This is a genomic window from Sulfitobacter sp. AS59 (assembly GCF_038899995.1).
GTDB lineage: Bacteria > Pseudomonadota > Alphaproteobacteria > Rhodobacterales > Rhodobacteraceae > Sulfitobacter.
Genome location: NZ_JBBMQK010000001.1, coordinates 682,743 through 740,236, shown reverse-complemented (window position 1 = coordinate 740,236; position 57,494 = coordinate 682,743). Strand labels below are relative to the sequence as shown.

At 57.4% G+C, this 57,494-nt stretch carries 54 protein-coding genes and 1 tRNA gene (1 of these 55 only partly in view); 25 read left to right on the top strand and 30 right to left on the bottom strand.

Features of this window, described 5'->3' with window-relative positions:
• Positions 1–90 precede the first annotated feature (90 nt).
• The 3 genes from phaC (at position 91) to phaR (ending at position 3,200) form a co-directional block, all read left to right on the top strand.
• Complete coding sequence (gene phaC, locus WNY39_RS03680; RefSeq protein WP_342844144.1) at positions 91–1,896, top strand: class I poly(R)-hydroxyalkanoic acid synthase; 1,806 nt, start codon at positions 91–93, stop codon at positions 1,894–1,896.
• 141 nt (positions 1,897–2,037) lie between these two features.
• On the top strand, positions 2,038–2,481 hold the full coding sequence (locus tag WNY39_RS03675) for a phasin, PhaP (RefSeq protein ID WP_342844142.1): 444 nt from the start codon (positions 2,038–2,040) through the stop codon (positions 2,479–2,481).
• 140 nt (positions 2,482–2,621) lie between these two features.
• A complete protein-coding gene (gene phaR / locus WNY39_RS03670) occupies positions 2,622–3,200 on the top strand; it encodes a polyhydroxyalkanoate synthesis repressor PhaR (protein WP_342844141.1) in 579 nt (192 codons plus the stop codon).
• A gap of 136 nt (positions 3,201–3,336) precedes the next feature.
• On the opposite strand, the gene WNY39_RS03665 is transcribed toward phaR, so the two are convergent.
• The 16 genes from WNY39_RS03665 to WNY39_RS03590 all read right to left on the bottom strand — a co-directional run bounded on the left by WNY39_RS03665 (position 3,337) and on the right by WNY39_RS03590 (position 17,792).
• Positions 3,337–4,515, bottom strand: a complete 1,179-nt coding sequence (locus tag WNY39_RS03665) for an aminotransferase class I/II-fold pyridoxal phosphate-dependent enzyme (RefSeq protein WP_342844140.1) — start codon at positions 4,513–4,515, stop codon at positions 3,337–3,339.
• A 95-nt stretch (positions 4,516–4,610) separates the two neighbouring features.
• Entirely contained in the window at positions 4,611–5,915 is a 1,305-nt protein-coding gene (locus WNY39_RS03660; protein ID WP_342844139.1) for an FAD-binding oxidoreductase, read from the bottom strand.
• 74 nt (positions 5,916–5,989) lie between these two features.
• On the bottom strand, positions 5,990–7,348 hold the full coding sequence (locus WNY39_RS03655; RefSeq protein WP_341234854.1) for a glutamine synthetase family protein: 1,359 nt from the start codon (positions 7,346–7,348) through the stop codon (positions 5,990–5,992).
• Positions 7,348–8,028 (bottom strand): type 1 glutamine amidotransferase, encoded by a 681-nt coding sequence (locus tag WNY39_RS03650; RefSeq protein WP_342844136.1) that lies wholly within the window; start codon positions 8,026–8,028, stop codon positions 7,348–7,350. The genes WNY39_RS03655 and WNY39_RS03650 overlap by 1 nt, the downstream gene beginning before the upstream one ends.
• Positions 8,029–8,038: 10 nt before the next feature.
• Positions 8,039–9,373, bottom strand: coding sequence for a glutamine synthetase family protein (locus WNY39_RS03645; protein WP_341234852.1), 1,335 nt, complete (start codon positions 9,371–9,373; stop codon positions 8,039–8,041).
• 98 nt (positions 9,374–9,471) lie between these two features.
• Entirely contained in the window at positions 9,472–10,278 is an 807-nt protein-coding gene (locus WNY39_RS03640) for an ABC transporter permease subunit (RefSeq protein ID WP_342844134.1), read from the bottom strand.
• Positions 10,275–11,048 (bottom strand): ABC transporter permease subunit, encoded by a 774-nt coding sequence (locus WNY39_RS03635; protein WP_342844359.1) that lies wholly within the window; start codon positions 11,046–11,048, stop codon positions 10,275–10,277. Before WNY39_RS03635 ends, WNY39_RS03640 begins: the two co-directional genes overlap by 4 nt.
• 207 nt (positions 11,049–11,255) lie before the next feature.
• Positions 11,256–11,990, bottom strand: a complete 735-nt coding sequence (locus WNY39_RS03630) for a transporter substrate-binding domain-containing protein (RefSeq protein WP_342844133.1) — start codon at positions 11,988–11,990, stop codon at positions 11,256–11,258.
• Positions 11,991–12,022: 32 nt separating this feature from the next.
• Complete coding sequence (locus WNY39_RS03625) at positions 12,023–12,799, bottom strand: ATP-binding cassette domain-containing protein (protein WP_341234849.1); 777 nt, start codon at positions 12,797–12,799, stop codon at positions 12,023–12,025.
• Between the two features lie 126 nt (positions 12,800–12,925).
• Complete coding sequence (locus WNY39_RS03620; protein WP_342844357.1) at positions 12,926–13,366, bottom strand: TerB family tellurite resistance protein; 441 nt, start codon at positions 13,364–13,366, stop codon at positions 12,926–12,928.
• A gap of 37 nt (positions 13,367–13,403) precedes the next feature.
• Positions 13,404–13,841, bottom strand: a complete 438-nt coding sequence (locus WNY39_RS03615; RefSeq protein ID WP_341234848.1) for a TerB family tellurite resistance protein — start codon at positions 13,839–13,841, stop codon at positions 13,404–13,406.
• 105 nt (positions 13,842–13,946) lie between these two features.
• Positions 13,947–14,240, bottom strand: a complete 294-nt coding sequence (locus WNY39_RS03610; protein ID WP_342844130.1) for a DUF1330 domain-containing protein — start codon at positions 14,238–14,240, stop codon at positions 13,947–13,949.
• Positions 14,241–14,249: 9 nt separating this feature from the next.
• Positions 14,250–15,032 (bottom strand): 23S rRNA (adenine(2030)-N(6))-methyltransferase RlmJ, encoded by a 783-nt coding sequence (rlmJ, locus tag WNY39_RS03605; protein ID WP_342844128.1) that lies wholly within the window; start codon positions 15,030–15,032, stop codon positions 14,250–14,252.
• 21 nt (positions 15,033–15,053) lie between these two features.
• On the bottom strand, positions 15,054–16,703 hold the full coding sequence (locus WNY39_RS03600; protein ID WP_341234845.1) for a CTP synthase: 1,650 nt from the start codon (positions 16,701–16,703) through the stop codon (positions 15,054–15,056).
• A gap of 179 nt (positions 16,704–16,882) precedes the next feature.
• On the bottom strand, positions 16,883–17,242 hold the full coding sequence (gene secG, locus WNY39_RS03595; protein ID WP_341234844.1) for a preprotein translocase subunit SecG: 360 nt from the start codon (positions 17,240–17,242) through the stop codon (positions 16,883–16,885).
• Between the two features lie 154 nt (positions 17,243–17,396).
• Complete coding sequence (locus tag WNY39_RS03590) at positions 17,397–17,792, bottom strand: DUF6524 family protein (protein ID WP_342844125.1); 396 nt, start codon at positions 17,790–17,792, stop codon at positions 17,397–17,399.
• A gap of 194 nt (positions 17,793–17,986) precedes the next feature.
• Here WNY39_RS03590 and WNY39_RS03585 point away from each other — a divergent pair, with 194 nt between their 5' ends.
• Both WNY39_RS03585 and WNY39_RS03580 read left to right on the top strand, forming a co-directional pair.
• On the top strand, positions 17,987–19,279 hold the full coding sequence (locus WNY39_RS03585) for an adenylosuccinate synthase (protein ID WP_342844123.1): 1,293 nt from the start codon (positions 17,987–17,989) through the stop codon (positions 19,277–19,279).
• Positions 19,280–19,339: 60 nt separating this feature from the next.
• Positions 19,340–19,564, top strand: coding sequence for a DUF2842 domain-containing protein (locus WNY39_RS03580; protein WP_342844121.1), 225 nt, complete (start codon positions 19,340–19,342; stop codon positions 19,562–19,564).
• Positions 19,565–19,624: 60 nt separating this feature from the next.
• Here the strand turns inward: WNY39_RS03580 and WNY39_RS03575 are convergent, their stop codons facing one another.
• Positions 19,625–21,565, bottom strand: a complete 1,941-nt coding sequence (locus WNY39_RS03575; protein ID WP_342844119.1) for a hypothetical protein — start codon at positions 21,563–21,565, stop codon at positions 19,625–19,627.
• A gap of 139 nt (positions 21,566–21,704) precedes the next feature.
• On the opposite strand from WNY39_RS03575, the gene WNY39_RS03570 reads away from it, so the two are divergent.
• Positions 21,705–22,394, top strand: coding sequence for a thiamine diphosphokinase (locus tag WNY39_RS03570; protein WP_342844117.1), 690 nt, complete (start codon positions 21,705–21,707; stop codon positions 22,392–22,394).
• On the opposite strand, the gene WNY39_RS03565 is transcribed toward WNY39_RS03570, so the two are convergent.
• Both WNY39_RS03565 and WNY39_RS03560 read right to left on the bottom strand, forming a co-directional pair.
• Positions 22,330–23,259, bottom strand: coding sequence for a DMT family transporter (locus tag WNY39_RS03565; protein WP_342844115.1), 930 nt, complete (start codon positions 23,257–23,259; stop codon positions 22,330–22,332). The two genes, WNY39_RS03570 and WNY39_RS03565, sit on opposite strands and share 65 nt — an antisense overlap.
• Before the next feature lie 111 nt (positions 23,260–23,370).
• Complete coding sequence (locus WNY39_RS03560) at positions 23,371–24,765, bottom strand: diguanylate cyclase (RefSeq protein WP_342844113.1); 1,395 nt, start codon at positions 24,763–24,765, stop codon at positions 23,371–23,373.
• Between the two features lie 112 nt (positions 24,766–24,877).
• Between WNY39_RS03560 and WNY39_RS03555 the strand changes: the two genes are divergently transcribed.
• The 5 genes from WNY39_RS03555 (at position 24,878) to WNY39_RS03535 (ending at position 29,260) form a co-directional block, all read left to right on the top strand.
• Positions 24,878–25,159 carry a DUF3572 domain-containing protein gene (locus WNY39_RS03555; RefSeq protein WP_341234836.1) on the top strand — a complete coding sequence of 94 codons (282 nt, stop codon included), beginning with the start codon at positions 24,878–24,880 and terminating at the stop codon, positions 25,157–25,159.
• Positions 25,156–25,866 (top strand): HAD family hydrolase, encoded by a 711-nt coding sequence (locus tag WNY39_RS03550; protein WP_342844110.1) that lies wholly within the window; start codon positions 25,156–25,158, stop codon positions 25,864–25,866. The genes WNY39_RS03555 and WNY39_RS03550 overlap by 4 nt, the downstream gene beginning before the upstream one ends.
• Before the next feature lie 95 nt (positions 25,867–25,961).
• Positions 25,962–27,524: a trimethylamine methyltransferase family protein gene (locus WNY39_RS03545; protein WP_342844108.1), complete on the top strand. Its 1,563-nt coding sequence runs from the start codon at positions 25,962–25,964 to the stop codon at positions 27,522–27,524.
• Between the two features lie 144 nt (positions 27,525–27,668).
• A complete protein-coding gene (locus WNY39_RS03540) occupies positions 27,669–28,256 on the top strand; it encodes a heme NO-binding domain-containing protein (RefSeq protein WP_342844106.1) in 588 nt (195 codons plus the stop codon).
• Positions 28,253–29,260 (top strand): GGDEF domain-containing protein, encoded by a 1,008-nt coding sequence (locus tag WNY39_RS03535; protein WP_342844104.1) that lies wholly within the window; start codon positions 28,253–28,255, stop codon positions 29,258–29,260. Before WNY39_RS03540 ends, WNY39_RS03535 begins: the two co-directional genes overlap by 4 nt.
• 28 nt (positions 29,261–29,288) lie before the next feature.
• On the opposite strand, the gene WNY39_RS03530 is transcribed toward WNY39_RS03535, so the two are convergent.
• From WNY39_RS03530 to WNY39_RS03505, 6 genes are all read right to left on the bottom strand, one after another.
• Positions 29,289–30,902: an FAD/NAD(P)-binding protein gene (locus tag WNY39_RS03530; protein WP_342844102.1), complete on the bottom strand. Its 1,614-nt coding sequence runs from the start codon at positions 30,900–30,902 to the stop codon at positions 29,289–29,291.
• Positions 30,903–31,263: 361 nt separating this feature from the next.
• A tRNA-Glu gene (locus WNY39_RS03525) sits at positions 31,264–31,338 on the bottom strand.
• Positions 31,339–31,414: 76 nt separating this feature from the next.
• On the bottom strand, positions 31,415–33,160 hold the full coding sequence (gene recJ, locus WNY39_RS03520) for a single-stranded-DNA-specific exonuclease RecJ (protein ID WP_342844100.1): 1,746 nt from the start codon (positions 33,158–33,160) through the stop codon (positions 31,415–31,417).
• Positions 33,161–33,219: 59 nt separating this feature from the next.
• A complete protein-coding gene (gene glpX / locus WNY39_RS03515; protein WP_342844098.1) occupies positions 33,220–34,185 on the bottom strand; it encodes a class II fructose-bisphosphatase in 966 nt (321 codons plus the stop codon).
• A gap of 40 nt (positions 34,186–34,225) precedes the next feature.
• Positions 34,226–35,527: a homoserine dehydrogenase gene (locus WNY39_RS03510; RefSeq protein WP_342844096.1), complete on the bottom strand. Its 1,302-nt coding sequence runs from the start codon at positions 35,525–35,527 to the stop codon at positions 34,226–34,228.
• 103 nt (positions 35,528–35,630) lie between these two features.
• A complete protein-coding gene (locus tag WNY39_RS03505) occupies positions 35,631–35,927 on the bottom strand; it encodes a hypothetical protein (RefSeq protein ID WP_342844094.1) in 297 nt (98 codons plus the stop codon).
• Positions 35,928–36,006: 79 nt separating this feature from the next.
• Here WNY39_RS03505 and WNY39_RS03500 point away from each other — a divergent pair, with 79 nt between their 5' ends.
• The gene (locus tag WNY39_RS03500) at positions 36,007–36,594 is read left to right on the top strand and encodes a TetR/AcrR family transcriptional regulator (RefSeq protein WP_342844092.1); all 588 of its coding nucleotides are present in this window, start codon (positions 36,007–36,009) and stop codon (positions 36,592–36,594) included.
• Between the two features lie 179 nt (positions 36,595–36,773).
• Positions 36,774–37,724, top strand: a complete 951-nt coding sequence (locus tag WNY39_RS03495; RefSeq protein WP_342844090.1) for an NAD(P)-dependent oxidoreductase — start codon at positions 36,774–36,776, stop codon at positions 37,722–37,724.
• 290 nt (positions 37,725–38,014) lie between these two features.
• Here the strand turns inward: WNY39_RS03495 and WNY39_RS03490 are convergent, their stop codons facing one another.
• The 3 genes from WNY39_RS03490 to WNY39_RS03480 form a co-directional block, all read right to left on the bottom strand.
• Positions 38,015–38,695, bottom strand: coding sequence for a nitroreductase (locus WNY39_RS03490; RefSeq protein WP_341234824.1), 681 nt, complete (start codon positions 38,693–38,695; stop codon positions 38,015–38,017).
• 92 nt (positions 38,696–38,787) lie between these two features.
• Positions 38,788–40,161 carry an L-serine ammonia-lyase gene (locus tag WNY39_RS03485; protein WP_342844087.1) on the bottom strand — a complete coding sequence of 458 codons (1,374 nt, stop codon included), beginning with the start codon at positions 40,159–40,161 and terminating at the stop codon, positions 38,788–38,790.
• Positions 40,161–40,847, bottom strand: coding sequence for a glutathione S-transferase family protein (locus tag WNY39_RS03480; protein WP_342844085.1), 687 nt, complete (start codon positions 40,845–40,847; stop codon positions 40,161–40,163). Before WNY39_RS03480 ends, WNY39_RS03485 begins: the two co-directional genes overlap by 1 nt.
• A gap of 246 nt (positions 40,848–41,093) precedes the next feature.
• Here WNY39_RS03480 and rpiA point away from each other — a divergent pair, with 246 nt between their 5' ends.
• The 6 genes from rpiA (at position 41,094) to WNY39_RS03450 (ending at position 48,853) form a co-directional block, all read left to right on the top strand.
• Positions 41,094–41,882 carry a ribose-5-phosphate isomerase RpiA gene (gene rpiA / locus WNY39_RS03475; protein WP_219580897.1) on the top strand — a complete coding sequence of 263 codons (789 nt, stop codon included), beginning with the start codon at positions 41,094–41,096 and terminating at the stop codon, positions 41,880–41,882.
• A gap of 21 nt (positions 41,883–41,903) precedes the next feature.
• Complete coding sequence (locus WNY39_RS03470; RefSeq protein ID WP_342844076.1) at positions 41,904–43,376, top strand: FAD-dependent oxidoreductase; 1,473 nt, start codon at positions 41,904–41,906, stop codon at positions 43,374–43,376.
• Positions 43,377–43,445: 69 nt separating this feature from the next.
• A complete protein-coding gene (gene hflK / locus WNY39_RS03465) occupies positions 43,446–44,660 on the top strand; it encodes an FtsH protease activity modulator HflK (protein ID WP_341234820.1) in 1,215 nt (404 codons plus the stop codon).
• Positions 44,660–45,559, top strand: a complete 900-nt coding sequence (locus WNY39_RS03460) for a protease modulator HflC (protein WP_342844074.1) — start codon at positions 44,660–44,662, stop codon at positions 45,557–45,559. The genes hflK and WNY39_RS03460 overlap by 1 nt, the downstream gene beginning before the upstream one ends.
• Before the next feature lie 984 nt (positions 45,560–46,543).
• Entirely contained in the window at positions 46,544–48,028 is a 1,485-nt protein-coding gene (locus tag WNY39_RS03455) for a DegQ family serine endoprotease (RefSeq protein ID WP_342844072.1), read from the top strand.
• 138 nt (positions 48,029–48,166) lie between these two features.
• The gene (locus tag WNY39_RS03450) at positions 48,167–48,853 is read left to right on the top strand and encodes a TetR/AcrR family transcriptional regulator (RefSeq protein WP_342844070.1); all 687 of its coding nucleotides are present in this window, start codon (positions 48,167–48,169) and stop codon (positions 48,851–48,853) included.
• Between the two features lie 6 nt (positions 48,854–48,859).
• Here WNY39_RS03450 and WNY39_RS03445 read toward each other — a convergent pair whose 3' ends face one another.
• The gene (locus tag WNY39_RS03445) at positions 48,860–49,279 is read right to left on the bottom strand and encodes a Fur family transcriptional regulator (RefSeq protein ID WP_342844068.1); all 420 of its coding nucleotides are present in this window, start codon (positions 49,277–49,279) and stop codon (positions 48,860–48,862) included.
• Between the two features lie 179 nt (positions 49,280–49,458).
• Between WNY39_RS03445 and WNY39_RS03440 the strand changes: the two genes are divergently transcribed.
• From WNY39_RS03440 to WNY39_RS03425, 4 genes are read left to right on the top strand one after another with little or no spacing between them, the layout of a single operon-like run.
• The gene (locus WNY39_RS03440) at positions 49,459–50,310 is read left to right on the top strand and encodes a metal ABC transporter substrate-binding protein (RefSeq protein WP_342844355.1); all 852 of its coding nucleotides are present in this window, start codon (positions 49,459–49,461) and stop codon (positions 50,308–50,310) included.
• Positions 50,311–50,323: 13 nt separating this feature from the next.
• Complete coding sequence (locus WNY39_RS03435; RefSeq protein ID WP_342844066.1) at positions 50,324–51,220, top strand: manganese/iron ABC transporter ATP-binding protein; 897 nt, start codon at positions 50,324–50,326, stop codon at positions 51,218–51,220.
• Positions 51,217–52,092 carry a metal ABC transporter permease gene (locus WNY39_RS03430; protein ID WP_341234812.1) on the top strand — a complete coding sequence of 292 codons (876 nt, stop codon included), beginning with the start codon at positions 51,217–51,219 and terminating at the stop codon, positions 52,090–52,092. Before WNY39_RS03435 ends, WNY39_RS03430 begins: the two co-directional genes overlap by 4 nt.
• On the top strand, positions 52,089–52,955 hold the full coding sequence (locus WNY39_RS03425) for a metal ABC transporter permease (protein WP_342844064.1): 867 nt from the start codon (positions 52,089–52,091) through the stop codon (positions 52,953–52,955). Before WNY39_RS03430 ends, WNY39_RS03425 begins: the two co-directional genes overlap by 4 nt.
• Positions 52,956–53,807: 852 nt before the next feature.
• Here the strand turns inward: WNY39_RS03425 and WNY39_RS03420 are convergent.
• On the bottom strand, positions 53,808–54,074 hold the full coding sequence (locus WNY39_RS03420; protein WP_342844062.1) for a hypothetical protein: 267 nt from the start codon (positions 54,072–54,074) through the stop codon (positions 53,808–53,810).
• 153 nt (positions 54,075–54,227) lie between these two features.
• Here WNY39_RS03420 and WNY39_RS03415 point away from each other — a divergent pair, with 153 nt between their 5' ends.
• Both WNY39_RS03415 and WNY39_RS03410 read left to right on the top strand, forming a co-directional pair.
• Positions 54,228–57,071, top strand: a complete 2,844-nt coding sequence (locus tag WNY39_RS03415; protein ID WP_342844060.1) for a Hint domain-containing protein — start codon at positions 54,228–54,230, stop codon at positions 57,069–57,071.
• Positions 57,072–57,294: 223 nt separating this feature from the next.
• On the top strand, positions 57,295–57,494 hold the 5' portion of the coding sequence (locus WNY39_RS03410; RefSeq protein WP_341234808.1) for a TRAP transporter substrate-binding protein. Its footprint extends 931 nt past the window's final position; 200 of the gene's 1,131 nt are visible here — the first part of the coding sequence; the start codon lies at positions 57,295–57,297; its stop codon lies beyond the right edge, outside the window.

The window sequence follows — 57,494 nt, the reverse complement described above, 5'->3', positions numbered from 1 at the left end:
GGTTGGCCCTGTGCTTGGGCGCTCCGCCGGTCCCCTCCCAGATAGGACGGCGCGATGCTGCAAGTGCAAACATAGGGAGGAACCGTTAAGATGACAACAAAAACGAATGAGCCCTTGGAACCTGATGCAGCCGCGCTTGCGCGGATGACAGAGAATATGAACAAAGTCGAAGCGTTGGGCGCGCGATTGTCACAGATTATGGTGAACCGGGAGGGGCATCAGGCCGCCCTGGACGGACCGAATCAAGAATTATTCGCCAAGGCTGCGCAATCCTATTGGAACGAGGCGGTGCAAAATCCGGCCAAGCTGATCGAACAGCAGGTGTCATTCTGGACCAAATCGGTGTCGCATTTTGTCGAGGCGCAAAAGGCATTGGCCAAGGGCAAGCTGGAAGCGCCCGCCGATACCACGCCCAAGGACAGACGCTTTGCCAACCCGTTGTGGGAAAGCCACCCCTATTTCAACTATGTAAAACAGCAGTATCTGATCAACGCCGAAACGCTGCACCAAGCGATTGCAGATGTGTCGGACCTTGAACCGCGCGAAAAGCAGCGGCTGGAATATTTTAGCCGCCAGATCGTTGATCTGATGAGCCCGACGAATTTTCTGGCGACCAACCCTGATGCGTTGGAGCGCGCGGTGGCGACCGAAGGCGAAAGCCTGATCAAGGGGCTGGAAAACCTGATTGCCGACCTTGAGGCCAACAACGGCGAGATGATCGTGCGTCTGGCCGATGAAAGCGCATTCGAGCTGGGCCGCAACATTGCCACGTCACCGGGCAAGGTGGTGTTTCGCAACCGCATGTTCGAGCTGATTCAATACAGCCCCACCACCAAAAAAGTGCATGAAACGCCGATCGTGATCTTTCCGCCCTGGATCAACAAATTCTACATTCTGGACCTGAAGGAACAGAACAGTCTGGTGAAATGGATCGTCGATCAGGGGCACACCTTGTTCATGGTGTCCTGGATCAACCCCGATAACAGCTATCGCGATGTCGGCATGGGCGACTATATCGAGGACGGATTTATTGCGGCTGTCGAAGAGGTCAAAAACATCACCGGTCAGGATCAGGTCAACGCCGTGGGCTATTGCATTGCGGGCACCACGCTGTCGCTGACACTGTCCTTGCTCAAACAGCGCGGCGATCCATCTGTGCGATCCGCGACGTTCTTTACCGCGCTCACTGATTTTTCCGATCAGGGGGAATTTCAACCGTTTCTGACGGATGATTTCATCGACGGGATCGAGGCGGAGACCAAAGACAAAGGCATCTTGCCCTCGTCCATCATGGCGCGGACGTTTTCGTTCCTGCGGTCAAACGATCTGGTGTATGGCCCCGCGATCAAAAGCTATATGCTGGGCGATACGCCGCCCGCGTTTGACCTGCTGTATTGGAACGGGGACGGGGCGAACCTGCCGGAACGTATGGCGATGGAATACCTGCGCGGGCTGTGCCAGCAAAACAAACTGGCCGAGGGCGGGTTTGATCTGATGGGGCACCACCTTGAGCTGGGCGATATCGAGGTGCCGCTGATCGCCATCGGCTGCGAGACTGACCACATCGCGCCGTGGAAAGACAGCTATCGCGGCATTCAGCAGATGGGCAGCAAGGACAAAACATTCATCATGACCCAGTCGGGCCATATTGCGGGCATCGTGAATCCGCCCAGCAAAGGTAAATACGGCCACTATACCAACCCCGATATGTCACTCGATTACAAAGACTGGGTGGAGGGGGCCAAGTTCCACAAAGGGTCGTGGTGGCCCCGCTGGGGCAAGTGGCTTGAGAATCACTCTGGCGGGTTGATTGAGGCACGTGTGCCGGGCGCGGACGGGCGAGAAATTTTGTGCGATGCCCCCGGAACCTATGTGACGCGCAAAGCAAGAGGCTGATCTGATTACGCTTTTACCCTAGGTCAACTTTCGCATGCTGCAGTGCAGAATATACTTGAAATGCCGCGCTGCAGCATGTAGATATCTCCTATACCAGAACGAGTAGGCTGTTGCCGCTCTCAACTGAAAGAGGAAGAGACTATGACAAAGACACCTGATATCGCCGCAATGATGAAAGACGTTATGGGCGCATTCCCAGTTGATACAACTGCGCTGAACGATGCGTTCAAAACAACCGCTACTCTGAATGAAAAACTGTCCGGCGTTGCGCTGACAGCTGCCGAGAAATCCGCCGAGATTTCCAGCAAATGGCAAAAAGAAACACTGTCCAAGCTGGCAGAAATGTCCAAAGCCAAAACCGAGCCTGCTGACTATGCAAAAGCAATGACAGATTTCACATCTGCCTCTGCCGAAGTCGCAGCCGAGCACATGGCCGCATTCGCCGAAATCGCAAAATCCGTTCAAATGGACACAGTTGAACTGATGATGGCCGCGGGCAAAGACATGTCCGAAGAAGCAACAGCCGCCGTTCAAAAGGCGACAGCTGAAGCAACAAAAGCCACGAAAAAAGCGACAGCAAAGTAATTCGCCGCAAGGCAAATCAACTTTCATGAGTGACGGGGCGGGCTTGAAAAAGTCTGCCCTTTCTTTGTTGCGAGACCCTTTCTTTTTGAAACACGCTACCCTAAGCTGCAATGCAGCACGCAATTTGGGAAGGATCCACCGTGGCCGACACAGACAAGCCTCTGCTTATCAAGCGTTACGCCAGCCGGCGGCTTTATAATACGGAAACAAGCGATTACGTCACGCTTGAGGATATCTCGGGGTTTATCCGGGATGGGCGCGAAGTTCAGATTCTGGATTTGAAATCCGGTGATGATCTGACCCGCCAGTATTTGCTGCAGATCATTGCAGATCACGAAAGCCGTGGTGAATCGGTTTTGCCGGTTGATGTGCTGAACGACCTTGTGCGCAGCTATATGTCACCGGGTGCCAGCGTCGTGCCGCAATTCTTGAAAGCGTCTTTTGATATGCTGCGCGATGGCCAGTCGCGGGTGTTGGAAAACATGAACACGATCAACCCCATGTCCAAAATGCCCGGGTTTGATGTGATGCAGGCCCAGCAAGAAGCATTCATGAAAGCCATGACCAGCAACATTCCCGCCGCATGGCCGGGCATGACCAAGCCCGAGGCCGAAGCACCGGCGAAGTCTGACACGTCCGACAAAAACCAAGACGAGAGTCTGGACGCGATCAAACAGCAATTGGCCGAATTGCAGGATAAGCTGTCCAAGCTGAAGTGATCCAGCGGCCGCACGGGCGTGCGATTATTATTATTTGATCCAGATCAGGCCTGAGCCCACCCCGTCACTGGGTGGGCTTTTTCGTATCTGTTGGATGCCTCCGGCGGGAGTTTATCTGGCAAAATGAAGGGGCGGGTTAAGCGGCCTTGGAGCCTGCTGCGGTTTGAACCGCGCCCAGCAGGACGTCGATTACCGCGTCAAGATCGCTGGGTTTAAGGTGGACGGGCAGGCGCACATCGCAGGCGGTCATCAGCATTTTGCGGGTTTGCGGCAGATCCGGCAGGTTTTCGATAAATTGCCAGTTCCAGAAGGCACGGGCGTTGTCGGTGCTTTGGCCAAAGACCTGAACCTTGACCCCCGCGGCGGCGCTGGCGGCGGCGAAAGCGCGGATTGCAGCATCGTCTAGCCCCACCATGTTGAACTGGATGGAATCCGGGGCGCGGGTTTCCGGGGCCAGCGGCGCAGGGACAGTGATATGGGGGGAGGCGTTCAGTCTGGCCGCGACATAGTCGTGGTTACGCAGCCCGTCGGCGACGCGGCGTGGCAGTTCAGCCAATTGCGGGCGCACGATGGCGGCGGAAAGATTGCCCAAGCGCAGGTTGTAGAGCGGCAGTTGGTTTTGCCAGCGTGCACAGGCGTCGGCGATGCTGGGGTGTTTCTTCCAGTTATGCTCGTACGCGCCGGACATGATGATCGCGCGGGCGATCAGGTCGGCATCATCGGTGATCATGATCCCGCCTTCACCAGCGTTGATCATCTTGTAGGATTGGAAGGAGAAACACCCGATTTTGCCGATCGTGCCGATTTTCTGGCCGTGCCACAGCGTCCCAAGCGAATGCGCTGCGTCTTCGATCACAGGAATGTTGGCCGCATCACATAGCGCCATAATGGCATCCATGTCCGAGGTGTGGCCGCGCATATGGCTGATAATGACGGCATCGACGGTGGGCAACTTGGCCTCGAAGTCATTGAGATCAATGCGGTAGCTATCCCCGACCTCGCATAGTATCGGCTGGCAGTTGGCATGGATCACAGACGACGGCACCGCGGCAAAGGTAAACCCCGGGATCATAACGCGTGCGTCTTTGGGCAGGTCCAGAGCCATCAACGACAGGAACAGCGCGGCCGAGCAGGATGACACGGCGAGGGCATATTTGCTGCCCATCATCTGGGCGAATTCAGCCTCGAGCAGGGAAACGGGGGCGTCAGCGGCAGCGGTATAGCGAAACAGATCGCCGGATTGCAAAAGCCGCTCAATCTCGGCGCGGGCGGCGTCAGGGATGGCCTCGGCGCGGTGCATATCTGGCAGGGACATATTTCAAAATCCTGAATGTTTGTTTTCAGAATAGTAAAACAAGGGCGGGCCATCGCCAAGCTAATTCAGGTCCGCGCAGTGTTAAATATTTATGACTACAGTCCGAGTTTATCGCGCAGGCTGTACCAGCTCATCGCGAGGGTCAGCAGGGGTGTGCGCATCGCGGCCCCGCCGGGAAAGGGATTGGTGGGGATCGTGCGCATCACGTCAAATCCGTCACTGTCGCCTGTGATGGCCCGCGCCATCAGTTGCCCCGCGTGGGTTGCGGTGCCCACACCGTGGCCGGAATAGCCTGACGCCGACAGGATGTTGGACGAGACACGGGCCAGATAGGGCAGACGTTTCATGGTGATGGCAAGGGTGCCGCCCCAAGCATAGTCTATCGCCACGTCTTTGAGTTGGGGGAACACCACGGACATGGGCGCGCGTACCTTGGCGGCGATGTCGCGCGGGAATTTGTAGCCATAGCTTTCGCCACCGCCAAACAAAAGCCGCCCGTCGTGGCTGAGCCTAAAGTAGTTTACCACGAACCGGCTGTCGGCCACGGCCACATCGCGCGGCAGCACATCGCGGATACGGTCGCCCAAGGGTTCGGTGGCCACGATAAAGTTGTTGATGGGCATCACCCGGGCCGCAACCTTGCGGTTCAGCCCGCCCAAATACCCGTTGCAGGCCAGCACAGCATGCCCCGCTGTGACGCGCCCGCCGTCGGTTTGAACCACCACCTTCGCGCCTTCTTGGATATGGTGCACGGCAGAGCCTTCGTAGATGCGAACCCCAGCTTTTTGCGCGGCCCGCGCCAAGCCTAAGGCAAGGTTAAGCGGATGCAGATGCGCGGCCCCCATGTCCAGAATACCGCCCTTGTAATCGGGCGAGGGGCAGACCGATTGCAGGGCCTCGTGGTCCAATATCTCGATCTGGTCATATCCATAGCGGCTTTGCAGATGACCTGCATAGTCGTGCAAATGGCGCAGGTCGCTGGCAGTGGATGCGGTCCAGGCAACGCCCGGCTTCAGATGGCAGTCAATATCATGCTCGGCGATCAGACCTTTGACCAAGGCCTTTGCGTCTTCGCCCAAATCCCACAGCTTGCGCGCGTGATCGGCCCCCAGCATTTTTTCCAACGCATCCTGTTCGACCCGCTGGCCGCCGCCCAATTGCCCGCCGTTTCGACCGGACGCCCCGAACCCCACGCGCTGCGCTTCAAGCAAAACCACATCGCGACCGGCTTGGGCCAGATGCAGTGCTGCGGACAGGCCCGTATAGCCGCCCCCGACCACGCAGACATCGGCCTTTATAGCGCCTTGAAGGGCGGGAAACCTATCCATCGGTGTCGCTGTTGCAGCATACCAGCTGTCCGGATAAGCGCCTTTTTTGTCATTTGCATAAAGCAGGTTCATCGCAAAGGGGCTCCTGTCCCCGCTTCCAAATGGTTTTAAATCCTCGCCGAAGGCATCCGCGATCGGCGACGGGATCAAACGTTCATTAACAAATGCTCTCGTTCCCAAGGCGAAATAACCTGCAGGAACTCGTCATATTCGGCACGTTTCACGATGGCATAAACACGGGCGAAATCGGGGCCCAGAACTTCGTGCATTCCGATGGCCTCTTCGAACAAGTCCAACGCGGAGCCCAGAACCTGCGGGATGTCCCCGTCGCCTTCATAGGCGTCGCCTTTGAACTCGGGCTTTGGCTGTTTCTTTTCCATCAGGCCCAGATAGCCGCAGGCCAGTGATGCGGCGATGCCCAGATACGGGTTGCAGTCCATTCCGGCCAGACGGTTTTCAACCCGGCGCGACGAAGGTTTGGACAAGGGCACGCGAATGCCCGTGGTGCGGTTGTCGCGGCCCCATTCAAGGTTAATCGGGGCAGCGTGGTCTTTGACATAGCGGCGATAGCTGTTCACATACGGTGCCAGCACGGCCAGCGCATCGGGCATGTGGTTTTGCATACCGGCGATAAAGTGGAAAAACGCCTCGGTTTCGCCGCCGTCCGCGTCGGAAAAGATGTTCTTGCCGGTTTCAATATCCAGCACCGAATGATGCATATGCATGGCGCTGCCGGGTTCGTCCTCGATCGGTTTGGCCATAAAGGTGGCATAGCAATCATGGCGCAGGGCGGCTTCGCGGATCAAACGTTTGAAATAGAACACTTCATCCGCCAGCCGCACCGGATCACCGTGGATCAGGTTGATCTCAAGCTGGCCTGCACCGCCTTCTTGGGTGATGCCGTCGATCTCAAAGCCTTGGGCCTCGGCGAAGTCGTAGATGTCATCGATCACCGGGCCAAACTCATCCACGGCAGTCATTGAATAGGCCTGACGCGCGGCGGCGGGGCGGCCTGACCGGCCCATCATCGGTTTGATGGCATGGGCCGGGTCCAGATTGCGTGCGACCAGAAAGAATTCCATTTCCGGGGCGACAACCGGCTCCCAACCTTGTTGGCGATAGAGTTCAACGACGCGTTTGAGGACGTTGCGCGGCGAATATTGCACCGGTTCGCCGTCGCGGTCATAGGCGTCGTGGATCACCTGAAGCGTCCAATCCGCAGTCCAGGGTGCGGCGGTCGCCGTCGACATATCGGGCCGCAAAATCATATCTTTTTCGATGAACCCATCGGCACCCGCTGCTTCGCCCCATTCACCGGTGATGGTTTGGTAAAAGATGCTGTCGGGCAGGTGAAAATATTCCTGACGCGAGAATTTCTTGGCGGGCACCGCTTTGCCACGGGCGATGCCGGGCAGATCGGGGATGATGCATTCGACTTCATCCAGTCGTTTGCCCGCCAGATAATCTCGGGCGGCTTCGGGCAGGTCGTCAATCCAGTCGGACATCAGGGTCTCTCTTTCTTGAGGAAATCGGCGATAAAATCTGCAATATCAGCATTGTTTGTGGGGGTATCCAGCCGCTTTGCAGCCGCTGCAAGTTGTTCATCGGGCACGACGCCCTTGCCGCGGGTGCGGATCAGACCATCGATGAAATCAGCGTTGAATTCCGGGTGGGGTTGGATCGTCCAGATTTGATCATCATAGAGCAGCGCAGCATTGGCGCAAAAATCCGATGATCCGACAACCTTGGCCCCTTTGGGCAGGGCGGTGACCTGATCCTGATGCCACGCATTCAGCGCCATCGGTTGTCCGTTAACGGTGTAATCCGTGGGGCCGACGGACCAGCCGCCGCCGAATTTTTCGACCTTACCGCCTAGCGCTTGGGCGATGATCTGGTGGCCAAAGCAGATGCCGACCATGGGCCGACCTGTTTCGCGAATGGCCAAAATCAACTGCTCCAGCTGCGGGATCCAGTCGTGGTCCTCGTAGGCACCGAACTTGGAACCAGTGATCAACCACGCGTCGGCATCCACGGCTGACGCGGGAAATTCACCATCCACAACCGACCAGATTTGAAAGTCGAAATCATGCCCGCCCAGCAGTTTGGTAAACATCTCGCCGTAGTCGCCCAACTGGTCTTTCATGTTGTCGGGCGAGTGGCCGGTTTGAAGGATGCCGATTTTCATCATGTTGCCCTTATACGGTGTCGAGATAGATCTCGACCTGTTCTTGTGGGGTAAGCTCTTGCATGTAATGCAGCTCTTGGCGCTTTGTCAGGACAAAGTTTCGGATCAGCTCGGGGGCGAAAATGCGCGCCACCTCGGGGGAGCTTTCGAACAGATCAATCGCGGTTTTCCAATCGCCGGGGATTTGCGGCAGATCGGCGGCATAGGCGTTGCCGGTGATTGGGGCAGGCGGTTCAATCGCGTCTTCGATACCGTTCATGGCAGCGCCCAAAACTGCCGCCAGCATCAGATAGGGGTTTACGTCCCCCCCGGACACACGGTGTTCAATCCGCCGCGCCTTGTGGCTGCCCGACGGCACCCGGATCGAGGACGTCCGGTTTTCATAGGCCCAAGATATCCCCGTGGGCGCATGGGAACCCGGGACCATCCGATCAAAACTGTTGGCGTGGGGCGCAAACACCAACGCCGATGCTGCCATGGCATTCATGCAGCCTGCGATTGCGTGGCGCATGATCGCTGTCCCATCGGGGCCACCATCGTCAAAGATGTTATTGCCGTTTTTGTCGAGCACCGAGAAATGCGTGTGCAGGCCAGAACCGGGATAATCCTCATAGGGTTTTGCCATAAAGCTGGCGGCAAAGCCGTGGCGGCGGGCAAGGCCTTTGACCAGCATCTTGAAGAACCATGCATCGTCGGCGGCGCGCAGGGCGTCGTCACAATGCATCAGGTTAATCTCGAACTGGCCCAATCCGGCCTCTGAAATGGCGGTATCTGCGGGAATGTCCATTTCCTCGCAGGCGTCATAGAGATCGGTAAAGAATTCATCGAACTGGTCCAGCGCCCGGATCGACAGGGTTTCGGCCGCTTTGCGGCGTTTACCCGAGCGTGGCGAGACGGGGACCTGCAGCTTGCGGCCCGAATCGTCGATCAGGAAGAACTCAAGCTCGACCGCGCAAACGGGGGTCAGGCCACGTTCTTTGTAGCGGTCCAAGACAGCGCGCAACGCATGGCGCGGGTCGCCGGGGTAGGGCGTGCCATCTTCGCGAAACATCCAGATCGGCAGCAAGGCCGAAGGGGAATCAAGCCATGGCATGGGCAGAAAACCCCGTTCGGTGGGAAACAACACCCCGTCGGCATCGCCGGATTCAAAGACCAGCGGGCTGTCGTCGATGTCTTCGCCCCAGATATCAAGGTTCAGGACAGACACGGGAAAACGCGTACCATCCTCGACGATTTTATCCGCGAAACGCGTGGGGATGCGTTTGCCGCGGGCCTGACCGTTCAGGTCGGCGGCAGCCACACGGATCGTGCGAACCTGAGGATGTTTACGGAGCCAGTTTTTCATAACACACCTTGTAAGCGGCGGGCATGAAACGGGGTCTTCAAAAGGCGAAACCCGGGGTCGACGCCCACGCGCCAAATAATTTGATCAAAAGATGGATACTACCGTATCAGATTAGGACGCAAGCGAATTTTCCGTATCTGCTCTTGCGGCAGGTGCTTGTTCAGGCGGCGGTTTATCAGACCGAAGACCCCAATGATGACCAGCGTCAGCATCACAAAATACATCGCCAATATCGGATAGGGGACAAAGGGGTTGAATGTTTTGTCGGCGAAATAGCTGGCATAATACAGCGCATCACCGCGTTGTTGCAGCGCGGGAAACCCTGTGAAGAACACCAAAGTCGTTGCGTGAAACAGGAAAATAGCCTCGTTTGTATAGGCGGGCCATGCCAGACGCAGCATGGTGGGCCAGATCACGCGCTTGAAACGATGCCAGCCTGACAGGCCGTAGGCATCCGCCGCTTCGGTGTCGCCTTTGGGGATGGATTGCAGCGCGCCATAGAAGATTTCGGCGGAATAGGCAGAGGTGTTAAAGAACAAAACCACCAATGCGCCCAGCCAAGCAGAGGTAAATGCATCAAAAAACGGGTGCACAGATTTTAGGCTAAGGAATAAAAAATAACCAAAGAAGAACTGGATAAACAGCGGCGATCCGCGAAACAGAAAGATGAACCATTCCGCCGGTTTGCGCAGCCATGGGTTCGGGTTGGCCTTGGCCACGGCAAGGGCGGTTGCCAGCAGAAAGCCGGACACCAACGCGAAGAACCCGAAATAGACGTTCCAGATCATGCCCGATCCGATCAGGGTGAACTGATCACACAAGGTGAAATCGCTGCGAGGCAACAACCGTTCACCAATCCCAAGCGAGCGGAGCCCATAGGCCTGAATTGTCTCAAAACAGGTCATGTCAGCGCCTTTCGCTGGGCTTCGCCGCCCGCCGTGGCCTGCCCGTGGGTCAGCCGCCGCATGGTGCGGTCCAGCACAATTTCAGACAGGCGCGTGAAGCAAAGGTAAAACACCAGCAGGGCCAGGAAATACCACATCCGCCAATCGGGATGGGGATAGTCGGTAAAGCGCGGCGTCTTGGCCCCGCCCAGATCACGCGCCCAATAAACGATGTCTTCGACGCCCAGCAGGAATAACAGCGGCGTGGCCTTGATCAGCACCATCCACAGATTGCCCAAGCCGGGCAGGGCATAGACCCACATCTGCGGCACCAACACGCGCCAAAAGGTCTGGCGGGGCGACATGCCATACGCCTCGGCCGTTTCAAGCTGGGCACGGGGGACAGCGCGCATGGCACCATAAAGAACGTTGGCCGCAAAGGCCCCGAAAACGATGGCAAAGGTCAGAACGGCCAGAGAAAACCCATAGGCCTCATGGACCCATTGGGGCGAGTTGCCCAAGGGCATTTTGGCCGCCTGACAGACGATAAAATCACTGCCCTGCCGGATCGGTTCGTCCCAATCGGGGCATTTGATCTTGTGGCGCAGGTATTCAATGCCCTGATCCAGTGCGATCACAAAGAATAGAAAGAATGCAATATCAGGCACGCCGCGCACGATGGCGATATAGCCACGGCCCAGCCATGACAGCGGCAGCACCCGCGACCGCGCGGCCATCGCCCCGCCAAAGCCAAAGATCATCGCCGCCGGTGCCGTCACGGCCAGCAGCATCAGCACGGTGCCAAAGGCCCCGTAGAACGCCAGATGCTTGCCCGTGGTCAGGTAGCACGTCAGCCAAGACAGGCCGGAAAGCGTTTCAGGATCGGTACAGGCAAAAATAACGAGATGTCCCCGAGTGGCAGCGCCCTTATTGGGCGTCTTGAAGTATGGAAAAAGGGGCGGGTGTGACGCCGCCCCCCTAAGATCAGATGTCTAGGATCAGAAGGTTTTCGAACCTTCGCCGAACCATTTGATGATCAGTTTGTTCAGGCTGCCATCGTCCTTCATGGACTGGATGGCGGCGTTGAATTTCGCTTTCAGCTCGGTGTCGCTTTCGCGCAGGCCAAGGCCAATACCGCCGCCCAATGGCACGTCGTCGCCAACAAACATCAGCTCGCCGCCGGATTCTTCGACTGTGGGGGCCAGTGCGTCTTTGTCAGCGAAAACAGCGTCAGCTTCGCCGTTGTTCACGGCTGCAACTGTTTCGTCATAGGTCGCGAATTCCAGCAAGGTTGCGCCGGATTCTGCAACGTGACCCGCTTGGATTGTGCTGGTCTGTGCTGCAACAACACCGCCTGCGATGTCTGCACCTTCAGATTTCGCCACATAGGCCGAGGCCGCTGGCGGGAAGTAGTTTTGCGTGAAATCGATGACTTCTTCACGCTCGTCTGTGATGCTCATGCCAGCGATGATCGTGTCATAGTTGCCGGATGTCAGGTTCGGGATGATGCTGTCCCATTCGTTTGTGACCCATTCACAGGTCAGTTCTGCGCGCGCGCACAGCTCGTCGCCGACTTCGCGTTCGAAACCGTCAACTTCGCCCGCATCGTTCAGGAAGTTATAGGGAGGGTAGGCACCCTCGGTCCCCATGCGGATTGTTTTGCCGTGGCTGTCTGCCAGTGCGAAACCGGCGCTCAGCGCGACGGCGGCTGTCGCCAAAAGTAGTTTCTTCATTTTGTAGTCTCCCAACGTTTTTTTTGTTGATATTACGACACGTGGCCTGCTGACAGGAATCCACGCAGACGTTCCGATTTTGGTGCACCGAACAGTTGTTCCGGTGCCCCTTGTTCTTCGATCAGCCCTTGGTGCAGGAACACGACATGATCCGACACATCAGCGGCCAGTTTCATGTCATGTGTCACGATCAGCATCGTGCGCCCCTCGGTGGCCAGATCTTTGATAACTTTGATAACTTCCTGCTCCAGCTCGGGGTCCAGCGCCGACGTGGGTTCGTCGAACAGCAGGGCCTCGGGCTCCATGCACAGTGCGCGGGCGATGGCGGCGCGCTGTTGTTGGCCGCCAGAAAGTTGGGCAGGGTACACATCGCATTTGTCGCCGATACCGACCTTGTCCAGATAGGCGCGGGCCGATTTCTCGACCTCGGCGCGATCACGGCGCAGGACAGTCAGCGGGGCCTCCATCACGTTTTGAAGGATGGTCATATGGGCCCACAGATTGAACTGCTGAAACACCATCGACAGGTTGGTGCGAATGCGCAGCACCTGTTTGGGGTCGGCCGGGCGGCGGTTATGATCGTCGCCCTTCCACGTCACCGGTTCCCCGTTGAAAATCAGATCGCCTTGCTGGCTGTCCTCAAGCAGATTGCAGCAGCGCAACAACGTCGATTTGCCCGACCCCGAAGACCCGATTAGCGAAATCACATGCCCCTTGGGTGCCGTCATCGACACACCTTTCAGCACCTCCAAAGCGCCATAGGCTTTGTGTAGGTTTCTGATCTCAATCACAGGGGGCTGTTGTGTCACGAGGCATCCTTGTTGCGCTGGCTCAAGCGATTAAAGGTTATTCTACGGGGCGTTTGCAATCTAGAACTTGGTTTTTGCCTAAATAAACGGCATTGACCCGGCGTAATCGCGGGGAACGCGGCTAAATTAACCGCGCTCTTCGATACGCTGACGGGCCATGGCGCTGTCAGTATCGGTCACGCCCAACAGGTTAGTGACCAAGCGCAGCAGCGCGTTTTCTTCGTCAGAGCGCATGCCGTCGGCCAGCACGACTTCCCACAACGCCTCGATCACGCCAAGACGCGCGTCATAGGGGACTGCATCCTTGATGGCGCGGGTGAAACGGACGGTATCGGGGGCTTCGGCTTCAAGCTGTTCTGCGTCTGCGCGCAGGGCCTTTACGCCATCAGAATCAAGGCCATAACGTTTGGCTGTGATCTGATCGATGCGGGATTGTTCAGCCGGGGCGTATTCATTGTCCGACTTGGCGATGCGCACCAAAAGTGCGGTCAGCGCCAGACGCGCATCGGCATCAGGCATTTGGGCGGGTTCGGGCTGTGTCAGCCGTTTTAGAAAATCTGCAAACATGGGGGTCATATAGTGCCGCCATGCAGAAAGGCCAAGCTTACAATGCCTTGAGCGCGGTTTCGCGGGCCGCTGCCATGTCCTGATCCGTCAGGCCAAGGGCGGTTTCGATGGCAAGCAATTGAATTTCTTCGTTTTCGTCGCGTCCACCGTCCGCCAGCGCAACCGACCACATCGCGTCACCCAGTGCCTTGCGGTCGGCATAGGGGATTTCTTCGCGCAGGATGGTCGCGAATTCGGGGGTGCCGGGGGCGTGGCGTTCCAACGCTTCGCAGGTCGCGCGCAGTTTGGCAGCCTCAAGCGGTTTAAGGTTGAACGTCCGCGCAAGGATACGGTCGATCTGGCTGACTTCGGCAACTTCGTAGTTTTGATCGGCAAAAGCCACGCGCACCAAAAGCGCACCCAATGCCAGTTGCGGCGTAGGCTGCGGCAGGGGTTTGGGGTCAGGTTTGCGACGTGGAAACAGGCGTTCAAACATGGGCACTCACTAGGTGGTTTCGTAGAGCTAAATTAACACTGATTCTGGCGATCTGTTCCCAAAGAAACAGCGATGACACATGACTGATGTATAAAGGACGCAGCCCTAGCCGTCATAGCCTTCGATGATGACCAGCGTGCCATCTGACACGGTCGACCGGATGTCTTTGGCGGCTTGGTAATCGGCGCTTTCATAGCAGGCGACGGCATCGGCAAGGCTGGGAAATTCGATCACAACGATGCGGGGCCGCGAGGTGCCTTCGCGCACATCAGCGGTGGCACCACGCACCAGAAACTTGGCCCCGAAATCGGCGAAGGGTTTCGCATTGGCGGCGCGGTATTTTTCGTAAACGGCGGCGTCACGCACATCGACATTGGCGATCCAGTATCCTTTGGGCATCGTATTTCCTTATCTTGGCAAAGATTTGAATTTTCCGGTCAGCCTAGCGGCTTCTTCCTTTAGCCCATAGGGCGGATTGATCACGAACATGCCCGATCCGATCATGCCATGCCCCGGACGGGCGGGCGCAAACCCGACCTCGTGACGCAGGGCATCGGGATGCGCGCCCATCAGCGCGCTGAGCATGGGTTGGTGCAGTTTCGATGTCAGGATTGGATACCAAAGCGCGATCACACCGACGTTCCACGCCTTGGCCAGCTTGCCAATGTGGCGAGGGATATCCACGTAGTCGGTCTTGATCTCGAAGCTGGGGTCAATCAGCATCATCCCGCGCCGCGGGGTGGGCGGCGTCAGGGCAAAGGCCATTTCGAACCCGTCGCGGTGGTGGCATTTCACGTCATAGGGCGACATCGCCAGATCAAGCGCGCTGAATTCACCGGGGTGCAGATCGGCCAGATGGATATTATCCGTCTCGCGCAGCAGCTTGGCCGCGATCAAAGGCGACCCGGGATACGAATCGGGTCCGTGTTCTTGGGCCACCGCATCCAGCACGCGGCTATAGCGATGGTCCTTGCCGAACCATCCGCGCGCGCGGCCAATGCCCTGCACCGCCTCGCCGGTTTTGAGGGCGGCCGTATCCGACAGATCATACAGCGCGCGACCGGCATGGGTTTCCATGTAGGTCAGCGGCTTTTCCTTGCGGGTCATATAGCCCAAGGTCCACGCCAGCAGGCTGTGTTTGTGCACGTCGGCCAGATTGCCCGCGTGATAGATATGTTGATAGCTCAGCATGAGGGGCCGCCTTTTATAGGGTTAGACGAGCCGCGATATCTCTTTCGCTGCGCGGACAAAATCCTTGAACAGGGGGTGCGGGTCAAAGGGCTTGGACTTCAGCTCGGGGTGGAACTGCACGCCGATGAACCACGGGTGATCGGGCCATTCCACGATCTCGGGCAGCTTGCCATCCGGCGACATGCCCGAAAATACCAGACCGGCTTCTTCAAGTTTTTTGCGGTACGCTGTGTCGACCTCGTAGCGGTGACGGTGGCGTTCATCAATCGACGTCTTGCCGTAAATCTCGGCCACATGTGACCCTTCTTTCAGCGTCGCGTCATAGGCGCCCAAACGCATGGTGCCGCCTTTGTCATCGCCGACTTTGCGTTCCACTTTGTGATTGCCCTGCACCCATTCCTTGAGGTGGTAAACAACCGGCTCGAAACGCTTTTTCCCGGTGGATTCGTGATCAAATTCCTCTGAGCCCGCATTGGGCAGACCCGCAACGTTCCGCGCGGCCTCGATCACGGCCATTTGCATGCCCAGACAGATGCCCAGATAGGGGACTTTGTGCTCGCGGGCGTATTGCGCGGCTTTGATTTTGCCCTCGGTCCCGCGCTCGCCAAAACCACCCGGCACAAGGATCGCGTGATACCCTTCGAGGTACGGCGCAACGTCGTCCGCCTTGTCGAAGACCTCTGCATCGACCCATTCGACCTTGACCTTGACGCGGTTGGCCATGCCCCCATGGGTCAACGCCTCGGCGATGGATTTATAGGCGTCTTCAAGCTGGGTGTATTTGCCCACGATGGCCACGCTGACCTCGCCTTCGGGGTTGTGCACGCGGTCGGATACATCGCGCCAGACGGTCAGATCAGGTTTCGGCGCGGGTGAGATTTGGAACGCATCCAGCACGGCCTGATCCAGACCCTGCGCGTGATAGGCCAAAGGCGCATCATAGATGGTTTTCAGATCATAGGCCGCAACAACCGCATCTTTGCGCACGTTACAGAACAGGGCGATCTTTTCGCGCTCTTTTTCGGGGATCGGATGTTCGGACCGGCAGACCAGAATGTCCGGCGCGATCCCGATGCTTTGCAGCTCTTTGACCGAGTGCTGGGTGGGTTTGGTTTTCAACTCTCCGCTGGCGGCCAGATAGGGCAGCAAGGTGAGGTGCATAAAGATACATTGGCCGCGCGGCTTGTCATGGCTGAACTGGCGGATCGCTTCAAAGAAGGGCAGCCCTTCAATGTCGCCGACGGTTCCGCCGATCTCGCATAGCATAAAATCAACTTCGTCATCGCCGACATGCAAGAAATCTTTGATTTCGTTGGTGACGTGGGGAATGACCTGAATGGTTTTACCCAGATAATCGCCTCGGCGCTCTTTCTCCAAAACGGTGGAATAGACGCGGCCCGAGCTGATCGAATCTGTCTTGCGCGCAGCAACACCGGTGAAACGCTCGTAATGGCCCAGATCAAGGTCGGTTTCCGCGCCATCGTCGGTCACGAACACTTCGCCATGTTCAAAGGGCGACATCGTTCCGGGATCGACGTTCAGGTAAGGATCAAGCTTGCGCAGACGTACAGAAAATCCGCGTGCTTGCAGCAATGCGCCCAAGGCGGCTGATGCCAGCCCTTTGCCAAGGCTGGAAACCACACCGCCCGTGATGAAAATATAGCGTGCCATGTGATCGAAGACCCCCGTGAAGTTCAAATTTGATGTGGCCAAAGCCAGCCAAATGAGCTGCGGAAAACCGCAGCACCACGGGACTAAAGCCTAACAGAATTATGGTGGATAAGGCAAGGCCAAGCCGCAACATCCTGTTACGAATCTTGGCCTGACCTCAAGTTATTGTGGTAACTGGATTAATCCGCTGTCGGAACTTGCGGCGTGTTATCTGCCGGTGTTGGTGGCAGCAAGCTGTCGCTATCTGGCAGCACTGGTGCGTCATTCAGCGCCGGTGGTGTTGCCCCAAGGCGGTCAATCACGGACGATCCTGCAGATTTCTCTGCGGCGATGATGGTCAGTGTGATCGACGTGATGATGAACAGAATGGCCAGAACCCAGGTGATCTTGCCCATGGCCGTTGCGGCGGACCTGCCAGAGACCGCACCGCCGCCTCCGCCGCCCATACCTAGGCCGCCGCCTTCGGACCGTTGTAGCAACACAACGGCAATCAGGCCGAGGGCCAGAATGAGATGGACGATCAGGACAACGTTTTCCATGAGTACCTACGGGCTTTGGTTCTAACTTTGAAGGTATCTAGGGATGTTTGCCCATGGGGGCAAGCAAGGATTGGCCTGCGCGGCGCGGATCGGGGGTCTGGATGCCTTCGGCGCGCTTGGCCCTGCGGCCAAGACGCCCCGCCCGCCATCCCGTTTATTCCTCGACGTCATCCATATCCGCTTGGCCCGATACCGCGCGGCGCACGATGCTCCAACTGAGGCCGACGCCCAGAACAAAACTAAGGGCAAGCAGCCCAAGCCAGACGTTGAAATCTTTATTGTCCAAGCTGAGCACACCATAATCAAACAGCACCCACAGGCTTGCGCCGACAACGGCGAGCACCAGAAACATGCCGAATCCGCCGATCGAGCGCAGCGTGGCGCGCAGATAAATGACGTAGCCGATAAACAGGATCAGCCCCAGCAGGGCGGCGACGGACATGTTCATGTGTCCATAGTCCCGCACCCAGGTGATGTAATTATAGTCGGTCGGGTTAAAGGTGACCGTGAGCAGGGCCAAGGCGCATAGCCATCTTATGATAAAACCCATTCAGTTTATTCCCCTGCTTCTCTGGCTCATAAATATCCTCGCCGAAGGCATAAAAGTCTATGGGCGGTCCAAAAGATTTCGCCGTTGGCGAGGATATTTTCGAGCCAGAGAAGCGAAGATGTCATTTTGCAGTTTCGGTTCGCGGCGCGCGCGGCTATACCGACGCGGGTTTGCACCGTTAAAGGAATATCACCATGGCCAATGTTGTTGTCGTAGGCGCTCAGTGGGGCGATGAGGGAAAAGGCAAAATTGTCGACTGGCTGAGCGAGCGCGCCGATGTAATCGCGCGGTTTCAGGGCGGGCATAATGCCGGGCATACGTTGGTTATTGACGGCAAGGTGTTCAAGCTAAGCTTGCTGCCATCGGGCATTGTGCGGGGCGGAAAGCTGTCGGTTATTGGCAACGGGGTCGTTCTGGACCCATGGCATTTGGTCAAAGAGATCGCGATTTTGCGCGAGCAGGGCGTTGAGATCACGCCTGAGACGTTGATGATCGCCGAGAATACACCGTTGATCCTGCCCATTCACGGGGAGCTGGACCGCGCCAGAGAAGACCAGACCAGCGTTGCCAAGATCGGCACGACGGGTCGCGGCATTGGGCCGGCATATGAAGACAAAGTGGGTCGCCGGTCGGTTCGGGTTGCCGATTTGGCCGATGATGCCACGCTAGAGCTGCGTGTGGATCGCGCGTTGGTGCATCATGACGCGTTGCGCCGCGGCCTTGGGCTTGAGCCGATTGACCGTGATGCCTTGCTTGCTGCCCTGCGTGAGATTGCGCCATCCGTATTGGAATATGCCGCACCAGTTTGGAAAGTGCTGAACGAGAAGCGCAAAGCTGGCAAACGCATTTTGTTTGAGGGCGCGCAGGGCGCGTTGCTGGACATCGACTTTGGCACCTATCCTTTTGTGACCTCATCGAATGTGATTGCAGGTCAGGCCGCAACGGGCACCGGGATCGGGCCTGGGTCGATTGATTTCGTCTTGGGGATCGTCAAAGCCTACACCACCCGTGTGGGCGAAGGCCCTTTCCCGGCCGAGTTGAATGACGCCGATGGCCAGCGTTTGGGCGAACGGGGCCACGAGTTTGGCACCGTGACCGGGCGCAAGCGCCGCTGTGGCTGGTTTGATGCGGTTCTGGTGCGCCAGACATGTGCTACATCCGGTGTAAATGGTATCGCCTTTACCAAGCTGGACGTGTTGGACGGTTTTGAGACGCTCAAGATTTGTACGGGCTATGAGCTGGACGGTCAGATGCTGGAATATTTGCCAACGGCGGCAGATCAGCAAGCGCGGTGCACGCCGGTTTACGAGGAAATGCCAGGTTGGTCCGAATCGACCGAAGGCGCGCGCAGCTGGGCGGAATTGCCTGCCAATGCGATCAAATATGTGCGCCGGGTTGAAGAGTTGATCGGTTGTCCGGTTGCGTTGCTGTCCACATCGCCTGAACGTGAAGACACGATTTTGGTGACGGACCCCTTCGCCGACTAGGTTTGACTTTGGGCGCTGTGACACCCGTTGACCGGGGCGCAGCGCAACGGGAGAGTGGCAATGGCATTGAGTTACAAGGCACGGCGGCGCTGGTCGCTGGTGATTTTATTGGTTGGATTGCCCGCCTATATCATTGCTGCGGTCGCCATTATCGGCCAGTTTGACCGGCCTCCGTTCTGGATCGAACTTGCGATCTATGTGGGCCTTGGCATCATCTGGGCAATACCGTTCAAATATGTGTTCAAGGGGATTGGCCAAGCTGACCCCGATAAAGAAGACAGTTAGAAATAACAAAACGGCCCCTGATGCGGGGCCGTTTTTTTAACTCAGCATGTGCCGGAATGTTTAGCCGGCGGCGCGTTCTTCGGGTTGATAACCGATGTCGTCGGATGCTTTGAAGCGACCCCCATCCAGTTTGATCAATTTACCGGCGCGCAGCAGTTGGCCAAAGGCGCGCAGGCCTTCTTCGCGGCTGAAGTCTTCTTTTTCAGCTTGGCGCACGGTTTGCATCAACTGCGGTCTTGAGAACTGGTCGATCCCTTCGACAAAGGACAGATAGGCAGCTGAGGCTTCCAAAAGCTCGGACAAGGTGCTGGCACCCATGTCGGCGGCGAATTTGACGAAACCACCATCAACCGGCGCGGCAGCGGCAGGTGTCGGGGCCACGGCGGCCACGCGGCGGGGGCGCACGGGGGCTGCTGTGTCCGGTTTGGCATAGTTGATATCGATCCGCTGCTCTGCCACCAGTTTCAACGGGGCCGGGCGTGGCTCGGACGGGCGGTCAGTGCGGGTGGCTGCGGCGGCGGGGCGACGCGGTTTAACCACCTCGGCCAGATCGCTGCGGTAGGCTGTGCCGTCGTCATCGGCGCTGTCGTTTGCACCCATGGCCATGTCGGCCTTTTTGGCGGCAACGGCTGCACGCAGATGGGCGATGGCGTCGCGGCGTACTGTGCCTTCGGGGTCGTCCATCTGGTTGTCGGTCTCGGCCAACAGGCGGCTCATGTCCGCGCCTTGCGCGTCATCCAAAGATGGCAGCTTGCGGCGTGGTTCGGCATTCACGTTCGTTTCTGCCGTAATAGCCTCTTCTGCTGGTTCTTCTGCGGCCTCGTCTTCGGCGACGTCGGTCATGGCGTCGTCTGATGTATCCGCACCAGACACGTCATCTGCGAAATCGGCCTCAACTTCGGCCAGTTCGCGGGCCAGCTCGTCCTCTTCTTCTGCGGACAAGGAGGATTGGATGGGGGCATCCACCACGGTCTCAGGCAGGCGGTCTTGCATGTCATCGGACTGTGCATCATCTGCATCACCGTCTTCACTGTATTCTTCCAGATTGCCGCGCGCGATAGCATCGGTCAGATCGGCGCGCTTTACCTTGACCACACGTCCACGGGGCGCGGCGGCGGGTTCTGGGGATGCCGATGCGGCGCCATCAAACAGGTTTTCAGAATTGGCGTCTTGGTCGGCATCTTCATCCGTGATTGCGTCTGCAGTGCTTGCTTCGGCCAGATTATCGGTCCCGGTTTCTGCATAAAGACGGTTCAACTGGGCGCTGGCAGCGTCTTCATCTGCATCTGCATCAGCGTCATCAGCTTCAACCGCGTCATCGGCGGCAAGCGCGCTTTCGATATCTTTTACCGCATCTGCAACAAAGCCGTTGTTCTCGGCCATCGGGGCGGGGTTTTCGTCGGCGTGTTCGTCTTCGGTATAGTCTGCATCGGGGGCATCAACATCCTGACGTGATACGACCGAACGGATGCGCTGCAATTTCGCGGCGATGCTGCTGTTTTGCGATGCCTCAGAAGATGGGCGGGCAGGTTCGGCGGCGGCTTTCTCGTCAAAGAACGCCTTAATCTCTTCATCGGGCTGACCGGGAACGATATCGACGTCGGTCAGATCAACTTTGGCTTCAGCCTCGTCTTCGGGGGCAGCTTGTGTTTGCGCCTCGGCCTCATCCGCGTCGTCATATACAGGCAGATCTGCGGCAGGGGCTTGCACGGCAGGGGCGGCCTGTTCAACAGGTGCGGGGGCATCCTCGCGGGCTTTCAGAACGATTTGACCGTCCTGCTGATAGCCAACAACTTTCCGCGAAATCTCTTTCTGGGCGATGTGGGCCAGCATATTCGCATCAGGCTGCGGAGGCTCTGCGCCAAAATAACGATCCTCTGCTGCCAGGTCGCGGAAATACTCCGCAATAACCTTCATGGTGCCGAATGAATCGTCAAAGCCCTCTAACGTACACGAGAACGTGCCGTATGAGACCGTCAGAATTTTGTTGTTATTCATCATCTGATGCTCGTCCTCTGCCGTTTTGCAGCTTACTGTTTACCATGACGTTCAAGACAAAAGCGGCCCGAATCTGTGCCGTGCAGGGTATCATTTGGTGTCATCATTGTGACGAGGTTTCCCAAAAGGGGGTAAAAAGACATTGAAGCGCCATATTGTATCCAGTTCTAAGGCAGTTACCCTTATAGGTGGCGGCGACGCGAAGGTGTCGCAGCTTAAAGAGGTGCTAGACATCGCGCCAGTATGCGTTGCAGCCGATAGCGGAGCAGAACTGGCCCGGCGTGCGAATATACCGCTTAGGGCCGTCATCGGTGATATGGATTCCATTTCAGCAGACACTCTTTCGCAGATCCCCCAAGACCGGCAAATTATAATAAGTGAACAGGAAACCACTGATTTTGACAAGGCCCTACGCCATATTGACGCGCCGCTGATCGTTGGCCTTGGCTTTCTGGGGGGGCGGATCGATCACCAACTGCACGCGTTGCACGTTTTGGCGCTATATGCCCATCGTCCGTGCATTCTGGTGGCGCAGACCGAAATCTTATTTATCGCGCCGCCCGCGATCACAGTGCCGACCGAACCGGGCGATGTCGTTTCGATCTTTCCCCTTGGCCCGGTGACCGGGCGCAGTCAGGGGCTTGAGTGGCCGATCGAAGGGCTTGCGTTTGATACCTTGTCCAAGGTCGGTACATCGAACCGCGCCACCGGGCCGCTTAAGCTTGAGATGTCAGCGCCGAATGCAGTGCTGATGTTGCCACGCAGGCTTATTCAGCCGGTTGCGCAAGCGCTTGTATCTCAAGCCGCCGTTGGATGGCCCCCTCGCGCATGATAATATAAAGGCCTGCGGCCATGGTGATCACGATGCCCACACTCGCAATCGGGTTGGGCAGGTCGTTAAAGATCACAAAGCCGATCAGCGTGGCAAAAGGTATTTCCAGATATTGCATCGGGGCCACCGTCGCCGAAGGCGCGTAGCGCAAGGACCATGTCATCAGCAGATGCGCCATGCTGCCCAGCACGCCGAGCGCCAGTAAAAGCGACCACTGCGCCAAGTTGGGTGTGATCAGTGCAAGCGCATCTATATCCAGCTTGGGCCCGAGCCAGAGAAGCGGTAGCATCAGGACGACGGCCATGGCACCGCTGACGGTTTGCAATCCAATCGGATCGGTCTGCTTGGCGATCTTGCGGGTGACCAGCATGAACACGGAAAAATTGGCCGCCACAAAGACAGGCAACAGGGCGGGCCAGCCCACGTTGGCAAAGCTGGGCTGTACCACCAACAAGGTTCCCACGAACCCCACGATACAGGCCATTAGCCGTCTACTGCCAACTTCCTCTCCCAAGACATATTTACCCAAGATCAGCATGAAAAAGGGCATCACGAACGCAATCGCGACGGCATCGGCAAGCGGCAGATAGATGAGAGCGGTGAACATGGCGGCAATGCCGAGGATATGCAGCACAGTCCGCAGGAAGGTCAGCCAAAGCGTCATGCCCGACATGCGCCATTGCCGTTTGGTCAGATATACAATGGGCAAAAGCAGCATCACCTGAACGGCAAATCGCACGAATACGACCTGCGCAAGTGGCACTGAGGTCCCCAGCAGCTTTGCCACGGCATCACCGATAGGCGCGACAATGCAAAAGCCAAGCATCAGCATAATCCCGATCAGGGGTTTGTCGCTATCGTTCATGGTGTTTTTCCGCGCAATCAATCAACCTAAGGATGTATACTCACCACTTTCATGCGAAGTACAAGGTATTACTTCACATGCGGGCTGTCATGTCGGAAATCCGATGGAAGGCTACGCCGCCGGGCGGCCCAACAGAACCCGATTTCGTCCCTTGTTTTTGGCGGCATACAGCGCCTTATCTGCCCATTCAATTGCCGAAGAAGAGACGTCAAAATCTGCCAGGTCGGTGTGGGAGATCATACATAACCCGATGCTGATCGTCACTGTAAAGGGTTCCGGGACGCGGGGAATGACGAAGGGGGTATGCTCGAACGTCTGACATAATCTATTGGCCACAGCGGTTGCGGCGGATTCCCGGGTGGCAGGCAGCAACAGCAGGAATTCTTCGCCGCCCATTCGTGCGACCATATCGCAGGGCCGCAGATGTGATCGCAGGCGGTGCGCGGTTTCAACCAGCACCGCATCACCTGTGGCATGGCCATACTTATCGTTAATGCGCTTGAAATGATCCATGTCCGCCATCATCACGGCAAAAGGCAGGTCATCCGCTTTTGCCTCGCTGGTTTGGCGTGTCATCTCGGCCAATCCGTAGCGCCGGTTATATAGGCCGGTCAGCGGGTCGAATATCGCCTCGCGCAGGCCCAGATCAACGCTTGCGCGAATGCGGTCGATCTGGGTTTTACGCTCCAACAACGCGGTCAGGCGCAGGTGCAGCTCTTTCAGGTTAAACCCCTGCGGCATTAGATCATCCGCCCCCATATCCAGCGCAGTTGCCGCAACATCCGGGTCGGCTGTAGTTTGCACCACGATGATACCGCAGTGGCGGGTGCGGGCGTTCGACCGGATCGAGGAAATCAGATGCATCTGGCCGGTGACCGCCGCGGGGTCCGGTGTCAGGACAAGGACAAAGACATCGGGTATCCCGTCGCCGGACAACCCTTTCAAGGCGTCTTCGGGGGCTGCAACGGAAATCTTATGTGGCGTATCGCGGCGCAGCTGGCCCGCCCAGATGTGGTTTAGCCCCTTATCCGATCCGACCAACTGAATATGTCCTGCGGCCTGAAAGCGGGCAGGGGGATCGGCCAGACCAAAAACACGGCTGGTTTCGGCGCGCACATGCCATTCTTCACTGGAATGATACAGCCGGATCAGGCTTCTTACCCGGCTTAACAACAGGGAATCCGCAAGGGGTTTGACCAATACATCCCGCGCGCCCCGCGACAGGAACAATTGGCGCAGTGCCGCGCTTTCATCCTCTCCGATTGCAAGCACGGGAATGCGGCGGCCATTTTGACCGTGGGCCAGCCCATCCAGCATCGCGGTCGCATCCGCATCACACAGTTGAAACGCAGTAATAACAAGGTCAGGAGGGTCTTGATTGGCCTGAACCAATGCATCCGCAACCGAGGTTGCCTGCCGCACATCATAGAACGCAGGCCCTAGTTTGGTTTTCAGCATAATTCTATTCGTGGCAATCGGATCAACGATGAGGATCTTACCCAGCATTTGCCTTCCTTTCCCACGAAAAATATACGAAAACCATAAGGATATGGGCCTACTTGTTGACCGAATTGGTTAAAAAAGCGTTGCCATAAAATTAAGCAGTGGGGAAATTTGAATGGGTAAGCAGGAAGCTGCCGAGGCTCTGGGCTTGCAAGCCTTGGCATGGTTGGTCGGCAACGAAGACCTTCTACCGGTGTTTATGAATGCCAGCGGTGTCGGGGCTGACGATCTACGCGCGCAAGCCGCTGATCCGGGGTTTCTGGGCGCTGTTCTGGACTTTCTCATGATGGATGATGCATGGGTGATTGCGTTTTGCGACACCATAGGGGCACCCTATGAACGCGTCATGCAGGCCCGGCAGGCGTTGCCGGGCGGCGAACAGGTGAATTGGACATGACAGTGATCAAAGGCATTCTTTTCGACAAGGACGGTACGCTGTTCGACTTTGCCACCACCTGGGAAGCATGGGCCTATGCGTTCCTGACCCGATTAACCAACCAAGACACCGCTCGTGCGACCACAATCGGGGCGGCAATCGGGTTTGACTATGGTGCCAAAAACTTTGCCGCTGACAGCGTGGTGATTGCGGGCACACCCAAAGATGTCGTTCTGGTGCTGGATCAATATTTTCCCGAATATTCACAACAGGCACTGATCGATCTGATCAATGAAGAGGCTGGAAGCGCGCCCCAGATCGAGGTGACCCCGTTGGTGCCGTTCCTGACCGGGCTTCGGGCGCAGGGGCTGCATCTGGGCGTGGCGACCAATGACGCCGAAGAACCTGCCTTGGCCCATCTGGACAGCGCAGGTGCGACGCATCTGTTTGATTTCGTCGCTGGTTTCGACAGCGGCTTTGGCGGTAAGCCCGAGCCGGGGCAGTTGATTGGTTTTGCGGAACATGTGGCGCTGGACCCTGCTGCGATTGCCATGATCGGTGACAGCACCCATGATCTTTTGGCGGCCAAAGCGGCTGGCATGTTGGGTGTCGGGGTACTGACCGGGATGGCGAAGGCTGATGATTTGGCCCCGTTTGCCGATGTGGTTTTGCCAGACATCAGCCATTTGCCAGACTGGATCGCCGACTGGAATGCGCAGCGCAGCTAGGCCGTTCAGGCGCGAAAGCGACATTTGCCGTCGGTAATAGGAACGATCCCGCTGCGGGGATGATGCCTTCTGAAGCAGGTTTTCAGGAGGTTTCGATGGCACAGACCGATCCCAAACGCAGAACACGCGGCGGTGGCCGTGCGGGGGCCAAGACACGGCGCGGCACATCTGTGATCGAACAGATGCGGTGGAACCCGCCCATCAACGTCGACCGCCCCACCGAACCGCTGACACCCGAAGGGGTTGAGGCGATCCATGACGGCGCCATGCGCATTCTCGAAGAGATAGGGATCGAATTCCTGAACCACGAGGCGCTTGATATCCTGCGCAAAGCGGGATGCAAGGTAGACGGTGAAAACGTCCGCATGGGGCGTGATTTTGTGATGGAATGGATCGGCAAAGCCCCGTCGCAATTCACCCTCACGCCGCGCAACCCGGACCGTCAAATCACCATCGGTGGCAAGCATCTGGTGTTCGGCAACGTATCGTCGCCGCCAAACTATTGGGACATGTCCATTGGCACCAAGGTGCCCGGCACCCGCGCCATGTGTCGCGATCTGCTGAAGCTGACGCAATATTTCAACTGCATCCATTTTGCAGGCGGCTATCCTGTGGAACCGGTCGATATCCACGCCTCTGTCCGCCATCTGGACGTGCTTTATGACAAGCTGACGCTGACGGATAAGGTCATGCATGCCTATAGTCTGGGCAAGGAGCGCGTCGAAGACGTGATGGAAATGGTGCGCATCGCAGGCGGTTTGACCCACGATGAATTCGACGCCACACCGCGGATGTACACCAACATCAACTCCACCTCGCCGCTGAAACACGACATCCCGATGCTGGACGGCTGGATGCGGCTGGCGCGGCGGGGGCAGGGGTTGGTCGTGACGCCCTTTACGCTGGCCGGTGCGATGGCGCCTGTGACGATGGTAGGTGCCGTGGCCCAATCGCTGGCCGAGGCGCTGTGCGCCGTGGTTTTGGCGCAGATTATCAACCCCGGCTGCCCTTGTGCGATTGGCACCTTCACATCGAATGTGGACATGAAAACCGGCGCGCCCGCCTTTGGCACCCCTGAATATATGCGTGCCACCCAGATGACGGGGCAGCTGTGCCGCTTCTACAATCTGCCAATGCGGTCGTCGGGGGTATGCGCGGCCAATGTGCCTGATGGTCAGGCGATGTGGGAAACCTCCAACAGTCTGTGGGCCGCCGTGCAATCGGGCACCAACATGGTCTATCACGCGGCTGGCTGGCTTGAGGGCGGGCTGATCGCATCGCCCGAGAAGTTCATCATGGATTGCGAGGTTCTCCAGCAAATACAGCGCTATATGGATCCGGTGATCTGTGCGACGGGCCCGGATGAAATTGCCCTCGATGCGATTAAATCTGTCGGCAATCAGGGCCATTTCTTTGGCATCCAACACACCCAAGACCGCTATACCGACGCGTTCTATCAACCGTTCCTAAGTGACTGGAAAAACTACGAAGGGTGGGAGGCCGCAGGCGCGGTTTGGACGCCCGAGCGCGCGCATATCATGTTCAAAGAGATCATCGCCAATTTTGAAGCGCCGCCAATGGACAGCGCCATTCACGAGGAACTGGCCGATTTCGTCGCCCGCCGCAAAGCCGAAGGCGGGGCGCCGACGGATTTCTGACCCATGTAACTCGCGCGGTTTCGTAGAAATTTATCGCTAATTCCAATGTATTTGGTGCGGCGGCTGGCATGCGCGGTGGGGGCGTTTTTGCCAAATGTTAATTGTCTTTTCCGATGGTTCTTTGGGTCAATCGGAAGGGTTCAGATGCACGGGCTTATTAATCGCAGTGTCCAAAATTACGTCAGCGACACCTTTGGCTATGACGTCTGGGGGCAGGTGACGGGCAGCGCCGATTTGGGTTTCACCGAATTCGAGGCGATGATGACCTATGAGGATGATGTAACCACGCGCCTTATTGATGCCTTGTCGCTGGTCACGTCGCGGCCCAAGCATGATCTGTTAGAAGACATTGGCACCTACCTTGTCTCTACGCCCAAACTTGAAGGGGTGCGGCGCTTGCTGCGGTTTGGCGGCGTCACGTTCGAGGAATTTTTACTGTCTTTGGATGATCTGCCGGACCGCGCACGGCTTGCCGTTTCCGATCTGGATCTGCCCGAGCTGGAAATGGATGAACGCGCCAGCGGCTGTTTTGAACTGCTGTGCCGCGGTGCTGTGTCGGGCTTTGGTTATGTCTTTGTGGGCATGTTGCGCGTTATCGCGGACGACTACGGCGCGTTGGTATTGCTGGACCACGAAACGGGCAATGACGGCGTTGAAAAAGTGTTTATCACATTGGTAGACAAGGATTTTGCCCAAGGGCGGCAGTTTGACCTTGGGGCCCGTGTCGGATGAACAATGTGCAAATGAATGCCATGCTGGACGTGCTGTGCCCGATGCATGTGCTGGTCGAAAAGGATGGCACGATCAGCCACGCCGGCCCAACAGCAGAGAAAATTTGCCCGTCGGGCAGTCTGGTCGGGGCGGGCTTTTTTGAATGCTTCGCGGTTAAACGCCCCAAAGGCGTCCGCAACATAGAGGCGCTGCGCCGCAGGGCAGGCAGCAAGCTGCACATCTCGTTGCACGACGATCCGGACAGCGATCTAAAGGCGGTGTTGGTCCCCTATGACGCCGAGAATGGCAAAGTGGTGATCAACCTGTCCTTTGGGATTTCGATCCTTGACGGTGTGCGGACCTATGCGCTGAGCAATGCTGATTTCGCCGCGACCGACCTTGCCATTGAAATGCTGTATCTGATCGAGGCGAAATCGGCCGCAATGGATGCGTCGCGTCAGTTGAACCTGCGCCTGCAGGGGGCAAAAATCGCGGCCGAGGAACAGGCGTTTACCGACACATTGACCGGTCTGAAAAACCGGCGCGCATTGGATCACGTTTTGGCGCGGCTTGTCAGCACGCAGGCCAGCTTTGCTGTCATGCAAATCGATTTGGATTTCTTTAAGGCCGTCAATGACACCTATGGCCATGCGGCGGGGGATCATGTTTTGCAAGCCGTTGCGCAAATCATGGTTGAGGAAACGCGCAACGCCGATACCGTCGCCAGAGTGGGCGGCGATGAATTTACGCTTATCCTGCCCAATGTCGGGTCAGAGCAGATGCTTTTATCCATCGGTGACCGGCTGATCGAACGGCTTGAAAAACCGATCAATTTTCAGGGCAACGCGTGCCACATCTCGGCAAGCATCGGCACCGTCTGGATCCAAGAAGGCCATATGATGGATGCCAAAGACATTCTGGCTGACGCGGATATGGCGCTGTACCAATCCAAAAATGCGGGTCGATCACGCCAAACGCTGTTTCGCAAAACGGATATAGCGGCCCATTCCATGTGGGCGGATTAAGGGCGTAATGCGGACGGACCCTAACGGGTCAGCTGGGTGCGCTCCCCTCAATGCTGTCCAAGATGTCTTTCGCGACGACACGGCCAAGATCGTCACAATTTGGCAGGCCTTGCGAAAACGGATGTCGTTTCAACACTTGCGGCATCGACAGACAATACACAGCCCCATCGGTCTGGACGGATAGATCAAGCTTGAACGGCTCGAACAGGTCCTTATCAGGTTCAGCCAGCCTGCCTACCAAGCCGGGAAACGGCAACTTAGCAAGCGGGGCGGCCGCCTGCCCACGCGCATCTATCAACGCGTCGAAGTCGATCTTTCCATCGATGGTCTGTACCGACACACCGCCAGACGGGCTGTTTTCGAAAGAAGACTCCGGACCGGTGGGAATAATCTGTAACACCCCGGCATCATAAAGCGCCAACACCCGCCGGACCGAGATATGGGGAATGGCAGCATAACAGTCCCCGAAAACCGGCATGAGCTTTTCGTTAAAGACCTGCCAATCTTTATCGCTTAAGTGCTCCAAAATCATTTCGAAATTCTCGTGCCCGCGTAACAGCGCGTAACGGTGATGCTGTGTCTCCTTGTGGTCTTTCGATTTGACCGCGGCGGTCAGGGTCTCTCGCAGGGCGCGCAGGCCGCCGACTGTTTCACGGCGCCTGAAATATGCCTCAGAAAACCCGTCAATCGATTGCGCATCCGGGCCCAACGTCTCCATATACTCAGGCGCGGCGTCGTTCAGCTCGGCCAGAAGCAATGCAAAAACCCGCTGTAGCAGTGCGTCGTTGCCGTTTTCCAGTTCAGCCGAAATCGCATCGGGGTTTACGTGTTTCAGCGCCTCATAGGGGTAGGGATAGTAAAAATCAGGTTCGGGCATGATGCCTTTGTGCGAAACCATGGTGATGGACAGCGCTTCGCTGTCCGGATTGCTAAACCAGCTGACCTTTTCGCCATCTTCGATAAATGTACCGTGCTCTTTCCCCAAGGCCACGATCACATCAATCGCCGACAGGGACGACCCCAATACGCCGATCTCGCCCGCAGGCAATGCGGTGATATTTGTATAGGGCCACGGTGACACCAGATCGGCCCCGCCAAGTTTGGGTGCCGCAGGCCAGTCATGCCCGGTCGCCAACACCACCTTATCGAAGGCAAACGATGATGGCCCGTCAGGTGTCAGAACCTCCAGCTTGATGGTGCTTTCGGTCGGGATAACATCGACAACCTTGTGATTTGGCAAAACGTGCACCCCATGGCCCGCGTTTCGACCTGCCTCGCACAGCTGTTCAAACTCGGACTTCATATATTCGCCAAGCAAGACGCGCGGATAGAAATCGCGCGCATCGATATCATCTTGCGCTAGGTCCCACGCGTTCAGAAATGCGTCGTCTTGATCATGCAACCACGCCACGAGCGGTTGCGTAATTGACGGAATCTCGCGACTGAAGGCGTTACAATACATGTAATCTGCATTCATGCCCGCGCGATACGGCATGCCACATCCGACCTGATCGGTTGCGTCAAAGATGGTCAGATCAAGCGGGGTATCCCCATGCAACAGACCTTTGGCGGTGTAGATGGCCATCGGCCCCGCGCCAATAATTGCGATCTTTCGCGTCAGGTTCATCTTTGAATTGTCCACATGTTGCGCCTTTGGTTGGTGAGGTGCATCTGTGCCAGCCCCGATCTTGCAATCGCGCGCACGGATCAAAATTGCGGCGCGGGCCATTTCGGCCAGTCAGCGATCTGATCCTGTCAGTCCTCAGTCGTCAACAAACACGCCGCATCCCTAAAAGTTCCGCAAAACCAAGAGGGATTACCTGCTAGCGGCCCGAAAAACCGAAAGGTCACAATCATTTGGCGGCAAACAGGCTTTCCGTAATTCACACGGGCCAGTTGGGCAGGGTAATTGTGATTGGAGCGTTGGGCATCGTTAACGCCTGCGAGCACAGTAAAGTGCCAAGCGGTATTTATAAACAATAACATGAAACTAGAAGTACAAGTGGCAGCCCGTAGGGGAGTCGAACCCCTCTTTTCAGGTTGAAAACCTGACGTCCTAACCGATAGACGAACGGGCCACTTAGCTTGTGAGCGGTTCATTAGGCAATCGCGCGAAAGGGCGCAAGTAGAAATTACCCCTAATGCGAAAAAGTTTTATGCGGGGGCCGCATCTTCTAGTCGAAGTTGCACGGTTTGTCGGCCGCGCCAGCTGTTGATGTCGAGACGGCCAGCCAAATGAAACCGTGCGCCGCCGTGGTTTTCAAGGGCCGGGCCAAGCGGGCCGTCGAACGCGCCAAAGGCGATAGCATCGAGTTTGGTACCCGCACTGCCGCCATCGCCAAAGCTGATTTTCAGATGGCTTTCGCCAACGCGCTTGGCGAAACGAATCTGCATATCCGCAAAAACATAACGCGGGGCAGGGGCACCGGCCCCAAAAGGGCCCGCCTGTTCGATTTGTTCGGCCAGTTCAACCGTGGCAGCTGCGGGCATCAGCATGCCGTCCAGACGCAGATCAGCGGCCCCTGCCAGATGCGCGCCTTGCTTTTCCAGCAGTTCGGCCAGTCGCGCCATTGCAGCGTCCAGCTTGTCTTCGGCGACGGTCAGGCCCGCGGCCATCTTGTGACCACCACCCTTGATCAGCAATCCTTCGGCGGCGAGTCGTTGGATCGGTGCGCCCAGATCAATGCCTGATACGGATCGGCCCGATCCTTTGCCGATGCCGTCCTCGAACCCGATCACGATCGACGGACGGTTCGATGCTTCCTTGAGGCGCGAGGCAACGATTCCCACCACGCCCGGATGCCAGCCCGCGCCCGAGGCCCAGACCAGCGGCGCGTCAAAGCCGCGTGCCTCGGCCTGATCCAGCGCCACGGCCCGCACGGCGTTCTCTACGTCGCGGCGTTCGGTGTTGAGGGTATCGAGCCGCTCGGCGAGGGCGGCGGCCTCGTGCGGGTCGTTGGTGGCCAGCAGGCGTGCGCCCAGATCGGCCTGCCCGATGCGTCCGCCTGCGTTGATGCGCGGACCCAGCAGAAACCCCAGATGATAGGAGGCGGGGGCCGTGTCCATCCGCGCGATATCGGCAAGTGCGGCCAAGCCGACGCGGTCGCGCCGTGCCATCACGCGCAAGCCTTGGCGCACAAAGGCGCGGTTCACGCCGATCAGCAGGGCCACATCAGCCACGGTGGCGAGCGCGACCAAATCAAGCATGGCCATCAGATCGGGGCCTTTGGTGCCAGCCTCGCGCAGTTGGCGGCCCGCCTCGACCAGCATCAAGAACACCACGGCAGCGGCGCACAGATGGGCCAGCGCGCCGTCTTCGTCCTGCCGGTTGGGGTTCACCACGGCAACGGCATCCGGCAGCGTTTCGCCGCCCAAGTGGTGATCCAAGATGATCACATCCGCGCCCACTGCCGCAGCAACTGGCCCGTGCGATAGCGTTCCACAGTCGACACAGATGATCAGGTCATGCTTGGCGGCCAGCGCGGCCATGGCCTCGTCGTTGGGGCCGTACCCTTCGTCGATGCGGTCGGGCACATAAAGTGTCGCCTGACAGCCCATGTCGCGCAGCCACACCAGCAACAGCGCGGCAGAGCTGCCACCATCCACGTCGTAATCCGCAAAGACAGCGATACGCTGGCGGGCTTTTACAGCAGTCAGAAACCGTGTTGCGGCCTTTTCCATGTCACGCAAAGAGCGTGGGTCGGGCAGCAACTCGCGCAAGGACGGGGAAAGAAACTGTTCAGCCTCCGCGGCATCTACGCCGCGGCGGGCGAGCACCTGACACAAGGCTTGTGGCAGCTCGGTTTGCTGCAACAACACTTGCGTGGCGCGTTCAACCTCGACACCGGGGCCAACCCATTTGCGCCCGGTCAGGGAGGCATCAACACCTAAAAAGCTCATGCGTCCCTCATTCCCATCATGTTCAGTAACTCATCCAGTGATCTACGCGTCTGTCCTGTTTAGCTGTCCGTCGGCGTGCGATAATTGATCCGCCGCACCGACCCCGATTTCGACCGCATGATCAGCGTTTCGGTTGTCAGCCAGCCCGGTTCGCGCTGAACGCCGGGCAACAGCGTACCGCCCGTTACACCCGTCGCGGCAAAGATCACGTCTTGAGTGACCATCTCATCGCGCCCGTAAATACGGTTAAGATCGGTAATCCCGGCCTTGGCGGCGCGGCCCCGTTCATCGTCGTTGCGGAACAACAAGCGGCCATACATCTGCCCGCCCATACATTTCAACGCGGCGGCGGCCAACACGCCCTCAGGCGCGCCGCCCGATCCCATATACATGTCGATGCCTGTGCCGGGTTCGGCGCAATGCATAACACCAGCCACGTCGCCATCGGTGATCAACCGGATCGCCGCACCGGTTTCGCGGACTTGGGCGATCATTTCGTCGTGGCGGGGACGTTCCAGAATGCACACGGTGATGTCTTGCGGGCTGCACCCTTTGGCGGCGGCAAGGGCCTGCACGCGTTCGGCGGGCGTCATATCAAGCGTCACAACATCCTTGGCAAAGCCCGGCCCGATGGCCAGCTTGTCCATGTACACGTCAGGCGCGTGCAACATAGACCCACGCGGGCCCATGGCAATGACCGTCAGCGCGTTTGGCATGTCTTTTGCGGTCAGCGTCGTCCCTTCGAGCGGGTCCAGTGCGATGTCCACACCGGGGCCATTGCCGGTGCCGACTTCCTCACCGATATACAGCATCGGGGCTTCGTCACGTTCACCTTCGCCAATCACCACAACGCCTGCGATATCCAACATGTTCAACTGTTCGCGCATGGCGTTAACGGCTGCTTGATCCGCCGCTTTTTCGTCGCCGCGACCGATCAGTTTGGCCGATGCCAATGCGGCGGCCTCGGATACGCGGGCAAGGCCCAGGGACAACATGCGGTCTTTGAATTCAGCAGGAGAAGTCATGAGGGTCGGTTCCTTTTAAATCAGTCTTTTGAATTGCGGTTCAAAGGTCTTCGATCCGCAAAGCAACGGGATCATTGGCCAAGACGCCGGTGCCCGCCATCGCGGCCAAAGCATCGTCCAAGGCGCTGCGGGTGGTTTTATGGGTGACGATCAATACCGGCGCGTGATCGTTATGGTGTTCGGTCTGGCGCATCCGGTCAATGCTTATCCCGGCCTCGCCCAGCACGGTGGCCACCTTGGCCAGCGCGCCAGGCTTATCCAGAAGGCCCATGCGCAGATAGAACGCCGCCGGGGCTTGCGACATGGCCGAGGTCGCGTCGGTTAGGGTGCTGGCCTTTTGGCCAAACACCGGCCCCTGCCAACCGCGGGCAAGATCGCAGATGTCAGATAGGACGGCGCTGGCGGTCGGGCCTTCGCCCGCGCCGGGGCCGCGCAGCACGATCTGGCCAACGGCGTCGCCTTCAAGCACGATCATGTTGGTGCCGCCGGACAATTGCCCCAAAGGTGATGTATCGGGGACAAGGCAGGGCTGCATGCGTTGCTCAAGCCCGCGACCGGTCATCTGGGCCACGCCCAGCAGTTTGATCTTGTAGCCCATGCCAGCGGCGGCACGGATGTCCTCAATGCTGACCCGCTCGATACCTTCAAGGTCGATCCCGTCGAAATCAACGCGCGACCCGAATGCGATCGAGGACAGGATTGCCAGCTTATGCGCGGCATCAATACCGCCGACGTCCAGCGCCGGATCAGCCTCAAGATAGCCAAGGCCGTCAGCTTCGGCGAACACGTCCTCATAGGGCAGGCCTGCGTCTTCCATTCGGGTCAGGATATAGTTGCAAGATCCGTTCATCACGCCCATCACACGGGTGATCTGGTTGCCGGCCAAGGCCTCGTTCAAGACCTTGATCACCGGAATGCCGCCTGCGACCGCCGCCTCGTAACGAATATGACGGCCCGCCGCCTCGGCCTGTTCGGCCAATGCCTGACCGTGAATGGCCAGCATCGCCTTGTTCGCGGTCACGACATCCTTGCCATCTGCCAATGCGGCTTCGGTCGCGTCTTTGGCCGGACCTTCGTCGCCACCGATCAATTCAACAAACACATCGACATCATCCCGCTTGGCCAAGGCGACGGGATCATCCTCCCATGCGTAGCCCGACAGGTTCACACCACGGTCTTTGTCTTTGCTGCGGGCGGACACAGCCGAAATGGTGATCTTGCGGCCTGTGCGCGCCTCAAGCAGATCGGCCTGTTTGCGCAGAATGCGCACAACGCCAACGCCCACCGTACCCAATCCCGCAATCCCAAGACGAAGTGGCCCAGACTGAAGCGGATGTGACATGTGCATTTCCTTTAAAACGGTGCGCGGAGGCGACGAAATTACTCTATGGCGGCGATGTAGCGGGTTCAAACCCCACGTGCAACGCAGCCAATCGGAAAATTGTCTATTGCAAACCCTCGTCCAATCGCTGCTTTTCTGTGCCGGTCAGAACTGATCCGCGCAACCGTGCCGCGCGGGCCTGTAAACCAGCGACACGGGCATTCATCGTATTTTCGGTCTGGGTCGCGTCGATCTGATCTGCCGCCGCCTGTGCCAACAGCGGGTCAACGGGTACAAGGGCGGGGTATTGCGCGGCCAGCATTTCGGGCGTTGCGCGGCTGTCAAGCACCGGAAACTGCGTGCAGGCGGCAGGCAGCAACAGGGCAAGGGCGCAAAGGCCTGAAAGGGTGCGATGTGTCATAGGGGCAATTCATGCACCAGCCATAGATATCGTGCAAGCGGGGTTTGCCTTTGAACGACTGTTCAATTAGCGTTTGAATATGGCACGCACCACTGGTTCACATTCCGACATCACCGGCCCCAAGGTCCGACAAGCCGCATTGCGTTTGTTTGCGCAAAACGGATTTGCCGCCGTGTCCATGCGCGCCATCGCAAGCGAGGTCGGCGTGCAGGCGGGCGCGCTGTATAATTATACCCCCGACAAACAAACGCTGCTTTTCAATCTGCTAAGCACCCATATGGAGCAGCTTTTGGAAGCGTTTAGCGACGACATCAGCCTTGCGCCGGTGGACAGGCTGCGCCGCTTTGTCGATTTCCACATCAGGTTTCACGCAGATCGCCCCGACGAGGTGTTCATCTCTTATATGGAGCTGCGCAACCTGACGCCCGAAAACTTTAGCGCGGTTGAGGCTTTGCGCCGCCAGTACGAAGACCGCTTGGAAGCGATTTTGCAAAGCGGTGCGGATGTGGGTGACTTTGACATTGCCGATACGAAAATCGCGACCCTTGCCGTGATCGCCATGCTGACCGGTGTGAATACGTGGTTTCGGGTGGGCGGTCGGCTGACGCTTGATCAGGTGATCGCGCAATACTGGGATATGGTGCGCAAGTCGGTGCTGTCGGGCTAGGTCGAACTGGCCATACTGCCTCGATTTGGTGTGCTGCCACTGCGCCATTCCATCGCCCCAGTCTCTTATCTTCCAAACATGTGCTGTTGCGCTCTTGTCGGCGTAGGGGTCGCAAACAGACGCGACCGGCTGGGGTCATGGCGGTTCACCTATCGTTAACTTTATAGGAGAGCATGCGCATGAAGGTTGGGTTTATCGGTTTGGGCAACGTGGGCGGCAAGCTGTCGGGCAGTTTGCTGCGCAACGGTGTCGATCTTTATGTGCATGATCTGAATGCGGATTTCGTGGCTGAGAAAGTGGCTGGCGGGGCCACGGATGGCACATCGCCAGCGGACCTGATGCAGACCTGCGATGTGGTGATCACCTGCCTGCCCAGTCCCGCCGCATCGGCGGCGGTCATGGCCGAAATGCTGCCCCATGTCGCCCCCGGCAAAATCTGGATGGAGATGTCTACGACCGATCCTGCGGAGATTAAACGCCTTGGCGCTGCCGTGATCGATGCAGGCGGTTCCGCTGTTGATTGCCCTGTGTCTGGCGGATGTCACCGCGCTGATACCGGCAATATCAGCATATTCGCCGCCTGTGACCGACCGACCTTTGAACGTATTTTGCCGCTGCTGACGCTGATGGGGCGGCGCGTGCTGCACACGGGCGATCTGGGCACGGCGTCCGTGCTAAAAGTGATGACAAATTATCTGGCCACTGTGAACCTGATTTCCGTCTGCGAGGCGATGACCGTGATGAAGGGTGCCGGGATGGATCTGGCAACAACATATCAGGCGATTGCAATGTCTTCGGGCACGTCTTTTGTGCACGAGACCGAAAGCCAGTTGATCCTGTCGGGATCGCGGGACGTGAACTTTACCATGGACCTTATCCAGAAAGATATTGGGCTGTTTCAAAAGCTTGCCGACCAGTATTCGATCCCGCTTGAGGTGTCCCCGTTGATTATCGACATCATGACGGACGGGCAAAAACGCTATGGCGAACGGGCGCAATCGGACCGGATTATCGAGCGGTTAGAGGACGCAACAAGCCTTAAAATACTGGCGGATGGCTTTCCTCAAGAACTGATCGACGATGAGCCCGAAGAACGCGGTTACGAGGTCGCTGCGCGTTCATCTTCGTAAATTCTAAGGTGTTGGAATAAGTATAGGACGTAAAAGATTGGTAGGGCTCTGTTTTCCCATAGCTCAGCCGCGCAGTTGCAGAACTGTGGAGGCTGGAAGTGTTAACAAACACCGAGGCCCGCTAATTGCCGTTAACGAAATCTTGGAGAAGCATTAACCTTAATTACTGTTCAGATGCAGTGCGAGGTTTGGCAGCTATCACCTTGGCAAAAGAGGGATTTCCGGGCGATCATCATAGAAAAACCACCCGGAAACACACAAAATACGGTTAATCGCGCTGAGCCTCGATCTCAGCCGTCAAAGCCCACGAAGCGCGCCACAGCGTCCACGGGGCGGCGCACCGATTTCACATCATTCGCGGAAAAGCTTTCGTCGGGCCAGCCAAGCGCCACGCAGGTCATGATCACTTGGTCGTCGGGGATTTGGGCATGCTCGCGCACGACGGGCGATTGCATGATGCCTTGACCGTTGATGACCGACCCCAGCCCTTTGCTCCACGCGGCAAGGACCAGACCATAGGTGACGGCCCCCAGATCGAAATGCGCGATGGTACCGTTGTCATCTAGTGATTTGTCAAAACAAACGACGATGGAAACGGGCGCGTCAAACTGGCGGAAACCGCGCATCACCCAATCCTGACGGCGCTCTTTATCCTCGCGCTCAATCCCCATTGCGGCGAAGAGTTGCTTGGCGATATCGACCTGCCGTTCGCGGTGCACGCCCGCATAGGCCCCATGATCGCTGATCTCGCGCACTGGCGGCACGCCTTGCAACATGCGGGTGGAATTGCCTTCGCGAACTTTTTCAAGCGGTTCACCCGTCAGGACATGGAAATGCCAAGGCTGGGTGTTCATTGATGATGGCGCACGGTTGGCCAGTTCAATGATCTCTTCCAGCAGCTCGCGCGATACCGGATCTTTGGTAAAGCCCCTGATGCTGCGGCGCCCCAACATTGCCTGTTCCAGTTCCATGATGTCCCTCCCGACGTTTCCTGACAGATGTCAGCGTCTTGCAAAGGGCAGGCAGGGTCAAGCGTCGGTTGGCCGGGTGCCGCTGCGTCAGATCAGCAGTTGGGCACATTTACCGCCAGACCGCCCAGCGAGGTTTCTTTGTATTTCTCGGACATGTCCGCGCCGGTCTGACGCATGGTTTCGATACAGGCATCCAGCGGCACCAGATGCGTGCCGTCACCGCGCAGGGCAAGGGATGCGGCCGACACCGCCTTGATCGCGCCAAGGCCGTTGCGTTCGATGCAGGGCACCTGCACCAAGCCGCGCACGGGATCGCAGGTCATGCCAAGGTGGTGTTCCAGCGCGATTTCGGCGGCGTTTTCGATCTGCTCGGGCGTGCCGCCCATAACGGCGCATAATCCGGCGGCAGACATGGCTGCGGCCGATCCTACCTCGGCCTGACAGCCCGCTTCGGCACCCGAGATTGAGGCGTTGAATTTCACCAACCCGCCGATGGCCGCTGCGGTCAGCAAGAAGTCTTCGATATGTGCCTCGGACGCGCCGGGCACGTGATCCAGATAATAGCGCAAGGTTGCCGGCATCACGCCAGCCGCACCATTGGTCGGGGCCGTGACGACCTGACCACCGGCGGCGTTTTCCTCGTTCACGGCCATGGCGTAAACGCTCATCCAGTCGTTGATCGTATGGGGCGCTTGCTGGTTCAGGCCGCGTTCCGCGAGCAGCGCATCATGTATGCCCTTGGCGCGGCGTTTGACATTCAATCCGCCGGGCAGGATGCCGTCGGTTTCCAGCCCGCGATTGATGCAATCGTTCATCACCTGCCACAACCGTTTGGTCCCGTCGCGCAGATGCGCCGCCCCGCCGCGCGATTCCTCGTTGGCGCGTTTCATCCCGGCGATGGACTTGCCGGATGCGCGCGACATCTCGAGCATCTCGGCGGCGGATTTAAACGGGTAGGGGACGGGTGCCCCTTCATCGGTGTCTTTTCCGGCGGTCAGCTCGGCCTCGGTCATCACGAAACCGCCGCCGATGGAATAATAGGTTTCGCGCAGGGTCACGTCGCCTTGGGCATCGGTGGCCATCAGCATCATGCCATTGGCGTGGCCGTCCAGCTTTACATCATAGTCAAAGACCATGTCGGTTTTGGGATTGAATTTGAGCGCGCCTAAATCCGGCAGGGTGATCTGATTGCTGGCGTGAATATCGGCCAGCACGCTTTCGGCCTTTTCATGATCATAATGTTCGGGGGTAAACCCCGCGAGCCCAAGGATCGTGGCGCGGTCGGTGGCGTGGCCCACGCCGGTAAAGGCGAGGCTGCCATGCAGCGAAGCACGCAGGCCCGCAAACTTGAACGGCGACGCGCGCATCAGATCCAAGAACCGTGCCGCAGCCACCATCGGCCCCATGGTGTGGGACGATGATGGGCCTATGCCGACCTTGAACATATCGAAGACAGAGAGAAACATCAGGTGGCACTTCCTTGGGGTGGGGTGGCATAGCGCGGGGCCGAAAATGGGGTGGGACCCAGCCCTTCGGCAGTTTGTGCCGCGGCGGTGCAGGGCAGGGTGTCGAGCGTCAGACACATCTGTTTGAGGTGGGGATAGTCATCAAGGTTAAACCAGTCTTGGTCTTTATGCACGGGGTACAGCACAGACCACCGGAGCAAAGGGCCAAGGTACAACTGGATCGCCAGCGCAAAGGGTTCTTGGGCGGCACGTGCATCCAGCGCTGTCAGATGACGTTTTAACGCGTCCTGCATCGTGGCGCGCAATGCGGCTTGGTGCGTGGGGTCCGCGCCTGCGTATTTTTCGGGATAGAATGTCATACGCAGCGCAGTGTGAACCGTGTTCGATATAAAAAACAACCACTTGAGGAAATCGGCACGCTGCGAGCTGTCGGCTTGCGGCCCAAGCCCCTCGTGCCGGTCCGCCAGCCAAAGCAGGATTGCAGCGGTTTCGAAGATGGGGCCATCGGGGCCGTCGAGTACGGGAATAAGCCCATGCGGGTTGAGCTTGAGATAGGGCGGTGATGTATGCGCAGCCGTCTTTCGATCAACCAAGACCGTACGATAAGGCTGGCCCAACGCCTCGAGCGCGAGGCGGATGATAAGCGACGCGTTATCGGGGGCGTAGTGAAGTGTGTAGCTGTTCATATGGTTGTGTTAGCCGATTGCAGCCCAGTTTAGCGATTGAAAACGACATGTTCGCGCCCATTGCGGAACGCGGGGTAGAAAAAGCGCGCCGATGCCCAAAGCCGGGCCTTGGACGCTGCGTAATACGGGACCCCGAAATATGATATATTATAGCTGGCGCAGCTGCGACGTTGCAGGCGGTTTTGAGGGGTCGCACCCACCGCCCTCAACGTCTATAAGGACCACGATAAATCAGGAGTCGCTATTATGGCCGGAGAACTGTCACCAATTGACAAGGCGAAATTTGTAGCCGCCAAACGTGCCGCGCAATTTGTCGAAGACGGCATGCGCGTTGGGCTGGGCACCGGATCAACCGCTGCGTGGTTGGTGCGTTGTTTGGGCGAAATGGTCCGGGACGACGGGTTGCGCATCAAAGGTGTGCCAACCTCGACACGCACCGCGCAACTGGCCCGCGAGGTCGGTATCGAAGTGATCAGCCTGGACGAGGCGAAGTGGCTGGACCTGACCATTGACGGTGCCGACGAATTTGACGGCGAGTTGAACCTGATCAAAGGCGGCGGCGGCGCGCTGCTGCAAGAAAAGATCGTGGCGACAGCATCTGACCAGATGGTTGTGATCGCCGACATCGGTAAAGAGGTCGAAACCCTTGGCGCGTTCCCCTTGCCGATCGAAGTGATCCCCTTTGGCTGGCAAACCACCCAAGCCTTGGTCGAAGAAACGCTGATCTCGATGGATGTGCTGGGGCGGACTTCTACGTTGCGGATGAATGGCGAAGTGCCGTTTATCACCGACGAGGGCAATTACATCATGGATTTGCATCTGAACCGGATCGGAAACCCGCGCCAATTGTCGCTGGTGATCAATCAGATGCCCGGTGTTGTTGAAAACGGGCTTTTTATTGATATCTGTGATGCAGTGGTTATCGGTTTCGGGGATGGTCGCGTCGAAGTGCGCGATATCAACGAAGGCACGATTGACCGTGATCGCGTTGATTTTGTCGAGTCAGACAATGTGTTTTCTGACCTGAGCGACTGAGCATAGAAAGGCCCCGACCCAATGAGTGAATTTGACTTTGATCTGTTTGTAATCGGTGGTGGTTCGGGCGGGGTGCGTGCTGCACGGGTGGCTGCGACCGAACATGGGGTCAAGGTCGGGTTGGCCGAAGAAGACCGCTATGGCGGGACCTGTGTGATCCGGGGCTGTGTGCCCAAAAAACTGATGGTGTTTGCATCGGGCTATTCCGGCATGGCGGACGAGGCGCAAGCCTATGGTTGGGATATCAAGCCCGGCACATTTGATTGGCATTCCTTCCGCAAGCGGCTGCACGGCGAATTGGACCGTCTCGAGGGCGTGTACCGTAAATTATTGTCAGGGTCCGGGGTAGAAACCTTTGACGCCCGCGCCAGGATCAAAGATGCCCACACGGTCGAGCTGTCCACGGGCGAGGTGAAAACCGCCAAGCATATTCTGGTCGCCACCGGTGGTCGTCCTGTGCGCCCTGATCTGCCGAACGCCGATTTGGGGATTGTGTCGGATGATATTTTCCACCTTGAAAAGCTGCCCAAGTCCATCCTGATCATCGGCGGCGGCTATATCGCTTGCGAATTCGCCTGCATCTTGCAGGGGCTTGGCGTTGAGGTGACACAATACTATCGCGGCGCACAAATCCTGCGCGGCTTTGACGACGAGGCCCGCGGGCTGGTCGCTGAATCGATGCGCGAAAGCGGGATCGACATTCACTGCGGCACGAACATTGTTGAAATGGCGCTGGAGGTTGACCGTGGCAACGCCGACGCGCTTAGCAATTCTGACGCCGCGATGGGGGCCACAGTTAACCAAGCAGGCGAACTGAACCGTCACAACGCCGCTGCACGTGAGGGATCGCAGGGACCGATCTGGGTTAAGTCCACGAACGGCGTTGAGAAAGTCTTTGATACCGTGCTGTTCGCCACAGGGCGCACACCGATGACCGACGATATGGGCCTTGAAGATGTTGGCGTCAGTTTGGGCCGCGGTAATGAAATCGAAGTGAATGAGTATAGCCAGACCGGCGTGCCGTCGATCTATGCGATTGGTGACGTGACCAACCGCGTGAACCTGACGCCTGTCGCGATCCGCGAAGGCATGGCTTTCGTGGAGACGGTCTTTGCTGGGAACCCAACACCGGTTGATCACGATCTGATCCCGTCCGCGGTCTTTACACAACCTGAAATGGGCACCGTCGGTCTAAGCGAAGAAGAAGCACGCGAGGCGGGGCCGGTTGAAATCTATGCAACATCGTTCCGGCCCATGCAAACCGCCTTTGCCGAACAGAACCAACGTGTGATGATGAAACTGATCGTGTGTCAGGACACCCGCGTTGTGTTAGGGTGCCACATCGTTGCACCCAATGCCGGCGAGCTGATCCAGATGGTGGGCATTGCTGTCAAGGCGCGGCTGACCAAAGAACAGTTTGATGCGACTTGTGCGGTGCATCCGACCATGTCGGAAGAACTGGTAACGATGCGCACACCAACACGCACAGCTTGAAATCCGGGCATTTATGCCCAAGTTTGAACGAGACGAGACCGCAAAGGCGGTCGTAATAGGGAAGAGTTAATGGCTGGAAATACAGGCGGCCCTTGGGGCGGCGGAGGAAACACAGGCGGCAATTCTGGTGGTGACCAGAATAAGCCAAATGGCAACCGACCAAGTGGTGGGGGCCGTGGCCCCGGTGGCGACAAACCACAAATCCCCGAAATTGATGATCTGGTGAAAAAAGGTCAGGAACAGTTGCGCGTGTTGATGGGCGGCAAAAGCGGTGGCCGTGGCAACGGTACTGGCGGCGGAAGCGGCGACAGCAATGGCCCGCGCTTCACCCGCGGTACAATCGGTCTGGGCGCTTTGGCGGCCGTCGTTCTTTGGGGCATGACCAGCTTTTATACGGTACGTCCTGAACAGCAGTCGATTGAACTGTTCCTTGGTGAATTCTCGGGCATCGGTACCGAAGGTTTGAACTTTGCGCCGTGGCCCTTTGTCACCGCCGAAGTGTTTGATGTGACCACCAACCGCGCCGAAACTATTGGCGCTGGGCGTTCTGGTGGTGACAACGAAGGTTTGATGCTGACGACAGACGAAAACATCGTCGACATCGACTTTCAGGTGGTTTGGAACGTGAAAAATGCGCAGGATTTCAAATTCTCGCTGCGTGATCCAACCGCATCTGTGCGGGCGATCTCGGAATCGGCGATGCGTGAAATCATTGCGCAATCCGAACTGGCACCGATCTTGAACCGTGACCGCGCCGCGATCGAGGCAAATGCACGCGAATTGATCCAGTCCACATTGGACAACCGCCAAACCGGTATCAACATCATCCGCGTCAACTTTAACAAGGTGGATCCGCCAAGCCAGACCGTGACTGTGACAGACGCAGATGGTCGGGTGACGCAGGAATCCGTTATCGACGCCTTCCGCGACGTTCAGGCAGCTGAGCAGGAACGCGACCGGGTTGAACGTCAGGCCGACGCCTACGCCAACCAGCGCACCGCCGAAGCTCGTGGTCAATCCGCGCAGCTTTTGGAAGCCGCCGAAGGCTACCGTGCTCGGGTTGTGAACGATGCTGTGGGTGAGGCAAGCCGGTTTGAGGCTGTTTTGACCGAATACCAAGCTGCACCCGAGGTCACGCGCAAGCGTTTGTACCTTGAAACCATGGAAAAGGTTCTAGGCGACGTGGACAAGATCATTCTTGAGAACAACCAAGACGGGGGCGGGCAGGGCGTAGTGCCGTATCTGCCGCTTAATGAACTGCGTTCGAACCGGGGGTCAAACTGATGCGTAAGCTGAATATCATTATCCCCGTTATCGTGATTGCGGCAATTGCTGTGCTGTCGTCGATCTTTATCGTTGATGAACGTGAAAAGGCGTTGGTTCTACGCTTTGGCCAGATCAAACAGGTACGTGAAACCGCAGGCATCGGGTTCAAAATCCCGCTGCTGGACGAAGTCGTGCGTTATGACGACCGTATCCTGTCCCTTGAAACCCCCATGATCGAAGTCACGCCAGCCGATGACCGTCGTTTGGAAGTGGATGCGTTCGTTTTGTACCGCATCGCTGATATACGTCAGTTCCGTCAGGCTTTGGGTGCCGATGGGGCCCGTCAGGCTGAGATTCAGCTGAACGGTATCCTTGATGGTCAGATCCGTGCGGTTCTGGGTTCGCAAGGTGTCACATCGAACACCATTCTGTCGCCAGAACGGTCGGCGCTGATGGATCAGATCCGTGAACGGTCTGATGCACGTGCACAGGCCTTGGGTTTGGATGTGGTCGACGTGCGTTTGCGCCAGACCAACCTGCCCGAGCAGAACTTTGACGCGACATTGCAGCGGATGATTGCGGAACGTGCCCGCGAAGCAACCGATGAACGCGCCCGTGGCCGCGAAGCTGCGCAACGTGTGACGGCCCTTGCGGATCGTACCTACGAAGAAATCCTGTCGGAAGCCCGCCGTGATGCCCGCATCACCGAAGGTGAGGCAGACGCCGCGCGCAACAAAATCTTTGCCGAGGCGTATTCAAAGGACTCAGAATTCTTTGAATTCTACCGTTCGCTGAGCGCATACGAAGAGGCGTTGAAGGGCAAGAATTCGACTATGGTGATGTCACCGGACAGCGAATTCTTCAACTATCTGCGCTCCGATCAGGGCAGCCGCTCGACCGAGGGCGAAAGAAACTAAACCCTCCTGAGGGGTTGCGATTAAAGAGGGCCGGCCACTGCGCCGGCCCTTTTTGCGTTCTGATGCTGCGGTTAAGGGGCTATCAAGGAGCGTCGGGTTGGCGGAGATTATTGCAGGGGTTTGATGTGTGGGTTCGAGCCCTTTCTTGCCCTAATACTGCGACGCAGCTAGGTTAAATTTGGACGAATTTGAAACATAGAAAAGTTGAGAAAATGGGCGTGCACGGCGCAGAAATTGTTGACCAAATCCAAAACTACCTGAGTAACGAGCGAAAGCGATCACCCTTGCCTCGCATATTGTCAGAGCTGAGAACTTTGGCTTCACGACTGAGTAATGAAGAGAAATCAAGTGATTTTCACAACCTTTTAAGAGGTTTTAATCGCTGCTGGGGAGATGAATTCTGCCCAGAAGAGGGTTTGGTTGCTCCGCTTCTGAACGAACTATTTGAGCTGCATGGCTATCCTGACCAAAGAAGCTGGCCAAAGTAGCAAGATGTTCATTGATCATACAATGGAACGTTAGCTTTGTCCGCACAGCAGACCTCGGCCTCAGCCCTCACCGCCTGCACGTAGACTGCCTCGTTCGGGGTCGCATTGACCAATGTCAGGTTATAGACGAGCATCCCGCTAGACTTGAATTAGGATGAATATGACCACGACTGATACGAAACTGCTCTTCCGCCTTTCACTGACCGAGTGATAATGGGGCAAGCCTGACCTGCATGAGAGCCATCGGTGTGGGATCGGTTTAAGACCAGACCTCGACCCCACGCTGCAAAGCGGTGCGATGGCGAAGTGAAAACGTGGTAACCTCAGCCAATATGCAGGTGAAAACTCGGGGGTGTGTCTGGCGAAAAGCGCCTTGACCGTTGACATGCGCGTGAACGATCACATCTTTCACCTTGCAGCACTGGCATTGCGGATGCACTCTGATGCCAGAAATTCTGGGCGCTGCCCTGCGCCCCCCTTGTTCAGGAGATTGTGAATGCCGCCAAAGGCCGTATCCGTGTCGAAAACAACCACCTCGCCTGTTTGGCTTCAGTGGCTCATGATGGGCATGCTGGCCTTGGTGTTTGTCGTGATGCAAGCCGTCATGGCCTATGCCAAGCCGGAAAGCCTGGCACCGCTGGCCGAGAAAATCAGCCCGTCGGTGGTGAACATCACGACATCGACCGTGGTCGAGGGGCGCACCGGCCCGCGCGGCATCGTGCCCGAAGGATCGCCGTTCGAGGACTTCTTTCGCGAGTTCCAAGACCGCAACAACGATGGGCAATCGACCCCCAGCCCGCGCAAGTCGTCGGCGCTTGGCTCTGGCTTTGTGATTTCCGAAGACGGTTATGTGGTCACCAACAACCACGTTATCGAAGGCGCGGATGAAATTACGGTCGAATTCTTCTCGGGCGAGGAACTGACGGCTAAGGTCATTGGCACCGACCCCAACACCGATATTGCGCTGCTGAAAGTCGAAGCGCCGTCACCGCTGCCATTCGTCAAGTTTGGCGACAGCAACGCCGCGCGTGTGGGCGATTGGGTTATCGCGATGGGCAATCCGTTGGGGCAGGGGTTTTCGGTCTCTGCCGGGATCGTATCGGCGCGCAATCGTGCGCTGTCGGGTACCTATGACGATTACATTCAGACCGATGCGGCGATCAACCGTGGGAACTCGGGCGGGCCGTTGTTCAACATGGATGGCGCTGTGATCGGGGTGAACACCGCGATCCTGTCGCCCAATGGCGGTTCCATCGGGATCGGCTTTTCCATGGCGTCCAACGTCGTGACCCGTGTGGTGGATCAGCTTAAGGAATTTGGCGAAACCCGCCGGGGCTGGCTGGGTGTGCGCATTCAGGACGTCACCCAAGACGTGGCTGATGCCATGGGACTGGCCAAAGCGACCGGTGCCTTGATCACTGATGTGCCCGATGGCCCCGCTAAGGAGGCGGGTTTGAATACCGGCGACGTGATCATGAGCTTTGCCGGTGTCGAGGTTGAGGATACACGTGGTTTGGTCCGTCAGGTTGGCAACAGCGCTGTCGGGGCTGCCGTGCGTGTGACCGTGCTGCGCGACGGGAAAACGCAAACGTTGAAAGTGACCCTCGGCCGTCGTGAAGATGCCGATGGCGCAAGCCCCGCCGCCACGCCGCAGGATGATGCCGCGCCCGAAGAGGCAGAGACCTCCTCCATGATGGGCCTGACATTGACGCCGCTCACCGATGACATGCGCGAGGAGTTTGGCGCGGATGAAACCACGAACGGCTTGGCCGTCACCGAGGTTGATGAGATGTCAGAGGCATTTGAAAAAGGGCTGCGCAAGGGTGACGTGATCACAGAGGCGGGCCAGCAAAGCGTTGCGACGATTGCTGACCTTGAGGACCGGATTGCCGAGGCCCAAGATGCCGGGCGCAAATCGCTGCTCTTGCTGATCCGCCGCGCGGGCGACCCACGCTTTGTCGCGATTGGTATCGAAGACTAATCAGCACCTTTCACAACCGACATCCCAAGACCCGCCTTTGCCATGCGCAGGGGCGGGTTTTCTTTGATTTACGCATGCAGCTTATTTGTTGTTTCAGATGCTAAAATTGCGTAGCTTCTTTGACAGGAGGAAGCCTGAATGTCCGAAGCGATGCCCACGTCCGTGTACCCGGAACGTCTTCATAAATTGCGGACGCAGCTTCTGGCCGAGGCGGATATCACAAGCGTCCAGAACCAAGAGCTGATCCAAAGCCGCCGTGAACAGATTTGCGAGGCGGCACTTGAGCTGTTTTTGGAAAAGGGTTTTGCAGCAACGACAGTACGCGATATCTGCGCGCGCTCGGGCGTCAATCAGGCCAGTATCTATGACTATATCGCCAACAAGAATGACATTCTGCGCCGGCTTCTGAACCAGCTTTGGTTTCGCGAAGACGTGCCAACACTGTCGGTGATCCTGCAAGACCAATCGTTGTCGCTGGAAGACGCGATTGAGCAGTATTTTCGCGAGACTTGGGCATATAAGCGCAAAGGCACGTTGCTGGCCTATCGCTGCGTTCCCCATATGCTGCCCGAGGACCGCGAGGCGCTTCACGCCCGCGAATACGCCGCGATGAAGGATTTGGCCGACCAGCTTAGCCTGCGGCTGGGGATCGCGTCCGAAGATCGCCGCCTTGATATTATGTCGAACCTGATGGTGTTTCTGTCAGCCTTTGGCCCGATGCGCGATTGGCTGAACCGAGACATTCCAAGTGACGAAATTCTGCGTGCTGTGTCCGCCGGGGCCGCTGCGATGGTGCGCTCGCTTGAGGCGGAAAACGCGCAGTAACGCAGATCAGGTTTTGCGGGCGCGGATCACCGTATGGTGGCTGACGATTTGATACCCCATCTCTGCGGCCACGCGGCTCATCAGCTCGGCGATTTCGGTGCCTGGAATTTCGATCAGATCACCGCTGTCCAGATCAACCAGATGATCGTGGTCGATCTGGGGCATCATCTCATAGCGGGCAGGGGCGTCATCCATCACCAGCTTGCGCACCAGACCTGCGTTTTCCAACACTGACATGGTGCGATACACGGTTGCGACCGATACGGTGTCGTCCAGCGCGCGGGTTTTTTCATACAGGTCTTCGACGTTGGGGTGATCATCGGTTTCCGACAGGATCGTTATAATCGACGCGCGCTGCGGCGTGACGCGCAGCCCTGCGTCGCGCAGCATTTTCCTGTAGTCGGGATCATTTTTCAAAGCGCTCACCATCCTTGTGTTGCCGTGACTTTAAGCAAGTTTTTTCTTGCCCGCAAGATTTTGCGATCTATTCTCATTCGCATGTTTGACATTTGCGAATAATTCGCATTTACAAGTAGCAGACCAAGTAAGGTATGGAGACTTCGGTGAGAAAATCTTTGTTCGCGACGGCAACTGCAGCGGTTTTGATGGCGTCTGGGCCGGTCCTAGCGGCTGATTTCAAGGTGGTGACGACGTTCACTGTGCTTGCCGATATGGCACGGCAGGTGGCGGGGGACGCAGCCGAAGTCGTATCGATTACCAAGCCGGGCGCGGAAATTCACGGTTATGAACCCACGCCACGTGATATTGTCGGCGCAGTCGATGCTGATCTGATCGTGTGGAACGGCCTGAACCTAGAGCTGTGGTTCGAGCAATTTCTGTCCAACCTTGGCGATACCCCGTCTGTGACCTTGACCGACGGGATCGATCCCATCTCGATCTCGACCGGCGATTACGAGGGCAAGCCGAACCCGCATGCGTGGATGGGTCTGGATAACGCGCTGATATATGTCGACAACATCGCGGCTGCCTTTGCCGAACACGACCCTGAAAACGCACAGATCTATATGGATAACGCAGCACGCTATAAGGACGAAATTCGCGATACGATTGTGCCCTTGCGGGACCGGGTTGCCGAAATTCCCGAGGCGCAGCGTTGGCTGGTCACCTGCGAAGGCGCGTTTAGCTATCTCGCGCGTGATTTCGGTATGAAAGAGCTGTATCTTTGGCCGATGAATGCGGACCAGACCGGCACACCGCAGCAAGTACGCAAGGTGATCGATGCGGTCCGCGCCAATGATATTCCCGTGGTCTTTTGCGAAAGCACGGTTAACACGTCACCCGCCAAACAGATCGCGCGCGAAACCGGCGCGGCCTTTGGGGGCGTCCTGTATGTTGATAGCCTCAGCACGGCCGAGGGGCCGGTGCCCAGCTATCTGGACCTGCTGCGTGTCACATCCCAGACCATCGCGGATGGGCTGGCTGAGAACTTAAAGTGAGCGGAACAAAGATATGAAAAGCGCTGTAATCCAACATGATGCAGAACATTTCGCGCCCCAAGACAGCGGAATATCTGCCCATAATGTGACGGTGACCTATCGCAACGGTCACACGGCACTGTACGACGCGAATTTCGAAATTCCACGCGGCACGATCACAGCGCTGGTGGGGGTGAACGGGGCGGGGAAATCCACCTTGTTCAAGGCCATCATGGGCTTTGTTCCCGCCGCTGCTGGTGAAATCAAGCTGCTTGGCAAATCGGTGCGCGAGGCGCTGCGCGAAAACCTTGTCGCCTATGTGCCGCAGGCGGAAGAGGTCGATTGGGCCTTTCCGGTGCTGGTGCAAGACGTGGTGATGATGGGGCGATATGGCCACATGGGTTTCTTGCGCCGCCCCAAAGCCGCAGATCACGCCGCCGTCGACGAGGCATTGCGCCGCGTGAATATGACCGAATTTAGGGGCCGTCAGATTGGCGAACTATCCGGCGGCCAGCGCAAACGGGTGTTTCTGGCCCGCGCCTTGGCTCAAGATGGTCGGGTGATCCTGCTGGACGAACCTTTCACCGGGGTGGATGTTAAAACCGAGGATCAGATCGTCGCCCTGTTGCGCGAATTGCGCGACGAGGGGCGGGTGATGTTGGTCTCGACCCATAATTTGGGATCTGTGCCAGAATTCTGCGACCGGACGGTGCTGGTCAAGGGGACCGTGCTTGCCTACGGGCCGACGGAAACTGTCTTTACCCATGACAACCTTGAGATGGCATTTGGCGGCGTGCTGCGCCACTTTACCCTTGGCGGCAGTGACCTGCATGACGACGATGATGGCCGCGAGCTGCGGATTATCACCGACGATGAACGCCCCTTTGTCCACTACGGAGAGGCGCTGGCCAGGGGCGAGGACGACAAATGATCGACCTGCTGCTAGAGCCGTTCGGCTACGGCTATATGTTCAACGCCATGTGGGTGTCGGCCATGGTCGGCGGGGTCTGTGCGTTTCTGTCCTGCTATCTGATGCTGAAAGGCTGGTCGCTGATTGGCGACGCGCTAAGCCATTCTGTCGTGCCCGGTGTGGCGGGGGCCTATATGCTGGGACTGCCCTTCGCGCTTGGTGCGTTTCTGGCGGGTGGTTTGGCGGCGGGGGCGATGCTGTTTCTGTCGGGGCGGTCGGGCCTCAAGATTGATGTGATCATCGGGATCATCTTTACCTCATTCTTTGGATTGGGGCTGTTCATGGTATCGCTGTCGCCGATGTCGGTCAGTATTCAGACCATCATCATGGGCAACATTCTGGCCATCGCACCGTCTGACATCATCCAACTGGCGATTATCGGGGTCGTGTGCCTGACGGTCCTGCTGCTGAAGTGGAAAGACCTGATGGTCACGTTTTTCGATGAAAACCACGCGCGGTCCATCGGGTTAAAACCGGACCTTTTGAAGGCCGTGTTCTTTATGCTGCTATCTGCTGCGGTTGTGGCGGCGATGATGACCGTGGGCGCATTTCTGGTGATCGCGATGGTCGTAACCCCCGGTGCGACCGCTTATTTGCTGTGCGACCGGTTTCCGCGCCTGATTATCGTGTCAGTTATCATCGGTACGCTGACGGGGTTCTTTGGGGCCTATGCCAGCTATTTTCTGGACGGTGCGACGGGCGGTGTGATTGTCACGCTACAAACGGCCATTTTCCTCGCGGCCTTTGTATTTGCCCCCAAACACGGCGTGCTGGCTGCACGGCGCAAGGCGGCACAAGCCTTGCAATCCTTGCGAGACGAGGTGCCATCATGATCGAGACATTGCTGTTTCCCTTTCAGTTTCCATTCATGCAAAACGCCTTTTGGATCATTCTGCTGGTGGCTCCACCCACGGCATTGCTGTCGTGTTTTCTGGTGCTCAAGGGCTGGGCGCTCATGGGGGATGCGGTCAGCCATGCGGTGCTGCCGGGGGTGGTGCTTGCGTGGATCACGGGGATACCGCTGATCATTGGGGCCTTTGCTGCGGGCATGTCCTGCGCCTTGCTGACCGGATACCTAAGCCACAATAGCCGGATCAAACAGGACACGGTGATGGGGGTCGTGTTTTCGGGGATGTTTGGGATCGGCATCATTATGTACACGTCGATTTCGACCAACCAGCATCTGGATCACATCTTGTTCGGGAACATGCTGGGCGTCGGCCCACAGGACCTATGGACGGCGGGCGTTATCTCGATCTTTGTGACGGCGTTCATGGTGCTGAAGTGGAAGGACCTGCTGCTGCACGCCTTTGACCCGGCCCAAGCGCAGGCAAGCGGATTGCGCACGGATCTGTTGCACTATGGCTTGCTGGCTGTGTTGTCGCTGACCATCGTGGCCACGCTGACCGCCACAGGGTTGATCCTTGCGGTCGCCTTGCTGGTCACACCAGGGGCGATTGCGTTTCTGTTGGTGCGTAGCTTTGGCCCGATGCTGATTGTATCCGTTGCGGTGTGCACGGCGTCGATGTTCGCGGGCACCTACCTAAGCTTCTTTATCGACAGCGCGCCGGCCCCGACGATCGTCTTGATCCTGACGGCTGTGTTCGTCGTCGCCTTCGTGAACCGCCTTTATCGTACCCACAAGGCCTCGCGGAGCGCCACAGATGCGGCCGCGACCGGGCTGGATGTGCGGTAAAACGGCGATCAATCTCCCGCTAATCACGATGCCTGATTGTCCCCATTTAGGGGCGTTTCAGGGGCTGGTTGATCGGCCAAATCCGGCCACTGATGCGCCGCGTGCGCAAATTCTTGCCACATTACCCTAAGTTGTTTGGTGGGGGCTTGTTAAGGGCAGAAAAGCCTCGTCTTTGTGCAAGTTTTCGACGTATTCTTGCATGTACCTCTAATCGCTCAATGAATCGAGATGGCCCGAATCACTTGGCCAAATGATTCGTCTAGAATGAGGCGTTTCGTTCCAATTTGGTAAACAAATGGTTAATTTTTTCTCAATTGGTTCCCAAAATTGAATTTTCTCGAAAAAAAAATGGCAGAAATTTGCCCCTAAATGACGCAGGGTCAATTGTTTCAATTTTAGACACAGTCGTTCGGCCAAATTAACCTCTATTAAAATCCGGCTTTGATTTTCCTCAATGTTTACTGAACTTAGCGCAAGCGCGGTCTGAGGCGCGTTGAAACAATGGACACCCAAGGGTTGGGTGGTGGGCTGAAAACTCCCTCCGAAAAGCGGCGCAAACGGGGCGTCGCCTACCGCTGGTATGGTAATTTTCCCTTCCCCGAATGGCGATGCGCGGCTAACGATTAGATGCCCAACTGGGGGGCACACTCTGTAGGTCACGGGGGCGACCGCATTGAACGCGTACCATAATGTACGGGATAGATGTGTTCGTCGCGCTGCCAAGTCGTCGAATATAGTGCTGGGTCTTTCGGGACCGGGTTAGGTCGCTTGCGGCTGTCATCCCTTCATGCGGGTCAAGGTTCACTGCGCGTCGTCATCAGACCGCCGGAGTGGCTCTTGGGTCCATTGTGTTTACCGCATACGTGCGGTCCGCCTGTCCGGCGGATAAGGGAGAATAACGATGAACAGGTCTGAGAAAGTCGGGAAGTTGAAAGCTGCCATTGCTTCAACCGAGACCAACCGCTGCTTTGCGCGCGGGGCGGACGGTTTTTTACCTTTAACCCGCCACAATCGCATCAAATCTAAACCACAAATTGTCTCCATGAAGGCGTTGCGCGGCTCATTTCCGGCACGCCTATTATTCAGATTGGTAAAAATTGTTTTTGTAAGCTCGTTCACCGCGGGCCTTGGGGAATTTCCCAGATCACGCGGTGAGATTGAACACGGCCCAGGGCACGGGGCGAACTGACCAAGGGTCGCTCGTTCGAAACCGGGCATTAGAGATTTGAGGCGCATCGCACATGCCTCACCAGTATTTTGGAGACGACAGACATGACATTTTTTCTTGGAAAACTTTTAAGTATGTATTCAGGGTCCAAGGGTGGATCGACCTCATCGACGACCAAGGACGGCATTGTCGACGGGACCGGCAATGATGATCTGATTAACACCGCCTATACCGGCGACCCGCACGGCGACCGCGTCGATGCAAATGATGCCGTATTCGGAGCCCTAGGGTCGAACGACGATGTCATCTTGGGCCGTGGCGGGGATGACACCATTCTGGCGGGCGACGGAGACGATACGGTGCTGGGCGGGTCGGGTGACGACAGTATCGATGGGCAAGGCGGGAACGACATCCTGCTTGGGGATGCCGGGACTGATGCGACAGGAACAGCCGGTCGTGAAAGCTTTGAATGGTCCAAGGCACCGGACCCCAGCCGCGATGGCACCGCCATCGACGAGGACGACGACCTTACTGGCGGTTTTCAACAAAACACCGGCACGGTCAACGTAACGTTCAAGGTCACCTCGGCTTCGCCAACCGGTAGAGACGAGAAATTCACCTACGACGAACAGAATATTAATGGCGTTGTCGGCGACGGCAGCACGGTCAACAAAAACAGCGCCTTTGACTCATTGGCCAACAAACAGGGCTCAAGCATTTTCTCGCTCGATTTCGACAACGAAGTCGGCAACGTTTCGTTTAATATCAACGATATCGACAATAAGGGCGCGGTAAAAATCATCGCCTATGACGATGCTGGAAATAAGCTTGATGTAGAACTGACAGGCGGATCAGGCGTCGAGCTAAGCAGCTCAGGTAACGTTTATACGGCCAAAAGTAAGGGCGGCGATGAAGAGGCGAACGGGTCAAAGTATTCCGTGAATGTGTCGATCGACGGCCCGGTCGCGCGGATCGAATTTGTTCATACCGGGGCCACTGACGGTGACTCCGGTATTAACGTGACAGACGTCTTTTTCGACAATCCTGCGTCGTTCGTCATCGACGACACCTCGATGGGGGATGACACCATCCACGGCGGCGACGGTGAGGATCTGATCTATGGCGACAGCGGCAGTGCACCGGCAGTCGTGCGCGAGAACTTTGAGTGGGAAGGCGTCAGCACGCGCCAGATCAACGACGGCTTTAGCCAAGATACAGGCAACGTCACGGTCACATTTAAGCAGGTTAAAGACACGGGCAACCATGAGGCCGAAGCATCGACGGCCACGCTGAACACGGATGGTGTTGTCTCGAACGGGGATCCCGTCGACAACAACAGCTCGCTTGAATCCGTCACACATGGCAAGGGCAACAAGGGCGAATTCCAGTGGGAATTCTCGGATGCGGTGGGGAATGTATCGTTCAATGTGAACGATCTTGATAACGATGGCATCGTCAAGATCGAAGCTTATGACGTGAACGGAAATCTGATCCCGGTGAACCTAAGCAGCGGTTCGGGCATCAGCTTGTCTGACACCGACGCGGCACCCGGCGAGGAAACGGCTGATAGCCGGGGTGGCAACGAACATGTCAATTCGTCCAAGTTTAATCTGAACGTTCACATCCCCGGGCCTGTGGCCAAGATCGTTATGACACACACCCAGGACGGCAGTAACAATTCGGGCGTTAATGTGACCGAAATGTATTATGACACATGGGTGGGTGAGCTTAGCCCCGGCGAGGAAGGTGGCGACGACGTCATCACCGGCGGCGCGGACAACGACACCATCTATGGCGAAGGTGGCAACGACTCCATCGATGGTGGTGCCGATGATGACTATATCGAAGGTAACAACGGCGACGATACGATCGTCGGCGGTTCAGGCAATGACACGATCTATGGTGACACGCCGGGTGCTGTAACACCTGCCGCCTTTGGTCCTGCAACCCTGCGCACGGCTGTCGCGGCGGCCAGCACGGCTGGCCCCGGAAATGATTCCATCTCGGGCGGTGCGGGCGATGACTTTATCGACGGTGGTGCGGGCAATGATACGATCCGCGGCGAGGCAGGCAACGACAGCATGCTTGGCGGTGACGGTGAGGACCTGTTCCTTGACGTAAACGGTGGCGATACCATCGACGGTGGTTCCGGCCCGCTGGCAACGGACTATGACGTGATCGATCTGACGGGATCGCTGAACGGTGGCGGTTATCGCTTTGAAAACATGCGCCCCGATACTGACGCGGACGATACCGTGGACGATGGCAGCCGTAACGACGGCCAGGACGGGACAATCGTGTTTACCGATGCGTTGGGTAAAGAAACCGGTCGTCTTGATTTCACCAACATCGAAAGCATTGTGCCGTGCTTTACGCCCGGCACCCTGATCGCGACGGCAAAAGGCCAGCGCCGGGTCGAAGACCTGCGGCAGGGCGATATGATCATCACCCGCGACAACGGGCTGCAGGAAATCGCTTGGGTCGGTCAAAAGCCGCTGACGCAAAATGACTTTATCGACCGGCCTGAATTGAAACCGGTTCTGATCAAGGCAGGCTCGCTTGGTGAAGATATGCCAGAGCGTGACATCATGGTGTCGCCAAACCACCGGATGCTGATCGCGGATAAAGGCGTGTCGATGTATTTTGACGAACCCGAAGTTCTGGCCGCGGCCAAACATCTGGTCGGAAAAGACGGGATCGACCATGTGGATGTGGCCGACACAAGCTATATCCACTTTATGTTCGAGCGCCACGAGGTTGTGCTGTCGGACGGCACATGGACCGAAAGCTTCTATCCCGGCGATTATACAATCGACGGTCTGGGGTCGGACCAGCGCGATGAAATCCTGTCGCTCTTCCCCGAGCTTGAAACCGAGATGGGCATCAGAAACTACCGGACTGCCCGTCCAACGGTCAAGAAATACGAAGCCAAGCTGCTGTTTCACTAATCACTGGCTTGCTGCCCCATGGGGGTCGGCAGGGGTTGAACGGATATTGAGCGGGGTGCAGATAAATATCTGCGCCCCGTTTTGCAGTACAAATGCGCATTTGAATGCCCATTTGCGGGAATATTCTTGCGTGTCGGCACGAAAACATTAACATTTTGTTTAGATCGTCGCTAACGTCGCACGTTGCGACCGTTTTCGCGCGGTCACTCTGGGAGGAGAAAATATGACGGAAAAAACAAACATTAACAGACGTTCATTTTTGACGAAATCCGCCGTCGCAGGCGGGGCCGCTGCTGGGAGCATGCTGGCCGCACCCGCGGTTCTTGCGCAAGCGCCACTTGTGATCAAGATGCAGACGTCGTGGAATGACGCCAACATCTGGCAAGACTTTGCACGCGACTATGCGACGCGGGTCGAAGAAAT

Excerpts from the sequence above, each read along its gene's own strand:
- WNY39_RS03500 (WP_342844092.1), top strand. The coding sequence starts at position 36,007 with ATGGCACGCACCACTGGTTCACATTCCGACATCACCGGCCCCAAGGTC.
- WNY39_RS03590 (WP_342844125.1), bottom strand. The coding sequence starts at position 17,792 with ATGGGTTTTATCATAAGATGGCTATGCGCCTTGGCCCTGCTCACGGTC.
- WNY39_RS03495 (WP_342844090.1), top strand. The coding sequence starts at position 36,774 with ATGAAGGTTGGGTTTATCGGTTTGGGCAACGTGGGCGGCAAGCTGTCG.
- WNY39_RS03485 (WP_342844087.1), bottom strand. The coding sequence starts at position 40,161 with ATGTTTCTCTCTGTCTTCGATATGTTCAAGGTCGGCATAGGCCCATCA.
- WNY39_RS03415 (WP_342844060.1), top strand. The coding sequence starts at position 54,228 with ATGACATTTTTTCTTGGAAAACTTTTAAGTATGTATTCAGGGTCCAAG.
- WNY39_RS03490 (WP_341234824.1), bottom strand. The coding sequence starts at position 38,695 with ATGGAACTGGAACAGGCAATGTTGGGGCGCCGCAGCATCAGGGGCTTT.
- WNY39_RS03430 (WP_341234812.1), top strand. The coding sequence starts at position 51,217 with ATGATCGACCTGCTGCTAGAGCCGTTCGGCTACGGCTATATGTTCAAC.
- WNY39_RS03480 (WP_342844085.1), bottom strand. The coding sequence starts at position 40,847 with ATGAACAGCTACACACTTCACTACGCCCCCGATAACGCGTCGCTTATC.
- WNY39_RS03510 (WP_342844096.1), bottom strand. The coding sequence starts at position 35,527 with ATGTCACATCCGCTTCAGTCTGGGCCACTTCGTCTTGGGATTGCGGGA.
- WNY39_RS03455 (WP_342844072.1), top strand. The coding sequence starts at position 46,544 with ATGCCGCCAAAGGCCGTATCCGTGTCGAAAACAACCACCTCGCCTGTT.
- WNY39_RS03650 (WP_342844136.1), bottom strand. The coding sequence starts at position 8,028 with ATGAAAATCGGCATCCTTCAAACCGGCCACTCGCCCGACAACATGAAA.
- WNY39_RS03435 (WP_342844066.1), top strand. The coding sequence starts at position 50,324 with ATGAAAAGCGCTGTAATCCAACATGATGCAGAACATTTCGCGCCCCAA.
- WNY39_RS03460 (WP_342844074.1), top strand. The coding sequence starts at position 44,660 with ATGCGTAAGCTGAATATCATTATCCCCGTTATCGTGATTGCGGCAATT.
- WNY39_RS03505 (WP_342844094.1), bottom strand. The coding sequence starts at position 35,927 with ATGACACATCGCACCCTTTCAGGCCTTTGCGCCCTTGCCCTGTTGCTG.
- WNY39_RS03675 (WP_342844142.1), top strand. The coding sequence starts at position 2,038 with ATGACAAAGACACCTGATATCGCCGCAATGATGAAAGACGTTATGGGC.
- WNY39_RS03565 (WP_342844115.1), bottom strand. The coding sequence starts at position 23,259 with ATGAACGATAGCGACAAACCCCTGATCGGGATTATGCTGATGCTTGGC.
- WNY39_RS03655 (WP_341234854.1), bottom strand. The coding sequence starts at position 7,348 with ATGTCCGACTGGATTGACGACCTGCCCGAAGCCGCCCGAGATTATCTG.
- WNY39_RS03645 (WP_341234852.1), bottom strand. The coding sequence starts at position 9,373 with ATGAAAAACTGGCTCCGTAAACATCCTCAGGTTCGCACGATCCGTGTG.
- WNY39_RS03660 (WP_342844139.1), bottom strand. The coding sequence starts at position 5,915 with ATGAACCTGCTTTATGCAAATGACAAAAAAGGCGCTTATCCGGACAGC.
- WNY39_RS03555 (WP_341234836.1), top strand. The coding sequence starts at position 24,878 with ATGGGTAAGCAGGAAGCTGCCGAGGCTCTGGGCTTGCAAGCCTTGGCA.
- WNY39_RS03575 (WP_342844119.1), bottom strand. The coding sequence starts at position 21,565 with ATGATGAATAACAACAAAATTCTGACGGTCTCATACGGCACGTTCTCG.
- WNY39_RS03560 (WP_342844113.1), bottom strand. The coding sequence starts at position 24,765 with ATGCTGGGTAAGATCCTCATCGTTGATCCGATTGCCACGAATAGAATT.
- WNY39_RS03665 (WP_342844140.1), bottom strand. The coding sequence starts at position 4,515 with ATGTCCCTGCCAGATATGCACCGCGCCGAGGCCATCCCTGACGCCGCC.
- rpiA (WP_219580897.1), top strand. The coding sequence starts at position 41,094 with ATGGCCGGAGAACTGTCACCAATTGACAAGGCGAAATTTGTAGCCGCC.
- WNY39_RS03580 (WP_342844121.1), top strand. The coding sequence starts at position 19,340 with ATGGCATTGAGTTACAAGGCACGGCGGCGCTGGTCGCTGGTGATTTTA.
- WNY39_RS03635 (WP_342844359.1), bottom strand. The coding sequence starts at position 11,048 with ATGCTGCTGGCCGTGACGGCACCGGCGGCGATGATCTTTGGCTTTGGC.
- rlmJ (WP_342844128.1), bottom strand. The coding sequence starts at position 15,032 with ATGCTGAGCTATCAACATATCTATCACGCGGGCAATCTGGCCGACGTG.
- secG (WP_341234844.1), bottom strand. The coding sequence starts at position 17,242 with ATGGAAAACGTTGTCCTGATCGTCCATCTCATTCTGGCCCTCGGCCTG.
- WNY39_RS03640 (WP_342844134.1), bottom strand. The coding sequence starts at position 10,278 with ATGACCTGTTTTGAGACAATTCAGGCCTATGGGCTCCGCTCGCTTGGG.
- recJ (WP_342844100.1), bottom strand. The coding sequence starts at position 33,160 with ATGAGCTTTTTAGGTGTTGATGCCTCCCTGACCGGGCGCAAATGGGTT.
- WNY39_RS03620 (WP_342844357.1), bottom strand. The coding sequence starts at position 13,366 with ATGTTTGCAGATTTTCTAAAACGGCTGACACAGCCCGAACCCGCCCAA.
- WNY39_RS03550 (WP_342844110.1), top strand. The coding sequence starts at position 25,156 with ATGACAGTGATCAAAGGCATTCTTTTCGACAAGGACGGTACGCTGTTC.
- WNY39_RS03615 (WP_341234848.1), bottom strand. The coding sequence starts at position 13,841 with ATGTTTGAACGCCTGTTTCCACGTCGCAAACCTGACCCCAAACCCCTG.
- WNY39_RS03440 (WP_342844355.1), top strand. The coding sequence starts at position 49,459 with ATGGCGTCTGGGCCGGTCCTAGCGGCTGATTTCAAGGTGGTGACGACG.
- WNY39_RS03630 (WP_342844133.1), bottom strand. The coding sequence starts at position 11,990 with ATGAAGAAACTACTTTTGGCGACAGCCGCCGTCGCGCTGAGCGCCGGT.
- WNY39_RS03425 (WP_342844064.1), top strand. The coding sequence starts at position 52,089 with ATGATCGAGACATTGCTGTTTCCCTTTCAGTTTCCATTCATGCAAAAC.
- glpX (WP_342844098.1), bottom strand. The coding sequence starts at position 34,185 with ATGACTTCTCCTGCTGAATTCAAAGACCGCATGTTGTCCCTGGGCCTT.
- WNY39_RS03450 (WP_342844070.1), top strand. The coding sequence starts at position 48,167 with ATGTCCGAAGCGATGCCCACGTCCGTGTACCCGGAACGTCTTCATAAA.
- hflK (WP_341234820.1), top strand. The coding sequence starts at position 43,446 with ATGGCTGGAAATACAGGCGGCCCTTGGGGCGGCGGAGGAAACACAGGC.
- WNY39_RS03610 (WP_342844130.1), bottom strand. The coding sequence starts at position 14,240 with ATGCCCAAAGGATACTGGATCGCCAATGTCGATGTGCGTGACGCCGCC.
- WNY39_RS03470 (WP_342844076.1), top strand. The coding sequence starts at position 41,904 with ATGAGTGAATTTGACTTTGATCTGTTTGTAATCGGTGGTGGTTCGGGC.
- WNY39_RS03600 (WP_341234845.1), bottom strand. The coding sequence starts at position 16,703 with ATGGCACGCTATATTTTCATCACGGGCGGTGTGGTTTCCAGCCTTGGC.
- phaC (WP_342844144.1), top strand. The coding sequence starts at position 91 with ATGACAACAAAAACGAATGAGCCCTTGGAACCTGATGCAGCCGCGCTT.
- WNY39_RS03540 (WP_342844106.1), top strand. The coding sequence starts at position 27,669 with ATGCACGGGCTTATTAATCGCAGTGTCCAAAATTACGTCAGCGACACC.
- WNY39_RS03585 (WP_342844123.1), top strand. The coding sequence starts at position 17,987 with ATGGCCAATGTTGTTGTCGTAGGCGCTCAGTGGGGCGATGAGGGAAAA.
- WNY39_RS03545 (WP_342844108.1), top strand. The coding sequence starts at position 25,962 with ATGGCACAGACCGATCCCAAACGCAGAACACGCGGCGGTGGCCGTGCG.
- WNY39_RS03535 (WP_342844104.1), top strand. The coding sequence starts at position 28,253 with ATGAACAATGTGCAAATGAATGCCATGCTGGACGTGCTGTGCCCGATG.